The sequence below is a fragment of the Granulicatella sp. HMSC31F03 genome, from assembly GCF_001807725.1.
GTDB lineage: Bacteria > Bacillota > Bacilli > Lactobacillales > Aerococcaceae > Granulicatella > Granulicatella adiacens.
In genome coordinates this window covers 57,672-110,506 of record NZ_KV790851.1, presented here as the reverse complement: position 1 = coordinate 110,506, position 52,835 = coordinate 57,672, and the positions used below count along the sequence as shown (strand labels likewise).

Sequence of the window (52,835 nt, the reverse complement as noted above, 5' to 3'; positions counted from 1 at the left end):
CCAAATATGGTAATTACCATATTTGGTAATGGCGGGGTGAAAAGGGGTTTAAACACGAATTTAATAGAGCGTATATAAAATTTTGTTTGGATTTTTTGAAAATCGTGTTGAAAATTCTTAAAATTAGCCGTATAATATAAGTCTAAAAACGAACAAGGAGATGTGTTATGAAAAAGAACGTTCGATATACGTTGCTCTTTCCTGGGATTGTTCTATTATGCTTTTTCTTAGTCCTTCCGTTACTAAGTAGTTTGATTCCTACAGTTTTCCCAGAAAGTAGTTTTTTTTTGCAACTGTATATTGATTTTTTCAAAGATTCCTATTTTATGGCGGTGTTAGGACGTACGCTTAGTATTTCCTTGATCGTTACTATTTTTTGTGCTGTTTTGGGCTTGCCGGCAGCATACGTCATTTCTGGAGTATCGAAGAAATGGAGAGGGATTTTAATTGCATTAACGCTATTCCCACTATTAACAAACTCTGTTATTCGAAGCTTTGCATGGATTACGATTCTTGGTAAAAACGGAGTTATTAATAATCTACTTATGATGTTTGGAGTGATTAACGAGCCATTGTCACTCTTATATACAGACTTCTCGATTATTATCGGTTCGGTTTATTTATTCTTACCGACGATGATTATGACACTGGTGGGAGTTCTAGAAAATATTGATGATGACCTATTAGAAGCGGCGGCAACGCTTGGGTTAAGTCCTTTAAAAGGATTCTTCAAGATTATTTTGCCATTGTCGCTACCAGGGATGATTGTCGGAAGTATTCTCGTGTTTACAGGGACACTTACCGCATATACAACTCCACAATTATTAGGTGGAAATAAAAAGATGATGTTAGCGACATTACTTTACCAACGCGCGACAACGCTTGGTGATTGGACAAGTGCGAGTGTGATTGCACTTGTGATGATTGTGATTACATTTGCCGTGATGAAGGCATTGAATCTCTTAGCGAAATCGATGGATAAGCGAGGTGGAGACATTGCGTAAAAATAAATTACTCACAATGATTGCGACTATTGTCTTCTTATTCCTATTCTTACCACTCGTGATTATCGTGATTACTTCATTTGGGACAGAAGCGATTATTACCTTCCCGATTAAAGGATTTACCATCGACTGGTATATTATGGCGCTCACTTCAAAAGCTTTCATGTCGAGCTTACAACTCAGCTTACTAGTGGGCGTTGTAGCCACACTCCTTGCATTAGTGATTGGTGTGCCTGCAGCGTACGTATTATCCAGAGACCACTTTAAAGGGAAGAAATTAATGAAGGATTTCTTCTTATCGCCAACAATGATTCCAGGGATTGTCGTAGGGTATTCCCTCTATCAAATGATTGTTTTGAGTTTTAAATTCCCAATTCTACCGGGATTACTGATTGGGCACTTCCTCATTAGTATCCCATATGTGATTCGTGTCGTTGGCTCTAGTATGGAACAAGTTGATGTGTCGATGGAAGAGGCCGCTTGGACGCTTGGTTGTACGAAGAAGAGAGCTTTTGCAACGGTGCTCTTACCAAATATCACTTCAGGAATTTTCGCGGCGTTCATGCTTTCGTTCGTGAACTCATTTAACAACGTTCCAGTATCGATGTTCTTATCTGGTCCAGGAGTGACCATGCTTCCAACGACTTTATTAAGTTATATGGAATTTAACTACGATCCATCTGTTTCAGCATTATCGGTGATTTTAATGTTTGTAACGATGGGGATTATGATTGCGATTGAAAAAACGTTGGGCTTAGCTTCCATTTCATAAGGAGAAAGATATGTCATTTGTAAAATTAACAGATGTAAATATGATTTACGATAATAAACATCATATTTTAAAAGATTTGAATTTATCGATTGAAAAGGGGGAATTGGTTTCCTTACTCGGTCCGAGTGGTTGTGGGAAAACGACGACGCTTCGTATTGTAGCGGGACTCCTTAGTCAAAATAGCGGAACCTTTGAATTAGAGGGTGAGGATATGACAAAAGTGCCTGTCCACCATCGACAATTCGGGATGGTATTCCAAAGCTACGCATTATTCCCCCATTTAACAGTGGCTGAAAATGTTGCGTTCGGATTGAAAGTGAGAAAAGAAAGTAAAGCAGTGATTGATGAGAAAGTCGCTAAAATGCTTGAAGTGTGCGGCTTGGCTGAACTTGGAAATCGCTATCCAAAACAACTGTCAGGGGGACAAAGACAACGTGTGGCACTAGCCAGAGCACTGGTCATTGAACCAAAACTCTTATTACTAGACGAACCGTTAAGTAACTTGGATGCAAAACTTAGACTTCAAATACGTCTAGAAATCAAACGCATCCAGCAACAATTCAAGATTACGACTTTATTCGTAACGCACGACCAAGAGGAATGTTTCTCAATCTCGGATAAGGTAGCGGTCATGAATAATGGGATTATCGAACAATACGGTACACCTGAAGAAATCTATCAACATCCAACGACGGAGTTCGTCGCTCGTTTTATTGGATTTGAAAACTTCATCAAAGGAATAGTTCAAGAAAATCACACCGTTCAATTATCGAATGGACTCGTTCTAGAAACGAGGGAACATACCAAGGAAGGAGATGTGAAGATAACGATTCGCCCAGACCATATCGAAGTCTTAAACGAGGGCGATGGAGTTCTTCCAGGTGAAATTTTAGTAAGAACCTTCATCGGAAAAGCGTATCAGTATGAAGTGAAAACAGAAGTGGGAGTTCTTCTTGTGAACAATCCATCCGTTTTAGAAGTCGGAACGAAAGTCTCTCTGGCGTTCCCTAAAGATCATGTTATTGTGTTATAAAATAAAAATTTAAGGAGTGTACACACATGAAAAAATCAATTGCAGGACTTGCGGTAGCATCGTTATTAGTATTAGCAGGGTGTGGAAATAGCCAAGCAAATTTACCAAAGAATGAGGCAACAACAACAGGAGGAGAGGCTTCAAAAGGAGCTTCTACAGAATTAGTTGTTTCAACATTTGGATTAAGCCAAGATATTGTAGAGCGTGACATTATCAAACCTTTTGAAGAAGCGAATGGTGTTAAAGTGACTTTAGAAGTCGGTAATGCTTCCGAACGTTTAACAAAAGTTCAAAGTGGTGGAAGTAACATTGACGTTATCGAGTTATCTCAATCAGGTTCTACAAAAGGAACAACAGAAGGATTATTTGAAACGGTGACTGAAAAAGAAATTCCAAATCTTGCTTTATTAACAGATGGGGCTAAAGAAGTGTTCCAAAACGGTGGAGGAATTCCGTTCTCTATTAACAGTATTGCAATTGTTTACGATAAAGAAAAACTTGGTCGTGAAATTAAAGATTGGAGCGACTTATGGTCAGAAGATTTGAAAGGCAAAGTGGCAATCCCTGATATTACAACAACCGGAGGCCCATTATTCTTATCTGTTGCGGCCGATAAAGGCGGAAAAGCCCTTAAAGATGATAAAGGGGAAGCTGCTTTCAAAGCACTTGAAGAATTGAAACCAAATATTGTTAAAACATATTCTAAATCCAGTGACTTAGCAAATATGTTCCAAGCAGGGGAAGTAACAGTTGCAGTTGTTGTAGACTTTGCCATTCCTACTGTGAAAAAAGCAAACTCGAATGTTGTATCTGTCGTTCCTGAATCTGGAACGTATGCAAACTACAATACAGTGAATATCGTAAAAAATGCGAAAAACAAAGAAAATGCGTATAAATATGTAAATTTCCGTATTAGCACTGAAAACCAAACAGTGAAAGCTAAATCATTGAGTGAAGCTCCTGTTAATAAAGATGTAAAATTAGCAGATAACGAAGTAAAAACAATGACTTATGGTGACGTTGCAAAACGTGCGAAAACAGTTGATTTCAAACTTGTAAATGAAAACCTTAAAGCTTGGATTGACCAATGGAATAAAATCCTAAACCAATAGAATATTGAATTTTATTTAAGGACATATCAGAAACGAAATAGATGAAGCCGCTAGACGAATGTTAGACTAGTGGCTTTCTTCTACATCCTAGTTTTGATTGTTCTTATAATGGGATTCAATTAGAATAAAGAAGACAGGAAAGGGAGTGGCAGTTTTGAGAATCGGTTATAAAAACGCATGGATTTTAACGATGGATGATGCCTTTACAGAATATCGAAGTGGGTACTTAGTGATGGAGGGGCACTTAATTGTTGAAGTAGGTGCGATGGATCAATTTGAGGAGAAGAAGGCAGATGATTGGATAGATGCACAGGGTGGAATCCTGCTTCCGGGGTTCGTGAATGCTCATACACATTGCGGGATGATTCCGTTTCGTTCATTAGGAGACGATTGCCCAGACCGCCTCAGACGCTTCCTATTTCCATTAGAGCAAGAAGTGGTTGACGAACCGTTAATTGCAAAAAGCACGGCCTATGCGATTGCGGAGATGCAGCTAGCAGGCGTAACTGCGATGTGTGATATGTATTATTTTGAAGATGCAGTTGCCAAAGTTGCCAAAGACATGAAGATGCGTTCTCTCGTAGGTGAAACGATTATCAATATGAAGACGCCCGATAGCAGGAATACTGATGATGCCCTAGCGTATACTCAAGCATTTGTTGACAAGTGGAAAGGGGACGAACTCGTTCAGCCATTAATTGCCCCCCATGCTCCGAATACAAATACCGAAGAAGTGATGAGAGCGATTCTCGAGTTTGCCAAAGAAAACCAAGTTCCTATTACGCTTCATGTCTCTGAGATGACGTACGAGATGGATTATTTCCGTAAAACTTATAGCCAAACACCAATTGAATTTTTAGAGTCGCTTGGATTTTTCGAAGTGCCGGTTATCTTAGCTCATGGAATTCTGATGACGGAATCAGATGTCGAAATTCTGGCGAACTATCCAACCGTCAGCGTCGTTCATTGCATCGGCGCCAATACGAAGTCTGCAAAAGGAGTCGCACCAATTCGCAGTTTACTAGACCATGGAGTGACGGTTGGACTAGGAACGGACGGCCCAAGTAGCGGTAATACGCTGGATTTATTCACTCAAATGCGAATGGTAGCTAATTTCCATAAAACGCATCTGAAGGATCGTAGCGCGTTCCCTGCAAAAGAAATCGTGGCTTTGGCGACAAGAGGTGGGGCAAAAGCTCTAGGACTCGATGAGGAAGTGGGCACGCTTGAAGCAGGCAAAAAAGCAGATGTGGTGCTTGTTGAAACGTCCTCAGTGAATATGTTTCCTGTGTATGATGCGTATGCAGCCTTGGTGTATTCTGCCAATGCATCCAATGTCCAAGATGTTTGGATAGACGGAAAAAGAGTCGTTTATAACAAGAAGCTAGTGAACGTAAGTCTAGAAGCACTTAAAAGAGAGTTGAGGGTGGAAATGGCAACGTTTGAAGAGCGTGCTGTCGAACTATCGAACCAATTATCATTCAAATAAAGTAAGTATGAAGAATATCTATCTTATGTATAAAAACAAGGATTACCTTGGTTTCTATAATAACAACAATAGCGAGTGTAATCGATGCGAATTAGCTGGAGTTAGGAATTTATTCCATACTCCTGCTTTGAGGCTCGATAGGATTGAGACCTTGGCCCAATCCGATACAGCTATTGTCGTTATTATGAAGATAACCAAAGGTAATCTAAGTTTTTATTGTACTACATAAAATAATCTTCGTACTTTTTTATTGTGATAGTTTATAAAGAGCTAATACTGCTTCTACGTTCGCTGAGAAGGAAGGGAAGAGGATGACATTACCAAATAGGGTGATTTTGTATCATTTTTGATACGTATCATAAATGATACAAAAGAAGATGTAACAAAAATGTGACGTCACATTTTTGTTACATCGTAAATTTTAGACAAGAACACAGCACCAAGGACATTCAAGGAATGTCTTTGGTGCTGTGTTTATTGGGTTGAGGTTATTTTTTTACATATCCATTTTTTTCTAATTTTTTAACAGCTTCACTATAATATAGTGGATCATTTTTTGGTGGATATTTCTTTGGATTACGTTTGTTTAGTTCTACAAAGTCCATTGTATTATAGTCAAACGTGTTTTTACGGGTATATACCCCGTCCTTAAATTCAAGCGTTCCTTCGATTCCCTTAACACCTTTTGTTTCGTCAAAAGCTTTTTGGATGGTTACTTTAAATTGTTCTGGATCTTGACCCATTTCTTTTGGATTATAAACATAAGTACCTTCTTGTTTATAAACAACGTCATCTTTGTAGTAGTACTTCAATGTAACAGTAACACCAGGCTCTTTGTATTCGTAAGTTGCTTCGCCTGTTTGATTGCTTTTAGCAGATTGAGTGGTCGTCGCTTTTGTAGTTGCAGCTTGAGTAGTAGGTGCTTGTGTAGTTGCTTGAGCAACGGTTGTTTGGGCTGAAGTTTCATCAACTTTCTTTTCTCCACTTTGACATGCTGCAAGAGCAACAGCAGTCGATAACAATGCAATAACTTTATAAGTCTTTTTCATGATTTTCTCCTTAAACATCGATTTTATTATTTTTGTTGGAAACCAGCTTCTAAAAGCACTTTTTTCATGGTTTCGAAGCTCGTAGAATATTCATTCAGTTTAAATTTAGGATCAATTTCTTTTAGTTTAGTAACATCAATTTTTGTATAATCCATATCAAAAGATTGAATTAGTTTTTCACCTTCACTTTCAAGCGAAACGATGAATCCTTCTATGTTTTTGAATTGTTCCTTCGCAATTTTATAAGTTGCTTCAACCGTTTCTTTTTGTGCCTTAGCAATGATTTCTTTTGTTTCCTCTGTTATGCCAGGTAATGATGTAAAGTCAAAGATATTCTTAGAAATCTGTCTAGTCACTTGATCGCCTTTATGATAAATGATCATAGTTGTAATGCTTCCTGGAAGAGAGATTTCGAATACAGCTTGTTCTTCCTTGGCGTTGGGATTGTCTGTTTGTGCAACGGTTGTTGGCGCGGTAGTCGTAGGAGAAGCCGTTGTTGTCTGCGTCGTTGTTTGCGCGACAGTGGTTTGAGCTTGCGTCGTTTGGACTACCGTTGTGGGATCCTTTTCTTCGGAATCTTTATTTTGTCCACAAGCAACCAGAAAGAAACCACATGTGGCAAGAAGAGCCAATTGTTTGGTACGTGTATTCATATTAATTTCCTTTCAAAACGATTCCTTCGAGGATCAAGTAAGACTATTGAACTTCTTTGAATCCTTCTTTAACTAGGAAGTTTTTAGTAACTTCATAGCTTACTGTATTATCATCTTTTGGTTTAAAGCTTGGAACGAGTTCTTTTAATTTAGCAAAGTCTGTTTTTGAATAGTCGACTGTAAAGTTTTGAATGACTTTACCATCTTTGACTTCAACTGATGAAGAGATTCCTTCTACGCCTTTATAAGCTGCAAAAGCTGTCTCGAGTTGTGTTTTGATTTGTTCTTCAGTAGCTTTAGTTTCCATTTCTTTTACGTTGTAAACATTCTCAGTCGTTTGTTTTACAAGAACGTCACCTTTAGAGTACATGATTACACGAGAAGTTACGCCCTTATCAGACTGTTCTAACACTGTTTTCTTTTCACCTTCAGTTGCTGCAGTAGTTGTAGCTACCGTAGTTGTTGTTGGAGCGGTTGTTGTAGCAGTAGTAGTTGTTTCTTTTGTGGTAGATGATGTAGTAGTGGTTGTACTATTATCTTTTTGACCACAACCAGCTAATACTAAACCTGTAGTAAATAAAATGGCTAATACTTTCGTTTTTTTGTTCATGATCTTTTCCTCACTTTTCTTGTTTTAATTATAGGAAAACCGGACGAAGAGTATATTCTTCCCCCGGTTTTATGAATATCCTTTTATTTCTTTTCTTTGTATCCAGCTTGTAATAAAGATTCTTTAGAAGCTTTAAAGCTGATTTTATCGCCGTCTCCAGCGAATTCTTGAGGGAATGCTTTTCTTAACTCAGAAACTTTAGCTTTAGTGTAATCCACTGTTAAAGTTTGAATAAGAGTACCATCTTTAGATTCAATACTAGCAGTAACGCCATCAACAGCTGTATATTTATTATTTACTCCTTCGATTTGTTTTTTAGCGTCTTCTTCAGTTACGCCTAATTTCTTTAAATCATAAGTATTTGTAGCAGTTTGTTTTGTTACTAAATCGTTATTATAGTAATAAGTTAAAACTGAAGTTACTCCGTTTTGATTTAATTCAAATGAAGATGATTCTTCTTTACCGCATCCTAGTAATACGAATAGTGCTGCGAAAAACACAGCGATTAATTTCAAGGTTTTTTTCATGAAATTCATCCTTTCAATTTGTAATATACTTGTATTATAAAACTAAAGATTCTATTATGCAAGAAATTTTGTAAAATTCTTGGGATTATCTAAAGAGAAGCATGTTCATTAGTTAGATTTTATAGGGATATGCTATACTTAATCTATCGTGAAATGGAGGAAAGAAAATGAATCAAACAATCGATTTCTTAAAAGAATTAGTAGCCATTCCATCTCCAACAGGGTACACAAAAGATGTTCAAGATTATTTAATTGAAGTGTTAACGGATATGGGATACCAACCAAAACGTACAGCGAAAGGGCTTGTCATTGTAACTGTAGAAGGAGCAAACGATAAAGAGCAGCGCGCAATTACGGCTCATATCGATACGCTTGGAGCGATTGTAAGAGCAGTGAAACCAGACGGACGTTTGAAGTTGGATCGTATTGGTGGTTTTGCTTGGAATATGATTGAAGGAGAAAATTGTACCGTTCATATTGCCTCAAACGGAAATACGGTTTCAGGAACGATTTTATTGCATCAAACGAGTGTTCATGTATATAAAGAAGCCGGAACGGTCGAACGGAGTCAAGATAATATGGAAGTTCGATTAGATGAGAAAGTCACTAATGAAAAAGAGACGCGAGCTTTAGGAATCGAAGTGGGAGATTTTGTTTCTTTTGATCCACGATTTGTTGTCACACCAACCGGATTTGTTAAAAGTCGATTCTTAGATGATAAGGTTAGTGCAGCAATTTTACTTACCTTATTGAAGAAATATAAAAAAGAGGGAATTACCTTACCGGTAACGACTCACTTTATGTTTAGCTGTATTGAAGAAACGGGGACTGGAGCTAACAGTAGTATTCCTTCTGAAGTGGTTGAGTTTCTTGCAGTGGATATGGGAGCGATGGGGGACGACCAACAAACCGATGAATATACGGTTTCGATTTGTGTCAAAGATGGGTCTGGACCTTATAACTATGATTTCCGTCAACAGTTAGTCAGTCTTTGCAAGGAACAAGAGATTCCGTTTAAACTAGATATTTATCCTTATTATGGAAGTGATGCTTCTGCAGCGATGCGAGCTGGGGCAGAAGTAAAACATGCACTGCTAGGAGCAGGAATTGAATCGAGTCACTCTTATGAAAGAACGCATATCGATTCTATTGAAGCCACAGAGTCCTTAGTGGATGCTTACTTATTAAGTGATTTAATCGAAGAATAACCGTAACCCTTCCCATAGATTTGTGGGAAGGTTTTTTTGCTTAAAAATTTGGAATATCTTTATTGACAGCACTCCCCCTCAAATAGTATACTCTAAAACGTAAAACTTACGATTTAAGAAAGTGGGAGATGAATGAATAAAAAAGAGAAGGTATTTCTAGGTGGAGCAGTTGCCTTAGGGCTTGTCTTCGCTTCAGGAATGATTTTAGCCAATCAACAAAGTCAAGTGAATCAAGTAGCAGAAAGTACGGTTGAACAAACGACGATTTCTCCTGAGCAGATGGCGAAGTATGAACAAGCTGCAAAGGAAATTAAAGAGAATAAACCTAAAACAATTGTGGGAGAAGTTTTTGAAAATGGGTATCTAAAGAAACATGGAGACCATTACCATTTTGTGTTTGGGACTCCACCTTCTGATGCGATTTATGAGCAAAAGAAACAAATTAGCCAAAACAACCATTCAGATGATGATTATGTCTTTAATCCAAAAGATATTGTGAGTGAAAATGAATTAGGGTTTGTGGTGAGACACGGTGATCACTATCACTTTATTTATCGTTCACAACTGGCAAATGCTCAAACCGTTACTAGAGAAGATGAAACGGGGAAAAAGAGGACTTGTAAATTACTCCGAATTCCTCATGGGGATCATTTCCATGATGTACTAGACTGTGGGGATGGAAGTACCAATTATACTTTTGACGATGAACCTACGTCTCATCGTGGAGGAGGAACGAGTGGGACAGTTGCTGCTGCCTCTACTCCTTCAAGACAACATCAAAATAGTACGGCTACAACACCTACCGTTCAAACGTCTACAACAGATATGACGACACCAGGAGATAAAGAATTAACTTTGCAATCTCCTGAAATTCAAAAATATTTGGATTATATTACGTATGCATATGGTGTAGAAAGAGATAGTATCAAATTCGAATCAGTTACCAATGATCAAGGTGAATATATTGGAAAAGTATTTGCCTTTCAAAATATGGAGCAAGGGCAAGATAAAAATCATATCCATCCTTGGGTCATTCCATTGAAACGATTTGAAGTACCAAATTCTGATCCATCGATCCCTGCTGAAGTGAGACTTTCACAGGAAATTGATTTGATTGCAAGACGTATGGGGATTTCTCGTACAGCGATCCGCATTGTCAATGGACGTTTTGATATTCCACACGGTGACCATAGTCATTCAATGAATATCGTGAATAAAGATGGGATTGAAGCTTACGAAAAAAATAAATTGCCTGGAATCGTTCCACCATTTGTGGCAGGGGATTTAAATGAAGAAGAAGTGTTTCAAAAAATTGACGAGGTGAAAACTCGCACCCAAGAGAAATACAAAGATGATCCAGTTGCTTTAAATCGAATTTTAGTGGCTTTAAGTGAATATAAAGAGCAAGTGCAACAAAAAGGGAATTCAACGGAAGGCTTTGTTAAAGGACTAGAAAACTTTGAAAAGAAAGTCGTGAATAAAGAACAAGATGTTGAAAATTCGGTAACACCGCAAGAGCAAAAGATGAATGCAACTCATGAAGAAACAATTCGTAAGATTAGTGAGTTATCATTGAAAGACTACGGAGTTACTGCGGATGAGCTAAGAGATTTAGCTACAAAAGCAAGAGAAAGTGGAAAAGAAGCGCAAGTGAATGCAATTGCTTCATTAATTCAAGCATTACGGGATGCTAACGATCGCATTAGTATTGAAGGGATGCGCTATTTATACTTCCTTACACAACACGTACTAGACCAAGAATTACCATCTGCTTTAAGAGAAGAAGTGGCTAGCCTCATCAAACGATATATGGGATCTCGCTTGAACTTTGGAACGACAGCCGTTGAAGCGCTCATTATTGAATCTTATCGTACTAAATTAGCGATTAAAGAAGCGCACAAGAATTTTAATGGTAAAGTTGAAGGAACAATTGGTAAGAATCTAAAAGAGATTATGACACCGGCTTCTGCTGATGAGTTAAGTATTTTAGAGGAAGCAAAAGACTTCTCTGAAGGCACTTTAGATGAAGCAGATAAAGATAATAGTATTCCAAAGAGCTCTATTTTAGACAAAAAAGTAGAGGAAAAATCTACTGAAGCTACAACAGTGTCATCAAGCACTTCAGAGACAACATCTACTTCTACGCAGGAGAGTACCGAGGAAAAGAGCACTAGTGCTTCTGAAACACAAGCTACAACCTCTCAAGAAGTTACAACAGAAGCTCCTAGTGAGACGACGAGTGAACCAACGCAAAAATAGTGGGAAAAGAATAAGGAAATTGGGAATCAATCTCTTAATTTAAAAGGAAGAAAATATGAATGAAAAGCATGTCAAATGGTCTATTTTGGAACGTTGACATGCTTTCCTTTTAGTCAAAAAAAGAAATTATGTTATACTAATACAGCATTCTATACGAAGGAGGGGTTTAAATGAGCGTAATGCACTTTGGAGATAATACTTGGATTAACATCAATTCAGATTTGATTAGTGAATACTCATCCATTTATGATACGTATGAAATTGATGATGAAATGATTGAATATGCACTGGATAAAAATGAGCGAGCACATATGGAATACAACCGTCGAACGAAAACGCTGGTTGTTATTTATAATGTATTAAACTTGTCTAAAGAAGAGAACCACTATGAAACGATTCCGTTAACATTCATTGTTCGTCAAAATCAAATTGTTACGATTTCAAATAGTCAAAATGAATACATTATCGATGCGATTGTAGAAGAGTTGGAAGAGAATCTTCATTGGAATGTGTTTAATCTTTTACTGCATAGCCTTTTTGTCATTTCGGAGCATTACTTCCCAGTAATTGAAAAATTAAATAAAGAACAGCAAAATATTAGCAAACTCCTTCGAAAGAAAACGACTAAGAATAATTTATTTGCACTTTCTGATTTGGAAATTGGTGGAATGTATTTAGTATCTGCCACTAAGCAAAATGCTGTTGTATTAGAGCAATTGAAAACGCAACAAGCCTTTAAAGAATTCGATGATTTTGAAAGAGAGCAATTGGAAGACAATATTATCGAGGCAAAACAATTAGTTGAGATGACAGATTTACATCTTCAAATTTTAAGACAAATTTCCGGAACGTATAATAATGTTTTGAATAATAATTTGAATGATACGATGAAATTTTTAACAGTTATTTCTATATTGATGACGATTCCAGATATTGTCACGGGATTTTTTGGAATGAACGTTCAAATTCCTTTGACGGAACTACGATATGGATGGGCCATTATTCTCTTCATCATTGCACTCGGTTGGATGGGCGCACTTAAAGTGATTCAAAAACTATTGAAAGATTAAAAAAGAGCAACTTCCCTGGTTTGAGGAAGTTGCTCTTTCATTATTTCATTCGTTTTGCTTTTTCGGTATTGGCGAAGTGGAGTTTTGCGACTTTACGTAAAGTATCCATTCCGTTGTGCTTTAGAATTTTTGCAGCAATTTGGTCCACATTGCTTCCAGCACCACTTGGTAGTTTATACCCGAATTCTGTACTTAATGAGTCTAAACCATCCAGGAAAGCGCATCTAGCAATCATTGACGCCGCCGCTACAGCGATATGATGGCTTTCGCCTTTTGTAATAAAGTACGTTTTATTTTTATCGACTAAAGGCTGTCCTTTTAAATAACGATAATATAATTCTGGTTTACAAAATTGATCAATTAAATACCCTTCAGGTGATTCTGGCATTATTTTTTCACTTAAGAGACGTAAGGCTTGGTTATGAAGAAGAGTCTTCATTTCATTTAAGTTTTTGACTTGTTGAACCTCATTGTATTTTTCAGGCCAAAGCGTCAATAATTTATACGGAATGACTTCTTTAATTTTAGGAACGAGAGCTCGGATTTGTTCATCCGTTAAATCTTTAGAGTCTTTCACTCCCATTTTTTTAAGAAGAGGGATATTTTCTTTTGAAACGTAAGCACTAGCAACCGTTAAAGGACCAAAGTAAGCTCCGTTTCCAACTTCATCGCTTCCCATTACGCTCCAAGAAGAAAAATCCTTTGGAAGAGAAGGCGTGTCTTTTGATTTCTCTTTAGATGTCTTTATTGACGATTCTAGCTGATTCTTTTGAATAAACGTTTCAATGCCTTTCCCTTGGAATAGCACTTTACCAGATTGATAGGCAGTAATCGTTAACCCGTCAATCTTCAACCTTAAAACGGCGTGTGGAGGAGGGGACTCTACATATGAAGGATATTTTGCTTCTAATGCGGAAACCTGTTCGGGTGATAGTGTTAATGTTAATGAATTCATAGTAATCCTCCTTGTTCTTTTTAAGAATACCATGAGAACATTTATTCGTCTACTCCTTCAAAAAGAGGATTATTCGTGTTTTTTTGCTCAGAAAATGGTAAAATAAGGTGATATTATGAGGAATGGAGATGATCTATTGTGAAACAACCGAAATCAAGAGTTAAAGCAGTCATTGCCGGCAAATCCTATACGATTATTGGGAAAAAGTCTCAACAAGAAATGCAAAGTATTGTGAGAGTCTTACAAGAGCAATTAGATCAAATCACCCGAGTATCAGACAAATTATCGAATGAAGAAGTAGCACTCCTTGCAGCGATTAACGCTATTTCAAATCAATTCGAAAAACAAGAAGAAGTCGTCGCATTGAAGAAGCGAGTAGAGCAGTTAGAAAAAGAAGTGCAAAATGCGCATCATAAGCGACCTTCCATTGACTCAAAAAGAAAACAAGAATTAGAAAAACAATTTGAATTACAACAAGATTTGTTGAGAAGGTAGGGTTTATGATTACATTAATCATTTTATTTTATTTAATCGTTGGAATCTATACGGGTGCCCGTAGAGGATTAACATTACAATTAGTTTATATTGCGGGTTACTTTATTACCTTTTTAGTGGCATTATTTACGCATGAAAAACTAGCTAAATTTTTATCGGTATTTATTCCGTATCCGTCCTATGTTCCCGGAAATCAATTAGCGATTTTCTCTGAAGAACAAGCAATGAATTTAGACCACTCATTTTATAGATTGATTTCATTTTTAGTGATTATGATTTTAGGTTGGTTAGTGGTTCGTTTCTTAGGATATATTGCGAGTGAATTAACATTTTTACCATTATTAAAACAATTTAATACAATCAGTGGTGCTGCATTAGGATTCCTTATGAACTATCTATTTATTTATTTTGTTCTTTACGCGATTGCGATGATCCCACTGGCTCCAGCACAAAAAATGATTGAAGGCGGACTGCCAAACTTTATTATTACCAAAACTCCAATTGTGACACAAATTGTTTCAAGTTGGTTATTACCTAAATAAAAACGAGAGCGTGGAACAGATTTGTTCCACGTTTTTTAAGAAAGAAGGACTGTTATGAATTCGAAAATCGAAAAGGTTTTAGAATTTGATAAAATTAGAGCCCAATTAGCTGAATATGCAACCTCTGAAAAAGGAAAACAAATGATTAAAGAACTTCCAATAGAGGTGGAAGAAAAGGCGATTCAACATAAAATTGAAGAAACAGCAGATGGAGTTGAGCTTCTTCGCTTAAAACAAGGGATTCCGATTCCACGGTTGAAAGATATTAGTTTCGCCTTGAAACGATTGGAATTAGAAGCGGGATTAAATGGGCGCGAATTAAGTGATATTTTACGTGTGTTAACGACAACGCATGAAGTAGAACGTTTCTTTGAAAAAGTTGAAGAAGAAGAGATTGCATTAAAACGTATCCCCCGACTAGTTGAAAAATTAGAAAGTATTCCTGATGTGACTAAGGAGCTAGAAGCATCGATTCGAGAAGATGGATATGTATTAGATAGTGCGTCTCCTACTTTGCATGGAATTCGAGTAGGCATTCAGAAAACGGAACAAGAAATTCGTCGCCAAATGGATCAATACCTTACAGGAAAGAATGCCCAGTATTTAAGTGATACGATTATCACCATTCGTAATGACCGTTATGTACTTCCAGTAAAAGCAGAATATAAATCTGTATTTGGAGGTACTGTACATGACCAAAGTGCAACGGGACAGACTCTGTTTATGGAGCCTCAAGCAGTTGTTAATTTGAATAATAAATTACGAGAATATCAAGTCCAAGAAAAGCGTGAAGTCGAACGCATTTTATGGGAACTTTCTCAAAAACTCATGCCATACACGAATTCATTGCATCAAAATCATTATGTATTAGCACGATTAGACGTAGTGAATGCAAAGGCTCTATATGCTAATGAAATAAAGGCAACAGAACCTATTATTGACCGTCAGAATCATGTGGCACTTTGGAAAGCATGGCACCCATTATTAGACCGTGAGAAGGCTGTCGCAAACGATATTATTCTTGGAGAAGAGTATCAAGCGATTGTCATTACAGGGCCGAATACAGGGGGGAAAACAATCCTCTTGAAGACGGTTGGAGTCATTCAATTAATGGCACAGATGGGACTCTATATTCCTGCGGGTGAAAATAGCCGTGTAGGAATCTTTACCGAGATTTTTGCAGATATCGGGGATGAGCAATCGATTGAACAAAACTTATCAACGTTCTCATCTCATATGTCCAATATTGTTTCTATTTTGAAGCAAATCAATAATAAGAGCTTGCTTTTAATCGACGAAATTGGATCAGGGACAGACCCCCAAGAAGGCTCGTCTCTTGCGATTGCGATTCTTGATTATATTGCAAGTAAGCAAAGTTATGTGATTGCTTCGACTCACTATCCAGAGTTGAAAGCATACGGGTATGACCGCCCTAAAACCATTAATGCGAGTATGGAGTTTGATGGAGATACTCTTCAGCCAACGTACCAACTCCTACTTGGAGTACCAGGGCGTAGTAATGCCTTTGATATTTCAAAACGTCTTGGGTTACCATCTATCATTATCGACCAAGCGCGTGGGCTTCTTTCTGAGGAAGACCAAGACTTGAATGCGATGATTAGTGACCTTGAGCAAAAACGTCGCCGTGCGCAGCGTGATGCCGATAAGATGCGTCATCAATTAGAGTTAAGTACACAGTTATTAGAAGATTTGCAAAAGGAAACTGAACTGTTTAAAGCAAATAAAGCAAGACTTCTGGAAGAAGCTAAAGAGCGTGCAAATTCTTTAATTGAACAAAGTAAGGATGATGCGGATAAAATCTTGTCAGAAATCCGTGAATTACAACTGAGAAGTAAACAAAGTACGGTTAAAGAACATGAAATGATTGAGAAAAAGACAGCTTTAACAGACTTGAAACATGAGCAAGCCTTGAAGAAGAATAAGGTGCTTCGCAAAGAAAAAGCGAAGAAGGCGCTGCAAGTCGGACAAAGTGTCGAAGTTCTTTCATTTGGACAACGCGGAACTCTTGTTGAAAAAGTCAGTGACGAGGAATGGGTTGTTCAAATGGGGATTATCAAGATGAAGATTGCTATAGAAGACTTAGCCCCAATTGCCGAAACGCAAGAAGCTAAACAACAAGTGATTGTGAAAAGTGCTAGAAGTAGTCATGTCTCTTCAGAATTAGACTTACGTGGAAAACGATACGAAGAAGCGATGAAAGATCTTGATTTATATATTGATGCGGCTATTTTAGCTAATTATCCACGTGTAACCATTATTCATGGACGCGGAACAGGCGCGATTCAACAAGGTGTTCATAAAACACTTCGAAGCCACCGCTCTGTTGCTAGTTTTGAATTTGCACCAATGAATACAGGTGGAAATGGGGCAACGATTGTTACTTTCAAATAATCTATGAGCAGAAAAGTTGGTCGAGTGAATCGGGATTGCTATACTGGTCTTATAGAAAAAGGAAAGGATGATTTGAATGGTAAAATCATTAACAGATAAAAACTTTGTAGAAGAAACTAAAGACGGAGTAGTTTTAGTAGACTTTTGGGCTACATGGTGTGGACCATGTCGTATGCAAGGTCCAGTTATTGACCAATTAGACGAGGAAATGGGAGACAAAGTTACATTCACTAAAGTGGATGTGGACGAAAACCCTGAAACCGCTCGTGCTTTTGGAATTATGAGCATCCCAACTTTATTAATCAAAAAAGATGGAGAAGTGGTTAATAAAGTAGTTGGCTACCATGCTAAAGAACAATTAGAAGAATTGTTAGCACAATATTTATAAAATCATATTTTTAATGGAGTGATGAAGCAAGGAGAATCCTTGTTTTATCACTCTTTTTTATTTTCAAAATTTTTTTTAAAAAAGTGTTGACAAAATAGTTTTTTAGTTTTATAGTTAATTACACAAGTAACTAACCAACAAACATAAAACTTAAAGGAGGTGCGTTATGAAATTTGATTTTCAAAGTGATATCCCGTTATTTCAACAAGTAGCCAATCAACTAGAAGAAGAAATCTTCCATGAAATCTACAAAGAAGGAGATCAAGTACCGTCGACAACTGAGATTTCCACAGGGTATCAAATCAATCCAGCAACCGTATTGAAAGGAATGAACTTACTCGTGAGCGAACAAGTATTAGAAAAAAGAAGAGGTCTTGGAACGTTTGTAGCAGAAGGGGCAAGAAAAATTATTGTAAGTAAAAAGCAAAATGAATTTGCGAATCAGATGGTCCCAAATTTTTTAAAAGAAGCGCAAGCACTAGGAATTACAAAAGAAGAATTAGTTAAAATTATCGAAGGAGGGTTCCTAAAATGACAATCCAAGTGAAAGGATTAAGAAAGAAGTATTTCAATAAAGAAGCTGTAAAAGGGGTCGATTTTACGATTGAACCTGAGAGTATTATTGGCCTATTAGGTCGAAATGGAGCTGGAAAGAGTACGGTTTTAAATATGATTGCTCGCCGTATCGAAAAGACAAGCGGAGACATCACTCTTGATGGCGTGGATCTTCATAAAACTCCAAGGGCGATGCATCAAGTGTACTTATCGAGTACAGAAAATTGGTTCCCAAAAGAATATAAATTTAAAGATTTATTATCTATTTATAAAAGAACTTATCCGGAATTCGACAGTGAGTTTGCAGAAGATTTAATTAAAGTCTTTGGAGTCAATGTGAAAGAAAGATTTTCAAAAGCCTCTACTGGATATCAAAGCATTATGAAAATTATCCTAGCGCTTTGTAATCCTAGTGAGTACATCTTTATGGATGAACCAGTACTAGGTTTAGATGCGAATCATCGTCATATTTTTAACAAAAAATTACTGGAAGCTTATGCAAGAAATCCACGGACATTTGTCATTGCAACGCATTTAATCGAAGAAGTTGCTTCAATTCTTGAAAAAGTCATCGTTATTAAAGATGGTGTGGTTACAGAGGAAGTGATGGTGGAAGAGGTCCTTGGAAAAGGATATGTTGTTAGAGGTGCTACAAGCCTAGTTCAAGAATTTGTCGCAGATAAGAATGTACAAGAAACCGAACAAATTGGAAATATCACTCGTGCAGTAGTGATTGGGAAAAAAGGGGAGACTCCTCAAGGATTAGATTTTTCACCATTAACATTGCAAGATTACTTTATTTCAATTACTCGAAAGGAGAATGAATAAGATGGACCGTTTATTATCAGTTGTTAGCATGGGACTAGTGAAAAGATGGAAATCGATTTTAATCTTTTTAGGAATTTGGTGGGTTTTCGCAGGCCTATTCATGAAAATTTTTGCAAATGGAGATTTTACTTCATTTGGAGTTTATTTCCCAATTTATTTTGATAATGAAGTCGGACTCATTATTTTAATCATTGGAATTGCTTATATCATTGAACAATTCCGCCTAGAAAGCCAACTAGGATTAACGAGAAATGAACAAATTCAAAGTCTCTTTATTCAAACAATTGTTGATTCACTCATTTTAACGTTTATCTTTAGCATATTGTTACCATTTAGAGAAGGAATCACGGTATTCAATACGATCAAAATTGAATCAAGGTTAAGCACTTTGTATAATCCTGAAAATCTATTTTTAAGTATTGCAGCTTTTTTTGCACAAGTATTATTGATTCATCTGATTGCAAATGTGATTGGGATTGTCATGAATAAAATGCCATTAAAAACAGGACTATTCGCACTTGGGGGAGTTACTTTATTAATGGGTATTATAATCAGTGGAGTGAGTCATCAAGGGAAGGAATTACCAGATTTTGTTAAATTTATCATTCAACTAGGAAAATCTATCAATGAACACCCTGGCTGGGCCATTTCAATAACTTTCTTAGTAGTGATCGTTCTCTTAATATTAGTGACTAGAAAACATCAAAGTAAAGATCCAAACGTAGCATAAAAAACGAGAACTTCTGCACAGCAGGAGTTCTTTTTGTTTAGTGCGGAGGTTTCTCCCCTTTCTTTTTAGTCACCTGGTCGTATTGCAAAACGTTATGAGCATCATTGTTTGAATGAAAAGGTCGGAGGAGTCAAACGGAGGGCCTATCGGATTCTATAGTGTGAGTAATAGCTCAGTAGGTGAGAGACCACGGCTCGAACCGCTACAGCTATTACAAACACTATGAAGATATCCGATAAAGGCACGCAGTGTAGACCCTTCAAAGCCTTTTCATTCAAACACCGAAGGGTCTTCTCTTTGATTAACTTTTTCATAATACGAACCACTTTTGAATCAGCCAGGTTTGAACTATGGTATACTATAGAAGACAAAAGATAGAGAGGTTGGCAAAATATGAAAAGACCAATTGGATTTATTGATTCAGGAGTGGGAGGCTTAACGGTTCTCAAAGAGGCGTTAAAACAATTACCAAACGAATCAATGATCTTCTTAGGAGATTCCGCTCGTTGCCCATATGGGACAAGACCGAAAGAGGAGATTCGCCAATATACGTTGGAAATAGTGCAATTTTTACTGCAAAAGAATATAAAAATGCTGGTTATTGCCTGTAACACGGCCACAGCAGTCGTTTTAGAGGAATTACAACAAACTTTAGAGATTCCGGTAGTGGGAGTGATTCAACCAGGAAGTTTGGCAGCCATCAAGCAAACATCTAATGACCGAATCGGAGTATTGGGGACGAATGCTACGATTTCAAGTAAAGTGTATCCAAAAACAATGCATGACAAGAATAAGAACATTCAAGTATTTGATATTGCTTGTCCAAACTTTGTTCCCCTTGTCGAAAATAATCAATCGGACACGCCTGAAGCTTGGGAGATTGTAAATGAAACCCTCAAACCATTAGAAGGCACCAATGTAGATACAGTGATTTTGGGTTGTACACATTATCCTCTTTTAAGAAAAACGATTCAAAAAGTCGTAGGAGATCAAGTTTCCTTAATTGATTCAGGTGCAGAAACTGTATCAAGTGTGAGTGCTCTTTTAGATTATTGCAAACTCAGCGAAACTCCTGAAACGAATCCAAATCCTACTTTAGAAATTTATACAACGGGAGATGCAACTCTTTTTGAAGAGATTGCGGAAAATTGGCTCCACAGAAAGGGTTTAGAGGTGAAGACGGTGACTTTAGAGGAAAAATTAACGCCTATCCAACTTGGAAAAGAAATTGTTATTGCAACGAATAATGTTGGAAAAGCAAAAGAATTTGCCAAAATTTTTGAACCAAAAGGCTATAAGGTTAAAACCTTAAAAGATTTCCCAGAATTAGATGAAGTTGAGGAAACTGGAACGACTTTTGAGGAAAATGCGAGACTGAAAGCAGAGACGATTGCGAATGCTTTACAAACAATTGTTTTGGCTGATGATTCAGGACTTTGTGTAGATGCTCTAGAAGGACTTCCTGGAGTTTATTCAGCAAGATTTGCAGGAGAAGAAAAGAATGATGCGGCTAATAATGCCAAACTGTTATCTGAACTAGGTGGGCTTAAAGGAAAGGAAAGGGCAGCTCATTTCACATGTTGTTTAGTTTTAGCGGCGCCGTTTAAAGAATCCCTTGTGGTACAGGCAGAATGTCACGGAGAAATTGCCACATTACCATCAGGAGACAGTGGATTTGGTTATGATCCATTATTTTTAGTGCCAGAGTATCAACAAACATTTGCGGAACTCGGAATGGATATCAAAAATAAAATTAGCCACCGTGCAAAAGCGATTGAATTACTGGTTGAAAAATGGGAACATTGGACAAACTCTTTAGGAGCTGTGGAGGAAACAGAATGAAAATAGTCATTGTCAGTGATAATCATGGTCAAGAGTTGACGCTTCGGAAAATTTTTGATCATTTTTCTGGAGAAAAAGTAACTTTTGTTCATACAGGGGATTCTGAGTTTCCCTATAAGGATGAATTATTATCTCATTGTGTAAGAGTCACAGGGAATTGTGATTATGATATGGAGTATCCTGAGTTTGAGGTTTTTGAAGTAGAAGGGATTACGTTCTTTGTCACTCATGGGCATCATCAATATGTAAATGCTGGGAGAGAGTATTTAGCAAACATGGCTAAAGAAAAAGGAGCTAGTATTGCTTTGTACGGGCACACTCATAAGCTAAATGCAGAGACTGTTGATGGAGTTTTATGTATTAATTCAGGATCGACAAATTTTCCAAGAGGGACTTATTCAGGAACTGCGAGTTATGCTGTATTAGAGATTTTATCAAAAGAACAAATTCGTTTAACGTATTATACGACGAAGCATGAAGTATTAGATGATTTAGTTTTAAACTATACTTGGAGCCCTGAAGGAGGTTATACACTTGATTCATAAGAGAATACAAGAATTATTATTGGAAAATCGAGAGCAGCTCTTTATTGATGCTGAGAATGTAGCGATTCTACAAGAAGACCATACATTAGAGCATGCCATGTTAGTTCTTACGAATGTACGATATTCTTTAATCCCCGTTTTGAATAAAGAAAATCAAATTGTAGGCTTAGTATCTTTAGCGATGATTTTGCAAAAGATTACTGGAGTCGAACAAATTCATATGAATCAACTCAGTAAGTATAAAGTTCGTGATGTCATGAAGACGGAGTTTCCAACGATTTTCGTTGATACAGATATGGAAGATGTATTGAGGGATTTGGTGGATCAAAGTTTTATTTGTATTACGAATGAAAACCAAGAATTTTTAGGGATCGTAACCAGAAAAGAAGTGTTGAAACGCATTAATTTCATGGTTCATGAATTAACTAGAGAATTTGATTTAGTTGAAAAATAAAAAGAGAAGGCGAAAATTTTTCGCCTTCTTTTATTTTGTCAGATAGGGAATCGTTGGAGTCGAAAGGTCGATTCCTTTTTTTAATAATGCTTCTTGATATAAGGTTAAGTATTTTTGATAAGTGGCATGTTGCAATCCATTCTTCGTCATGATAGAAATCGTGAAGACAAATTGTCCAGTTGGTTTGGTTTGAGGGCCCACAATATTTGGTGCAGAAGCTAGAGCCTCATCCGATTTAGCATATCGAGTATTCACGGCTTCAATGGTTTCATAGACCGTTTTTAAATCAACATTACTATTGAGTGGAAGTTCGATTAAAGCTCTCATATTTCCTCGAGATTGGTTGCTAACGACGGTAATGTTGCGATTGGGAATGTAATGCAGGGTTCCATCATATCCTCGAACTTGGGTTGTACGAACGCCAACGCTTGCAATCGTCCCAGAAATAGAATTAATTAAAACCGCATCTCCTACTTCAAATTGACGTTCCATTAAGATAAATAATCCATTGATGACATCTGATAAGAAACCTTGTGCTCCTAGACCTAAAGCAACCCCAGCGATTCCGGCACCTGCTAGTAAACTAGAAATTGGGACTCCGATAATCGAAAGAATCCAATAAATCAAAATGAAATATAAGAAATAATCCAACATATTCTCTAATAATTTAAGAATGGTTTTCTTGCGACTTTCCGATTGAGTAGAGACTCTCATAGAAGAGAGAATGGTTTTCTTAAAGAGAAAATGGGCTAGTTTTTTTCCTAAATAAAATAGTAAAAATAAAATGACTAGTGAGAGTAGTTTAGTAAAAAGATTAGATAAAATAGATTCCCATTCAATCCCATTCCAATAATTGATAAAGAAATTAGAGATGGAATCGAACCATAAAAATACACGCATAATAAGTCTTCCTTTAAATTTGAATACAATTAGTGTAGCATACAAAAAAAACGAATGAAAGAGATTCATTTTACAAAGAATTTGATGGTAATTTTAAAGGGATAGTGTTATGATTGAATCATACTAGAAGATTGGAGGAATGGCTCAATGACAGGTATTGAGATTGCTGCATTAATAGCTGCATGTGCTTTATTAGCCTTAGTAGTTTTTGTGATTGTCAAAGTATCACCGATTTTATCAAAATTAAATAAAACCGTTGAGAACATGAATCATTCATTAGAGATTATTACTAAAGATGTAGACAGCCTCTCAATTGAAGTAGAGGGGTTATTAAATAAAGCCAATGTATTGGTGGACGATATCAATGGCAAATTAAAAGCCACTGATCCATTATTTACTGCAGCTGGAGATTTAGGTGTGACAATTTCAGATGTGAATGCATCTTCACGAAATCTAGCAACAAAAGCAGTAAAACTTTCTAAAACGAGTCGTGTAGCTACGGCAGTTAACTTCGGAAGAGCATTTTTTTCCAAAAAGAAAAAAATATAATTAATGAAATGGAGTGTTGAACATGAGTAAAAAATGCGGATTTTTATTAGGAGCATTAATCGGGGGAACAGCAGCAGCAGTAACTGCATTGCTATTTGCACCAAAATCAGGAAAAGAATTACGTGAAGATTTAGCAAAAGAAGCTGATCGTTATAAAGAACAATTGTCAGAATATGGTGAAATTGCCTTAGCAAAAGGAGCAGAATTCACTGAAGTTGCCAAAGCTTCAACTCAAGATATTCGTATTAACTTACAAGAACAAGCTTCTCATCTAAAAGAACAAGTTTCTAAACATACTGAAAACTTAAAAGACCAATTCAACGAAACAGTTGATAAAGTAAAAGAAAACTTCTCTAAACAAAAAGAAGAGTCAGCTGAAGTGGTTGCTGAATTAGCAGAAGATGTAAAAGAAAAAGCTCAAGATGTGAAAGAAGAAGCTAAAAAAGAAGCATAATAATGCATCCTTAAAAAGGCTGGGAAATTCCCCAGCCTTTTTTGTTTGTCTAAAAATCATATTTTACTTTAGTGAAGAGTTTTGAACCATTTTCGGTAACAGCTAAACAGTCTTCGATACGAACACCGAAGTCACCTGAAATATAAACACCCGGTTCTACAGAGAAACACATACCTTCAACGAGTTCCATATCATTTCCTTCCATGATTGAAGGAAATTCATGTACGCTTTGGCCAATCCCGTGTCCAAGGCGATGGATGAAATATTCACCGTATCCTGCTTCTGTAATAATATCGCGAGCAATTTTATCGATTTGGCTTGCTTTCATCCCTGGTTTTATAGCTGCAATGGCTGTGTCATGCGCTTTTTGTACAATATCATAGATTTCTTGATGACGTGGATCCTTGTCCTGGCTATTTCCAAAGAAGACGGTACGTGTAATGTCACTTGCGTACCCATCTACCATTGTACCAAGGTCAAATAGAACCCATTCATTTTCTTTAAGGGTGCGGTCTCCAGGTTCACCGTGAGGATCTGCCGCGTGATCTCCAAAGAGCACCATGGTATCAAAGCTCATCTGAGAGACGCCGAGTTTTTTCATTTCAAATTCGATGATGGCTACCACTTCACGTTCGCTGATGCCTACCTTTAAGGCGTTCTTCCCGATTTCAATCGCTTTGTCAGCAAAGGTTCCAGAGTAGACCAATTTTTCAACGGCTTCTTGATCTTTTACAAGACGAAGGTGTTGAACGATTGGCGTTAAATCTACAGAAAAATGAACATCCTTAAAATGCTTTTGAACTTGTTCTGCGGCATAAAGAGAGAAGTCCACTTTTTCTACAGCGAAATTTGGCTCTGCAGGGAAGTGTTCTTTAATCGCATCTGATAGGAGCTTCCATCCATCTTCATGATCGTGATAGCTTTTCACGATAAAATCTGGTTCCGCTTTTTGAGCCACTTGATGCTCCAATGCGGGGACAAATAATAGTGGGGTAGCGCTTGGTGAGTATACAAGAGCCACAATCCGCTCATGAGGATCTGTTGAAAAATTCGTTAAAAGACGAATGGTTTCAGGATTTTGGATTAGAGCAATCGGATTGTTTTGTTTTGATAATTCAGTTTCTAGTTGTTTGAAAGTAGGGTTTAAATTCATATAAATCATCTCCTTAAAACTATTGTAGCATACTTATTATATCAAGAATGTAAATAGTTTCAAAAAGTTTTTGAAAATTTTCGTTAAACGCTTGCATTAATTTTATGAAAGTGCTACCCTAATGATAGATGAAAAGATGCACAAAGGAGATTTGTAGATGGAAAAGCAAACAATTACGATTTATGATGTTGCGCGTGAAGCGAACGTATCCATGGCTACAGTATCGCGTGTTGTTAATGGAAATCCAAACGTTAAACCAGCAACTCGTAAGAGAGTTTTAGATGTAATTGACGAATTGGATTATCGTCCAAATGCCGTTGCGCGTGGGTTAGCGAGTAAAAAAACAACGACTGTGGGAGTTATTATTCCTGATGTTACAAACCTTTATTTTGCTAGTTTAGCTCGTGGGATTGATGACATTGCTACAATGTATAAATATAACATCATTTTAGCAAACTCAGACCAAAATAATCATAAAGAAATTCAAGTGTTAAATACTTTGTTCTCTAAACAAGTAGATGGAATTTTATACATGGGAAACCATCTAACACCTGAATTACGTGCTGAAATTGTTCGTTCAAAAACACCGATTGTGTTAGCGGGAACAATGGATGCAGAACATGAAATTGCTTCAGTAAATATCGATTTCAATGAAGCGACAAGAGAAGTAGTGGAAACTTTAATTGAAAATGGACATAAGAAAATTGCTTTTGTCACTGCTGCAATGAAAAATGTAGCTTCAGTTGATTTCCGTTTAGAAGGATATAAAGCTGCTTTAGAAAAAGCAGGACTTAAATTTGACGAAAAATTAGTTTACGAAGTTCCTCTAACCTATCATGCAGGGGAGTCTGTAGCTGAACGCATCCACAAAGCAGGTGCGACTGCTGCGGTGGTAACTGATGATGAAACTTCAGTAGGATTATTAAACGGATTAATCGATTTAGGCGTTAAAGTTCCTGAAAAATTTGAATTGGTTTCAAGCAACAATTCTAAATTAACGAAAATGACTCGTCCAATTCTTTCAACGATTGCACCTCCTTTATATGATATTGGTGCCGTTGCAATGCGTCTTTTAACAAAGATTATGAATAAAGAAGAAATCGTAGAGTCTGAAATCACTTTACCATACAAGATTGAATGGAGAAATACTACTAAATAAGTAGTCTAAATTTAAAAATTCCACAATAAAAAGGCTGGACATTGTCCAGCCTTTTTTATTAGTTTGATCGAGTCGTTTGACTTTGAGTAGAAGGAGATTGAGTAGTTTCCTCTTTCTTTTCATTCTTCTTCTCATCTTTTTTCTCGTCTTTTTTCTCGTTTTTCTTTTCGTCCTTCTTGGTATCTTTCTTCTCCTCTTTTTTAGGAGTGGCTTTATTCCAGAAGTTATTCATTTCTTCAGGAGTAGCTCCAATAGCGAAGTTGTAGAAAGGATTCATCGGTGGGAAATCTTTCTTGAACCAGTCGGTCGTCATTCCACCACTGATCGAGTAGGTTCCGCCGTTTTCAGCTTTGAATGTTCCGGCTTTCGTACCTGTTGTGGATACAACAGAATCACGATAAACAGAATCTGGTTGTTTAAAGGTTGTTTCTTTACCGATTAATTCAGGATTTGCTTCATAAGCGGCCTTCATTAAGTAAGTCCATTGACGTTGACTTCTAGTAGTTGGTTCTCCGTATCCATCACCAGCAGTAATAGCATAACGGGCATTATAGAAGTTATCGTATCCAATCCAAGAACCTAACGTTACGGTTGGGGTATATGCGACAAACCAGTTATCAATTTCATTTTCAGAAGTACCAGTCTTACCAGCCAAGTCTGAACTGAAGCCCATATTTCCCTTCATATTGTAGAATTGAGTCGAATTTGCGATGTCTTGAAGCATATTCGTTGTTAAATAAGCCGTTGCGTCAGAGAAAACACGTTCTTTTTTGTCTTCATGTTGGTAGACAACATTTCCTCTGGAATCTTCAATTTTCTCGATTAAGTATGCATCGTGGTGTTCACCACCATTTGCTAAAGTAGAGAAGGCACTTGTTTGTTCTAAAACAGTCGGACCAGTTCTGGTTCCCCCAATGGAGAGGGCGATATTTTGATACTCATCTTCAGTAATCCCTTTGATGCCCATCTTCTTCAAGTATTCACCTGCGTTAATGCCTTTTTGAAGCATTGTTTGGTAAATCTTAATAACAGGATTGTTAAACGAACGGAATAGTGCATAACGGACCGTTAAGAATTGGTTCGTTATTGTGTTTCCGTAGTTTGTCGGTTGCCAGTAAGTTCCGTTTCCTTGAGGAATACTTACTTTAGTATCTGGAACAATACTTGCTGGATAAATCAGATTATTTTCAATAGCAGGAGCATAAACCAAGATTGGTTTAATAGTTGAACCTGGTGAACGGTGCGTAGTAAACGCGTGGTCTACTTGGTTTGATTCGAAATCTCGACCAGCAACAAATCCAAGAATACGACCTGTTTTATTTTCAATCATAACCGCTCCATTTTGAGCAGGTTCTGTTTGTGTTTTGGTTTCTCCAGTATTTTGATCAACATATTGTGTATTATACGTTGGTCCAATTTGGTTTCCATAACTTGCAATCGCTTTTTGCATTGCATCATACACTTTTTGATCGATTGTTGATGTAATCTTATATCCTGAAGAACTTAGCTCACGACTAGCTTCATCGTAATATTTGCTGTAAAGCTCTGAGTCATTACGAACTTCATCATAAGTTAATTTATTCTTTTGAGCTGCTTTAGTGATTAAGACTTTAATCGCTTCACGGTTAACAGCTTGGTAAAGATAAGATTGTCTATCTGAAGAAATTTCTTTTGGCGGAAGGAAGTCTTTTGTAATATCATACGCTAGAGCTTCTTCGTATTGTTCTTTAGTAATTTTGTTTTCACGATACATACTAAAGAGAACAAATTTCATCCGTTCAATACCCGCAGAAGTATCTTCCTTTAAGGTAGCTTGGTTTGTGTAAGGAGTATACACAATCGGATTTTGTGGCATCCCAACAAGATAAGCAGCTTGTGGTAAGGTTAAATCTTTTGCAGCCACACCGAAAACACCTTGAGCGGCTTCTTCGATTCCGGCGATATTTAATCCATTATGATTTCGACCAAATGAAGATACGTTTAAGTAGGCTTCTAAAATTTGATCTTTCGTAAAGTGTTTTTCAAGACGTAATGCGTATAAAATCTCGTTGGCTTTTCGTTTGAAAGTTACTTCACTCGTCAAAATTTGTTGCTTAATTAATTGTTGCGTAAGAGTGGAACCACCCGCCGCGCCTGATCCAGAAGAAACAGCTTCTTGGAGAATAGCACGAAGTAAAGCTTTTGGTACAATCCCATTATGTTCGTAGAATGAACTATCTTCGGTTGAGATAATTCCATCAATTACATATTGAGAAATTTCTGATAGAGGTTTTACAATTCGTAGTTCATCAGAATTCACATCTGAAATTTTTGTACCGTCACTATAATGGAAACTAGAGATTAAATTAAGATTTCCAATTGCGTCACTCATTTGTTCTTGGGTAAGGGGCTCTTCATTGGAAGTTAAACTTGCAAAATATCCTAATCCAATTCCACCACCAAATATTCCTAATAGCATTAAGAATAAAATCGCAATTACAAAAATATTTTTTAGAACTGAATAAGCGATGTTAAAAATAAATCGAATATTTTTCAATATAGGTTTATTCCAAAAAGTTAGTAGAGCCTCGCGCCAATCTGGAGTTTGGTTCTGAACTGACATAATTTCAACTCTTTTCGTTTATACATATTTTTATCCAGTATATCAAAAATATGCATAAAATTCTATTTATTACTTGTTTTAATAGGGTTTAGAGCATTTTTAGAACAATTTTTCTATGGTGTAAAGATAAAATACTTTACAACCATTCTTCTTTCTGCTACACTATGTAACTGTGAGATTAATACATGGAGGTGTAAATAATGGCAGTTAAAATTCGTTTAAAACGTATGGGTTCTAAGAAAAATCCTTTCTACCGTGTAGTTGTAGCTGATTCACGTTCACCACGTGATGGTCGTTTCATCGAAACAGTTGGAACATACAACCCAGTAGCAAACCCAGCAGAAGTTTCAATCAATGAAGAATTAGCATTAAAATGGTTAGCTAATGGTGCGCAACCTTCTGATACAGTTCGTAACTTGTTATCACAACAAGGTATCATGAAGAAATTCCACGAATCAAAGTTTTCTAAGTAATTTCCATAAAGTCGACAATTCGATGGAGAGGTGAAAAGAATGCCTGATATTAGTGAATTAGTATTATCAATGGTTAAACCATTAGTAGAATTCCCTGAAGATGTTCGTATTGACATCTCTGAATCAGATGAATTCATGGAATATACTTTACACGTAAATCCTGAAGATATCGGTCGCGTGATCGGTAAACAAGGACGAGTGGCTCGTGCGATTCGTACGATTACATATAGTGTTCGTACTCGTGGACCAAAACGTGTTCGTTTAAGTATTGAAGCCTAAATAAAACGATGAAGCCTTGGAGAAATCCAGGGCTTTTTTGTGCTATAAGTGAATAAGAATGGTGATGACGGAGAATGCTTACGGATTTCTTTATACTAGCTGTACTGGGGCACCGGCTTGAGCCTGTAGTCTCAAGCACTTTCAAGATTCAAATGGACTCTAAAAAATGAATTTTTAAGAGTCCATAATTCACTTTGAATGCTATCCCCCAGTACTGCTAGTATAAAATCCGTAGCATTCTCCGTCATCGTTTAGTAATTATAAAAAAGTATGGATTTCTGCAAAACTTCAACGAGAGGGAGAAACGGAAACAACAAGTGATACATTATAAGGTATCACTCATTATAATGTATACATTATAATGAGTGTTCTTTTGTTGTTGTTGGCACTTGGTTTTTTGATTGTTTTCCGTGAGTTTGTTATGATAAATAAGTAATATTATAGTTGAAGGGAAGACCGTATGAAGAAAAAGCCGATATTAAAAAAACAGATGAATCGACAATATTATTATTTATTCGGCCTGTCCGTAATGCTAATGATACTAGCATTTGTCATCGAATCACCACAGTCGTTAGTGAGTGGGATGATGACGATATTAGTATCGCCAAGTCAGTTGTTTACCGATTATATGGAAATTGCGTCTGTTGGAAGTACCTTGTTAAATGTCGCGATTATGCTCGGTATCAGTATTTATAGTTATAAAAAACTGGAAATTCCTCTAAACGGAACAGTGATTGGAAGTTTGGGCATGCTTGCTGGATTCTCATTTTTCGGGAAGAATCTCTTCAATAGTATCCCATTTATGATAGGGGTATGGATTTATACGAAGGTAACGAAGCAAAATTATCGAAATTATGTCATTGTTGGATTGTTTGGATCTGCTTTGGGCCCATTGATCTCTTTCTTAGCATTTAGCGGAGTTCTACCACAAGGATGGAGCGTTCTAATCGCCTATGCTTTAGGAATATTTATTGGCTTCATCTTACCTCAACTATCAACACAGTTTCTAGGGTTCCATCAAGGGTTCAGCTTGTATAATGTCGGGTTTACAGCTGGAATTATTGGAATGGTTGTTCTAGGATTTATGAATGCATTTGGAATTGAAGTAGAGACTAGAACACTAACAAGTACACAAAGTCCATTGATTTTGTATCAACTGCTCATCGGATTTTGTGTGATTTTGATAGTGCCAAGTTTCTATTTACATTTCAAAAAGAAAGAAAAATATCATTTTAAGTTACTCTTAAAGCTTTCAGGACGTTTGCCAAGTGATTTTGTTGAAATGACGAATCTGGCAACAGTGACACTGAACATGAGTATTATAGGATTTATATTATTAGGATATGTCCTTATGAATGGTGGCCAATTAAATGGTCCGATTGTCGGAAGTATAATTGGTGTAATGAGCTTTGGAGCTTTTGGGAACCAAGTGAAAAATACGGTTCCAGTATTAGTGGGGATTATGATTGGTTCTTACTTGACGGGAGTAGAACCTACAAGTACGAGCGCACTTATTGCAGCGATTTTTGGAACGACACTTGCTCCGGTTAGTGGTTATTATGGGCCGCTTGCGGGGATGATAGCAGGATTTGTTCATATTACACTAGTAAGCCATGTGGTTGTAATGCATGGTGGGCTAAATCTGTATAATAATGGGTTTGCAGGAGGATTCGTCGCAGCGGTTCTCGTACCAATTTTTGAAATTTTTGAAGGCATTCGTCAAGAGATGAAAGAAAGAAAGGCAGAGGGATAATGGCAACAGAAAAGGATTTTGTAAAACGTATCGTAAAGGAAATGGTGGATTATTTCCTGTATCATGAATTGTATGATGTGACTGCACATGTATCTTATGTGCCGCATGAGAAAGCAACGATTACGTGTACTGCTCCGTATACAAAATTACCTAAAGATTTAGATTTATTAGAAGCAGGGCTGTCAGTAGAAAAGCACTTAGAATTAGATTCGATGTATAGTTCATTGATGGGAACGCATAATCGTGATAAAAATTATTGCATGCTTGGACAATGTATTGACGATTATGATGTGGAAGTCTCAGATACCACATTAAAAATAATTGTTGAGCGACTCTTTTAAGGAGGAAATAGAATGACAACTTTTTATAAAGTAGGGAAAATTGTAAATACTCAAGGTCTTCGCGGAGAAGTACGAGTGATTTCGACGACCGATTTTGCTGAAGAACGTTATAAAAAAGGAACAGAATTAGCGATTTTTAAAGATGGGGAATTTCTTACATTTGTGACAGTGGCTAGTCATCGTCGTCATAAAAACTTTGATTTATTAACATTCGAAGGAATGAACCGTATCGAAGATGTTGAAAAATACAAAGAATGTCTCCTTAAGGTAGCCCAGGAGCAATTAACGGAGCTGGAAGAGGACGAGTTTTATTATCATGAAATTATCGGACTCGAAATCGTAACGGATGAAGGGGAAGTGCTTGGAAAAGTGACTGAAATTCTTTCTCCAGGGTCAAATGATGTCTGGGTTGTAAAACAAAAAGGAAAGAAAGAACTCTTAATTCCATTTATTGAACCAGTCGTTTATAAAGTTGATAAAGAAGAAAAGAAAGCTTATATCCATTTATTGGAAGGGTTGATCGATTAAGATGAAGATTGATGTATTAACATTATTCCCTGAAATGGTACAAGGACCGATGACGCAATCGATTATCGGGAAGGCCATTGAAGCCGGGAAAATCGAGTTTGAAACAACGAATTTCCGTCAGTTTTCAAATAATAAACATAATCATGTCGATGATTATCCATTCGGTGGAGGAGCTGGGATGCTTCTGAAAGTGGAGCCGATTGATTTAGCGCTCGCTTCCATTCGTGAGCGTTCTCCTGAGACGACTCCACGTGTGATTTTAATGGATCCATCTGGAAAGACATTTACGCAAAAGGATGCCGAAGAGTTGTCGAAGGAAGAGCATTTGGTATTTATTTGTGGCCACTATGAAGGATATGATGAACGGATTCGTACGCTAGTGACGGATGAATATTCAATAGGAGACTTCGTGTTAACAGGTGGGGAATTAGCCGCAACCGTGATGATTGATGCAACGGTGCGACTTTTGCCAGATGTATTAGGAAATGATGCTTCCGCAGTAGGAGATTCTCATTCCACAGGATTGTTGGAACATCCGCAATATACGCGCCCAAGAGTTTATAAAGAGATGGAAGTTCCTGAAGTATTGTTTAGTGGGAATCATGCAAAAATTGCGGAGTGGCAAATGAAAGAATCCCTTCGTAAAACTTATTTAAGAAGACCGGATTTACTGGAAAAATATGAACTTTCAAAAGAAGAAGAAAAGTTACTGGAGCAAATTAAGGAAGAAGAGGGATGTTAAATGAGAGAACATTTAAGTCCAGAAGAAATAAAAGTTTTTCAAAAGGTGATCGAAAACGATTCGGGTAGAGCAGAAATGGTGCAACTCTTTAAACTTCTAGGAGATAATACTCGGTTGAATATCATTACGCTTTTAACTCGAAAAGAACCTTTATGTGTGGAAGACTTGATGAAATGTACGGGGATGGAGCAATCTGCCATTTCTCATCAGTTAAAAAAACTAAGAGCCCACCATATCGTGAAGGCAGAAAAAGTTGGAAAACATGTTTGGTACTCCTTAGAAGATCATCATGTATTACAACTTTATAATTTAGCGGATGAACACTGCTGCGAAGAGCATTCGTAAGTCTTATTTTTACTAAGAAATTCTCTGTAATTTGCTTGCAATTGAAATGCAAGTATGCTAATATATTTCGAGTGAGTGAGACTTCACTCAGAGATAACGATATTCCGCTGATTGGACAAGCGGCCAAGTCATGAATGTTTGTTGGAAGGAGAAAAAAACATGAGCAAATTAATCGAAGAATTAACTCAAGAACAATTACGTTCTGATATTCCTGCATTCCGCCCTGGTGACACTGTACGTGTTCACGCTAAGGTTGTTGAAGGAACTCGCGAACGTATCCAAATCTTCGAAGGCGTTGTTATCAAACGTCGTGGTGCTGGCATCAGCGAAACTTACACAGTCCGTAAAGTTTCTAACGGTGTTGGTGTGGAACGTACATTCCCATTACACACTCCACGTGTAGCACAAATCGAAGTAGTTCGTTACGGTAAAGTTCGTCGTGCTAAATTATACTACCTACGTAACCTACGTGGTAAAGCAGCACGTATCCAAGAACGTCGTCGTTAATAGAAACACCAAAAGAGATTGGCTTCGGCCAGTCTCTTTTTTTATCTAAAAATAATTTAGAATAATTTCAAGATATCTCTTGACACATGAATGTTCATTCATGTATTATGTGATTAACAAGAAATAGTAAGGAGAGATATCATGGATTTCAAAGAGCTAACACATAACCTAAAACATAAATTTGAACACCTTTTGAATAAAGAAGAAACTCATGAAGGAGAAACATGCCAAGATCATTACTTGCATCATGAAGATCACGACCACGATCACGAGCATGAGCACCATCATGAACATGGACATCGTCAAGGTCACAACCACGATGATAGTAAAGCAGTTATCTTTTATATTGCAGGACTAGTCCTTTACATTATCGGGATGGTTCTTAAATATATGGGGAACGGGATTGCGAATATTCTATTCATTCTAACTGTCATCCTTTCAGGTTACCATGTAACGATGGAAGGTGTTGAAGATACTATTGAAAAAACCAAAAAGAAAGGAAAATTCCAACCGAATGTGCATATTTTAATGACACTTGCGGCAGTTGGCGCAGTGTTAATTGGAAATGCGGAAGAAGGAGCTCTACTGATTTTAATTTTTGCGGGAGCACACTTCCTTGAAGAATATGTTGAAGAGAAAAGCCGTAAGTCGCTAACAGCGTTATTACAAATGAATCCAACGCAAGCACGTCTCATCCAAGAAAATGGAGAAGTGGTTGTCGTTGACGTGGCTAGCTTAAAAGTTGGGGATACATTAGAAGTATTGCATGGCGATCAAGTGCCAATCGATGGAGTCATCACAAAAGGATTAACATCGATTGACGAAGCGACCATTACAGGTGAAAGCATGCCTCGTTCAAAAGGCGAGGGAGATGAAGTGTTCGCGAGTACAGTGAACTTATCAAGCCGTATCGAAATGCGAGTAACTGCAGAAAGTACGGATACGGTCTTTGCGAAAATTATGAAGGTTGTGGAAAATGCTCAAGGTTCAATGAACAAGCAAGCGACCTTTATTCAAAAAATCGAACCAATTTATGTAAATGCCGTTTTAATCCTTTGGCCAATCTTCCTATTATTTGGATATTTCTTAATGGGATGGGATTTAAATACAACACTTTACCGTGGAATGGTTTACCTTATCGGGGTATCTCCATGTGCCTTAGCAGCAAGTGCCGTTCCAGCAACTTTAGCAGCGATGTCTCGTTTATCTAAAATGGGAATTTTAGCAAAAGGTGGAGCAGCCATCTCTCAATTACAAGACCTACGCGTGATTTCATTTGATAAAACAGGTACTTTGACAAAAGGAACTCCAGAGTTGACAGATTACTGGTTTGAAGATGAAACAATGATTCCAGCAGTGGTTGCGATGGAAAAACAATCGACGCATCCACTGGCGCAAGCAGTCGTTCAAAAATTCAGCGACTGGACAGTGCTTGAAGAAGAAATTGAAGTGGAAGTACTTGTCGGACAAGGTGTTCGAAGTGTCGTTCGAAACGAAGAAATTCATATTATTAAATCGATGGATACAGTTGACCGCTCTAATGAAGTTGCGTCTCGTATGAAAGAATGGGCAAGCGAAGGCAAGACAGTTGTAACGGTTGTAAAAAACAATAGAATTGTTGGTTTGATGGCGTTCATGGACCTTCCAAACGAAGCGTCAAAAGCGGTGCTCGATTACTTCAAGAGTCAACAGGTGCATACAACAATGATCACAGGGGATTCAAGAGAAACGGCTGAAATGATTGGGATGAAGCTTGGAGTACAAGAAGTTGTTGCCAATGTATTGCCTGAAGAAAAATTAGAAAAGATTCAGTCTCAAAAAGAACGCTATGGATTAACAGCGATGGTGGGGGATGGCGTGAATGATGCGCCAGCTCTTGCGACAGCAGACGTCGGTATTGCGATGGGAAATGGGACAGATATTGCGATTGAAACAAGTGATATCGTGATTATGCGAAACGACTTACAAAAGCTCGTTTCCGCTCATAAGATTAGTAAGAAATTACACCGTGTCATTTTAGAAAATATGATTTTTGCGATGTCAGTCGTTGTGATGCTCTTAGTCCTTAACTTTTTTGGATTAACGAACATCGGTTGGGGAGTTGTCTTACATGAAGGAAGTACGATTTTAGTACTCTTAAATGGATTACGATTGCTTGCACCAATAGAAGAATAAATGAAAAAGCAGAACAAGGACGCAGAGAAATAAGATTGTCCGAGTTCTGCTTTTTTGCACTTTGAATCACGCTTGTTCAAAACAAACGCGGTAAGTGTCACTTTCAGGAATGAGTTCTAATGGGAAATTCGTTCTATAAATACTATAATCAGGGAATTGCTCTAAAAACATGACGAAGTTATTTGGATAAATACTCAACATCTTTGTAAAGACATTATCTTGATCTATAATCACAGTTTTTATTTCACTGATATCTTTTACCCATGGGGTTTCTACATGGAAATAACTCCCAGGAGCAATATGATATTCATACTTTAAAATAGTTATCGCTTGTTCTAACATAAAATCCCTCCATTCATTACACTTTAAGTATAGTGTAAATGTATACGTTTTACAAATAGATGTTCATTTTTGAGCAAAATATCCCAAAAATTTCTACATAATAACCATTTTTCATTTCGGATTCATTAATAAAAAAGAGTAGAAAGAATGATAATTCAGAAATTAAGCCGTTTTTACATACAAAGGGGATACTTTGTGATACAATGGATAAAGAAGGTGTTGGAAATTGGCGAGACATGGAAAGAGGCGGGAGCAATGGTAAAACGTGTCACGAAAGAAATCAAGAGTACAGTAGAAACCGAACTCAGAAAAGGAACAAGCAAATCAAGAATTGCCCATTTGTTAGGTGTTCCGTATGAAGAAGGAGTTCAGATTATTACACAAATCAAGGAATCGATAAGACCAGAAGTTGGCAATCGGATTCGATTTACTTTTAGAGAGCAAGAGATGATTGGGATTATTTGGAAACTACTAGCCAATAGTGCTGTTGTTGTCATCGATTGGAATTCCTCTAACCAATGCATGAAGGATATTTGTGAAGCTAGAACGGTTGTTAATTTTAAGGATATTGTGGAATTTTTACCGATTGAAAAATAGAGGAAGGTCCAAGGTAGGATGAGCTACCTTAGGGCCTTTTTATTTTGATGAACTTTCTAATTTGGGTCCTTTAAAGTATAATATAAATGAAATGACTGTGGAGGAAATCGATGACTGAAAAATATACAATCACAAATGATCTTCAATCCGATGATTTTGAAGAGAAGTTAGAATGTGCAATCGAAGAATTTGAACATAAGATTAGCACAAAAGACTATCAAGCCGACTTAGTCCCTTTTTTACAATTGCTAGAAAAAGGGAAACGGTGGGACGATTTAACTTACTATGTAGAAGAAGCAGCACTTGAGTTTGACACCAAAGCGAATCAGTGGGAGTGGAAGATAAAAGTTGCGATTCATAACCATCAATTCCATCAAGTGGAAGAGTGGATGCAAAAAGAAGAACTGATATCGGTTTTAGGAATGGAACGTATTTTAGAATTAACGTTGTTATGTGAAAAAGAAAAAAGTGAATTTACCCAAAGTGAAGTAGTAAAACTGCAACAGTTAAGTGAGAAGCTTAAGAAGGATGAGGTTTTATCCGAGGAACAGAATTCCTATATTGTAAGAACGTTAACCCAGATGCAGACTCCTTTAAAATGGTCTGTAGTGGAGTCTTTTCTTTCAAGTGCCAACACACAATTATTTTGGAAAGGATTTTTAGTGGAATATTGGTTAAAAGAAGGTCCTTCTAAAAGAATAAATTTTTATGATGCTTTTTCTAATAATAGAGTGGAAATTTCTAAGGAGAATACTACATCGGTTTATGAAAATCGCATATTCATTGAAATTGAGTCTCTAATTTCTAAACAAGCCCAGTTAAGCGAAGATATGAAGGAATTGTTACTTCAAAAACTTCATTCGGATTTTTTACGTGTAGCTCCTTTTGCTGAAGAACATTTTAAAGATGCTGGGGAATGGGTAGAGACACAATTACAAAGGGATGATTTACTATTAAGCTTGTATGAAGGAGATAAGATTTTTATAAAAGCTCACCAAACACTTCATAACTGTTAAAAATTATCGTATCCAGTATAATAGAGATATATCATTAAAGGAGGAATCCATATGGAAGTCGGAATTGTAAAATGGTTCAATAACGAAAAAGGATATGGTTTTATTCGCAATACAAAGACGGATGAAGATATCTTTGTTCATTTCACAGGAATTGTGGCAGAAGGTTTCAAATCGTTAAAAGAAGGCCAAAAAGTGACTTTTGAAATTTCAAAAGGAACACATGGAGTTCAAGCGACCCATGTGGAGACACTTGTAAATCATGATTAAAGTATATACGGATGCAGCCGTCAATGGAAATCCCGGTGAAGTGGGGTTAGGAATTCTACTGGTAAAAGATGGGGAGCAATTTCCTTTTAAATTTCCTATCGAAAAGAAAATGGATAATCACCTTGCCGAGTTTACTGCGATTTCTAAAGCATTGGAATTATTAGATGCCCAGCAGCACCAAGAAGAGTTAATTTTTATACATACGGATTCTAAAGTAGCTGCAGACGCAATTTTAAAAAATTATACTAAAAGAGAGGATAATAGAATTGTCCTTCAGGAAATACAACGTCAGTTAAAACAGTTTCTTCAAGTATTTATTAAATGGATACCAGAAAGTGATAATCGTGGCGCAGATCAATTAGCGCGCCAAGCCTTACAGCAACGATTAACACATCAATAAAGGAGAGATTTCATGAACGAAAAAACTTTATATTATAGTAGCTTATGCCCAGATACAGCTCCCTTCAAAGAAGCGATGGCAAAACTTGGAATTTCTGCTAGAGAAGTGGATATCACCTCTAGTATGAAAAACTTAAAAGAATTTCTCAGATTACGAGACCTTGAAGAAGTGTTTATCCCAAGGAAAGAGCAAGGGATGGTGGGGATTCCTTGTTTGATTACTGAGGAAGGTGCGTTCATTTTTGAAGTGAGCACCTTAGAAGAAAGGTATCTCTAATCAGTGGAGTTTCCTAAAGAATCATTGCAGACAGTCCTTTTTATTTATTTTGTTGGAATCAATAGTTTATTATTCATTTTGATGGGAATTGATAAATGTTGTGCAATTTTAAAAAAATGGAGAATTCCAGAGAGAACTTTATTGTTGCTTGGAATTTTCGGTGGAGGTTTTGGGGGCCTACTTGGGTTATTCATTTTTAATCATAAAAAGAGGAAAAACTATTTTTTAATTACTTTTCTAGTGAATATTGTTTTCTGGTTAGTGATTGGGGTAGTTTGGATGTATAGAAAGTAGGATACATGGATAAACAAGAGAGATTTTATTTTGATATTTGGATTGCTTTATTAAGTATGTTATCGGGAATGGTTAATGTATTGACCTTGTTACTGTTTTTAATACCAGCTACCCATTTTACCGGGAATATTACGCAATTTGTTTTAGCGTTAAATGAGGGGGGAATGGAGCGTGGTAATCCGCCTTCTAGGAATGATACTTTGCTTTGGCGGAGGCGGTGTACTGTCGGGGGTTTTATTTTCTAAGAAAAAATTTGAACCTACAAAAAGATACGGCCTTTTACTGTTAACATTCGGCATCATTATGTTAGGATTATTTTTGATAGGGCTTAGAGATGAACGCTGGCTCTATTATTTCTCATTTGTCGTGGGAACACAAAATGGAATGTTTATTTATTATCATGGAATGATTGTGCGAACCTCACATTTCACTGGATATTTAACGGATATCGGGGTTGTGATAGGTCGTTTAATTCGTGGTCAGAAGAAGGAACGTTGGAAGGTACTTTTCTATTTTACAAGTATGCTGTTTTTTGGAATTGGTGGGACTATTTCTTTCCAATTTTTCAAACTCTATTCGGATGCGACGATTATACTGATTAGTGTGGGATATATGATTCTTGGTTTTTATTATTTCTCATTCCGAAAACTATTTTTTCATTAGGAGGAAAATGTATGAAAGTTTTAATTGTTGTAGATATGCAAAATGATTTTGTAGATGGAGTATTGGGTTCAAAAGAAGCCGTTTCGATGATTGATACCGCGGTTGAAACCATTAACTCATTTGATGGGAAAGTATTTTATACTCAGGATACTCATGGAGAAGACTATCTAGATACTGAGGAAGGCCGTCATTTACCGGTCGTTCACTGTATTAAAGGAAGCGAAGGATGGAAAATTCATCCAAAAATTGAAAAAGCATTATTATTAAAAGGCGCAACAGGAATTGAAAAATCTACATTTGGTTCTGAAAAATTAATGGGAATCATTGAAAAGGAAGTTCCTGAGGTAGAAAGCATCACACTTATTGGGATTTGTACAGATATTTGTGTAATTAGTAATGCAATGCTTGCTAAAGCGCATTTTCAAAATACACCTGTTAACGTTATTTCTAGCGCTTGTGCTGGAGTTACACCAGAAAGTCATGAGAATGCTTTAGCAGCAATGAAGATGTGTCATATTGAAATTCAATAATGGAGGAAGCGTATGAAAGAGCAAGATCCAAAAGATAGAATTAGAGAAATGTCCGTGTTGAATCTCATCATGTTGATTGGGATTGCTATCGGATTTGGCATTGGAATTCTAATCGATAATATGATTGGTGGGATTGCCATCGGGATGTTAGGGGCGTTTATTTGTCGTCTATTATACATTCGTAAAAAATATAAAGAAATCAATCCAAAAGATAAGAAAGAGTAGGCACATTTGTTGCACTACTCTTTTTTCATTGTCATAATGGAGAAAAATGAATGGAGGGATTTTTAATGGAACAATTTGCAAAAGATGTAAGCCAATTTGTGGAAACAACTGCTGAGAAAGTAGAAGCGTTAATCGGTGAAGGAAAGGAAGTCGTTCTTTTTGTAGGACGCCCAACTTGCCCATATTGCCGTCGTTTTGCTCCAAAGATGAACGAAGCGCGTGAAGCTTTAGGAAAAGAAATGTACTTTATTAACTCAGAAGACAGAACAAATGAAGCTTTAGCAGCATTCCGTTCTAAATACAATATGCCAACAGTACCTGGTTTATTAGTCGCTCGTAATTGCGAAGTGCGTGTAGTTTGTGATTCATCACAAAGTGTGGAACAAATTAAAGCATTTATTGGATAATAAATGTAAAGTGAGACTCTCCGTGAAAGTGATTCGCGGAGAGTTTTTGCATGCAAAAAATAGTTTATTACCATATATGGTAATGAACTATTTTGGGTCTGTGCTCAAATTCGATATTGTGATAGAATGAAATAGAAATAAAAAGGAGGGGTTCGATGAACGAAATTAAATGTCCACATTGCCAAACGGTATTTACGATTGATGAGAATTCGTATGCAGATATTGTGAGCCAAGTGCGCAATAAGGAATTTGCAGAAGATGTTCATAAGCAGTTGGAATTTGCGAAGAAACAATTTGAGACGGAAAAGGCACTCGCAAAAGAGCAAGAAAAGCGTCTTTATGATGAGGAACGTGCCAACTTTGAACAGAAGATTCTTTCACTCGAATTAGCATTGAAAAATGCAGACGTTAAAGAAGAAAAGAATGTGCAAGAAGCACTCCATCAAAAAGAGAAAGAATTCAATGCACTTCAAGCAGAATTGGACCAATTAAAGCAACAACTCCAATTTAAAGAAGTAGAATTGTCTCAAAAATTCCAAGAAGATTTACACGCAAAAGAACGTACGATTCTTGAATTGAAACAAGAAAAAGAGTTGCAACAAAAAGAACAAGAAGTGCAACAAACGGCCTTAAAAGAAAAATACGAATTGGAATTACGTTCGAAGAAAGACCAATTCGAATTAGAGTTGAAGGCAAAAGACGAAGCCATTGCGTTCTATAAAGATTTTAAGGCCAAACAATCAACAAAGATGGTGGGAGAGAGCCTCGAACAACATTGCGAAATAGAGTTTAATCGTCTTCGTATGACGGCGTTCCCGCGCGCGGAATTTGGCAAGGACAACGATGCCAAAACGGGAAGTAAGGGGGATTACATCTACCGCGAATATGATGAAAATGGAATTGAAATTTTATCGATCATGTTTGAAATGAAGAACGAAAATGACGAGACAGCAACGAAGAAGAAAAACGAACACTTCTTTAAAGAGTTGGATAAGGACCGTCATGAAAAGCAATGTGAATATGCGATTTTGGTGAGTCTTCTTGAAGCGGATAATGAACTCTATAACACGGGTATTGTAGATGTATCCTATCAATATCCGAAAATGTATGTGGTGCGTCCGCAGTTCTTTATTCCAATTATCACCTTGCTTCGTAATGCGGCGCTAAATTCATTGCAATATAAACAAGAATTAGCTTTGATGCGTGACCAACATATTGATATTACCCATTTTGAAGAAGACCTAGAGACGTTTAAAAAAGGGTTTGCGCGTAATTATGAACTCGCAAGTAAGAAATTCCAAACGGCCATTGATGAAATCGACAAGACGATTAAGAGTCTAGAAAAAACAAAAGCCGCCTTGCTTTCTTCTGAAAATAATTTGCGTTTAGCCAATAATAAAGCGGAAGACCTAACCGTGAAGAAGCTCGTGAAGAACAATCCGACGATGAAACAACGCTTTGAAGAGCTAAATTCGGACGAATAATAAATACAAAGCTCTATTCCGTAGTAATGCGGAGTAGAGTTTTTTATGATGAAATATCGATAACTGTTCTCATTTAGAATTAAAATTAAGAAAAATGACCATCTTCTATGAACACTTAAAAAATATTGAAAAATAAAGAAAAATTACTGTTTAAAGCGAATGATATCGTTTGCTTTTTATGTACCGAATGTGTAGGATATAAGAGTATAGATAATAATTATTCTTATCTAGAACAATAATAAACAAAAGTGTTTATAGGAGGAAATTTGATGAAAGTTGTAGTAGTTGGATGTACTCACGCGGGTACTGCTGCAGTCAAAACAATTTTAAATGACAATCCAGAAACAGAAGTCGTTGTATACGAAAGAAATGATAATGTTTCATTCTTATCTTGTGGGATTGCTTTATACGTAGGAGGAGTTGTTAAGGACCCTCAAGGACTATTCTATTCTAGTCCAGAAGAATTAGCTTCATTAGGAGCTACAGTTCGTATGGAACACGATGTAACAAGCATCGACACTGTTGGTAAAACATTAACAGTAAAAGACTTAAAAACAGGCGAAGAAAAGACTGATTCATTTGATAAATTAGTACTTACAACTGGATCATGGCCAATTCTTCCTCCAATTCCAGGACGTGAATTAGAAAACGTTCAATTATGTAAAAACTACAACCAAGCAAAAGAAATCTTTGCTAAGAAAACTGACAAGAAGAAAGTTGTTGTTGTCGGTGGTGGATACATCGGTATCGAATTAGTAGAAGCATTTGCTTTAGAAGGTAAAGAAGTAACATTAGTAGACGGGTTAGACCGTATCTTAAACAAATACTTAGACCCAGAATTCACGGATATCTTAGAAGAAGACTTACGCGAACGCGGTGTTAACGTTCGCTTAAACGAAATGGTTAAATCATTCGAAGGCGAAAACGGCGTTGTTAACAAAGTTGTCACTTCAGGTGGCGAATACGAAGCTGACATGGTTATCTTATGTGTTGGTTTCCGTCCAAACAACGACTTAGTAAAAGACCAATTAGAAACTATGCCTAACGGTGCTATCATCGTTAACGACTACATGGAAACATCTGTTAAAGATGTATATGCTGCAGGAGATAGCTGTGCTGTTAACTACAATCCAAACGGTGGACATGCTTACATTCCATTAGCAACTAACGCTGTACGTATGGGTTCATTAGTAGGTAAAAACATCAACGGTCACAAAGTGAAATACCGTGGAACTCAATCAACATCTGGATTACACTTATTCGGATGGAACATTGGTTCAACTGGGGTTAACGTAGGTAGCGCACCTCACTTTGGATTAGATGTACGTTCTGTATACGTGGTAGATAACCACCGTCCAGAATTCATGCCAACATACGAAAAAATCTACATGAAATTAGTTTACGAAGTAGGTACAAACCGTATCGTAGGTGGACAAGTAATGTCTAAATACGACTGTACAGCTTCTGCAAACACATTGTCATTAGCAATCCAAAACAAAATGACAATCGAAGACTTAGCTTACGTAGACTTCTTCTTCCAACCAGTATTCGACCGTCCATGGAACTACTTAAATATCTTAGGACAAGCTGCTGTTGAACAAGAACGCGTATTAGCGGAAGGTAAATAATACACTTTAGAAAGAGGATGCTTGCATCCTCTTTTTTGATACACTTTTCCTCGATGCTCAAAATTCACTTATAAGTGAATTTTGGGCATTTTCACTTTAAAAAAGATTTTTTTAAAAAGTGATAGAAGAACTCCACATGGAACCTTTTCAAAGCTGGTTAGACCGTTTCTTCCTAGAAGAAAAAAAGCTGTATTTATGATACAATAATTGAGATACAATAAAAGAAGTGTGGAATTCACTACAAGAAAAGGGGAGGACGGTTGTGCAGAGATTGAAAAAGTTTGGAAACAGGCTTTGGAGTATTATTCAAGAGAATTTAATGCACGTGAATATTGGTGTAGAATCTGCAGCATTAACATATTATATTTTGCTATCCATTATTCCGATTATTATGTTGATTGCCAATATCATCCCACTTTTACCAATCCCTGTTGATGTTATTTTTAAAACGATGAGAACTATTTTTCCTGCGGATATTAATGAAGTGTTGATTCCGATTTTAAGGAATTACCTTGGCAATTTTAATGGAGGAGCCCTTTCAGTGGGTCTTTTAATTTTATTTTGGCCAGCTTCTCAAATGTTTAGTAGTTTGCAAAGAGCATTGAATGTTTTATATGGTGCTCCTGTTCGAAGGAATTTTATTTTTGAAAGATTTTTTGCGATTGTAATTGCGATGGCTGCAATTTTAATGATTTTTGCAGTTTCTGTATTGTTTATCTTTGGAGAGCAATTTTTACGTCTTATAGGAGAGTTTTTCTCGTTAAATTTATCAACCATTATTTTAGATTTTTCATTTATTAAATGGGGAATGCTTTTCATAACGGTATTTTTATTACTGAGCTTTATGTATTTTGCAATTCCAAATGTGAAATGGTCGTTCCTTTATGCTTTACCTGGAGGATTCTTTGCAACCATTGGATTTGTATTAATTTCGCAACTATTTTCGATCTATATCCACTACGCCGGGCGCAATTTAACAGCGAATGGTGCATTTGGGACATTGATTGTATTTATGATTTGGCTGTATTTTATAGCTAATGTAATGATTTTAGGCGGAGTTCTGAATGTCATTATTTATCGATTTAGACACCCTAAAAAAGAAACTGAAGGAGTAACTGATGAAAAAAAAGAACTTAATGTACAATGATAAAGATTCACGAATCGATTATGGTGTCATTCTTCCAGTATTGTTATTGGCGTTTATTAGTATTGCTACACTATTTTCTACGACATATTTAATTAGTGGAAATGGTTCGTTAAGAATGGTACTTATGCAGGTTGTGTGGTATGTAGTTGGAGTCATTGCAATTATTGTCATTATGCAATTTGATTCGGAGCAACTATGGAAACTGACCACTTGGGGTTATATTTTAGGCTTACTCATGCTATTAGCCGTTCTCTTCCTTTATGATAGAGCCACATTTGCAGATACGGGGGCGAAGAGTTGGTTCAGATTCGGTACTTTCTCATTCCAGCCTTCAGAGGTCGTGAAGATTTTTTATATTTTAATCTTAGCAAAAGTTGCCACTTCTCATAATATGAAGACAAAATATAAAACGAGAAGAACCGACTGGCAATTATTCGTTAAATTAGTGTTATGGGCAGCTCCAGCATTGATCCTAGTCATCTTGCAAAATGACTTAGGAACAACCTTAGTTTTCTTAATGATTTTGGGTGGAGTTATGATTATGTCAGGGATTAGTTGGAAGATTCTCCTTCCAATTATCATTACAGTGATTTTAATTGGAGCCCTTTTAATCTATTTAGTTGTTTATAACCGTCAACTACTATTAAATATCGGATTTAAAAATTATCAATTTGCTCGTATCGATTCGTGGTTGGATCCATATCGTGATCAAGGTGGAAATGGTTTTCAATTGTTCCAAAGTTTGAAAGCAATTGGTTCTGGTCGAATGTTTGGTAAAGGATTTGGAGTCTCTGATGTTTATGTTCCCGTTCGAGAATCTGACCTGATTTTTGCGACAATCGGAGAGAACTTCGGATTCTTAGGAGGAACATTCTTAATCGCGATTTACTTTATTTTGATTTATCAAATGATTCGCGTTTGTTTTGATACGAAAAATGAATTTTATACTTATATCGCAACAGGCGTTATTATGATGATTCTATTCCACGTTGTTGAAAATATTGGAATGACGATTGGGCTATTACCACTTACAGGGATTCCATTACCATTTATTTCTCAAGGGGGTTCAAGCTTGCTTGGAAATATGATGGGGATAGGGCTTATTATGTCGATGCGTTACCACTTCAAGAGCACCATATTTGATGATGAAGAAGATGCATTCGGAGCAAAACACCAAGATGCGACCATGTTACGTTTACGTCAGGAGGATGGAAAATGATTGTTTATGTTCACCCAACATGTACAACTTGTAAGAAAGCTTTAAAATGGTTTGAATTAAATGGAGTAAAGTTCGAGCAAAAGGATATTCGTGAGAACCCGCCAACTGCCAAAGAACTTTTGAAAATTAAAGAAACTCAGAACTTAGAGTGGAAGAAAATGGCGAATACGAGTGGAGAACTTTACCGCTCTCTTGGCTTAAAAGATAAATTACCTTCGATGAGTGATGAAGAAGCAGCAAGTCTCCTTTCAAGTAATGGGATGTTAATTAAACGTCCGCTTGTATTGGATAATGGCGAAGCAACATTTGGATTTAAAGAAGAAGTGTATGAAGAGAAATGGAAGAGATAAGATGAAAAAGTATAGTGAAAATGGACTTTGGATTAAAAAAGAAGGAGAAGAATATATAATCGGTCTTTCTCCTAAAGGGCAAGATGATCTTGGCGATGTGAGCTTTGTTGAATTGCTTAAAAATAAAGAAGTAACGACAGAAGATTCCATTATTAGCGTAGAAGCGGCTAAAGCAGTGACTGAACTGTTATCGCCACTTAGCGGAACAGTCGTTGTTTTCCATGACGATTTAGAAGAAAATCCAGAATTCTTAAATGAATTAGCAGAAGATAAAAACTGGATTCTACGCCTAACTGGAGTAGACGAAGCAGCATTCAATGCTTTATTATATGAAGACCTTCCATGTGAACAATGTGAAGTGAAATAAAGATAAAAAAAGAAAACTACGAGTTCTCAACGAGTGAGAATTCGTAGTTTTTTATTTTGTATTTTGCTTTGAGCGATTAACGCGTTCCACAAAGTTATCAAATAACCCTTGCATCACATTACTATCTTCAATTAATAGTTCAGGATGCCATTGAACGGCAACCACGCTTTGGTCCTCCGATTTAGATTCAAAGGCTTCAATAAGCCCATCCGTACTCCAAGCAACAGGGACAAAATCCGAGGCTAATTGTTTAACCGCTTGGTGATGATAAGAGTTCACAGGAGTGGATGTTCCAAGTACGCGAGAAAGTTCGCTACCACTTGCGATTTGAATCGTATGTGTTGGTTGGCTCGGCATTGTTTTTTGTGTATGTTTCACAGAAATATTTTCATATTGTGATTCGATATCTTGGTAGAGTGTTCCGCCAAGAGCGACGTTAAGAATTTGTAAGCCACGACACACTGCAAAAATTGGTTTGTGTTGTCTATAAGCTTCTTTAATGAGCTCAATTTCAAACGCATCACGAGCAGGATAAGTACGTGCCAAGTTAAGATGTGGTTCTTCACCATATAGAAGTGGCGAAACGTCCTGTCCACCTGCTAATAGGAGTCCATCAACCCTAGAGATAAATTCTTTTGCAAATTCTGGGGTACTGATGGGAATGATGACAGGAATCGCTTTTGCTTTTTCAAGACCACGGACAAAACCGTTTGGTGCATACGATAAAATGTAGCGATCTTCTTCCGTATTGTCTTGGCGATGATTTCCTGCAATACCAATAAGTGGATAAGTTTGCATATGCATCAGCCTTTCTTTCAAAAATTAGTACCATCATAACTCATTTTCATTGAATTGAAAAGTATTTGTATCATTTTCAAAGAGAGCGTCTATTTGCGAATCGTTCTCAATTAGGATAAAATAAGACAGAATAGAATGATTATAAAGGAGAATGAATCGTGGCAACTTTAGAGATTAAAAATCTACATGTATCGATTGAAGACAAAGAAATTTTAAAGGGCGTTAATTTAACGATTAACACTGGAGAAATTCATGCGGTGATGGGTCCGAATGGAACTGGGAAATCAACACTTTCTGCAGCTATTATGGGTCATCCAAGTTATGAGGTAACGCAAGGGGAAATCCTATTAGACGGTGAAAACGTCTTAGAAATGGAAGTAGACGAACGCGCTCGTGCTGGTCTATTCTTAGCGATGCAATATCCAAGTGAAATCGTTGGGGTGACAAATGCAGAATTCATGCGTTCAGCAATCAACGCACGTCGTGAGGAAGGCGACAAAATGGGAGTTCGTGAATTCATCAAGAAACTTGATGAAAAAATGGCCCTATTAGATATGCCAGAGGAAATGGCAGAACGTTACTTAAATGAGGGGTTCTCAGGCGGTGAGAAAAAACGTAATGAAATTCTTCAATTATTAATGATTGAACCAACTTTTGCGATTTTAGATGAAATCGACTCAGGCTTAGATATTGATGCCCTAAAAGTTGTGTCACGTGGAGTGAATGCGATGCGTGGAGACCACTTTGGATCATTAATTATTACGCACTACCAACGTCTTTTAAATTACATTGAACCTGATGTAGTACATATTATGATGGATGGCCGTGTTGTGATGACAGGAGATGCGTCTCTTGCTCGTCGCCTAGAAGCTGAAGGATACAAAGGAATCAGTGAAGAATTAGGAATCAAGATTGAACATCAAGAGTAGGAGTGAGATTGTGGCAGAGACAAAATTAACCATAACACCAGAAGAAATCACCGCATTCTCTCTTACAAAGAATGAACCAGAGTGGTTTCTACAAACACGTTTAAAAGGGTTAGAACTTGCTAAAACGCTAGACTTACCATTTATTGAACGTGTGAAATTCCACCGTTGGAACTTATTTCAGTCTTCAATTGGAGAAGGCACTTCAATGATTGAGGAGCTCCCAAAAGTGATTCCAACAGCATCTGGAAGTGCCAAAATTGTACAATTAGGTGCGGTAAGTTACTGGGAAGAAATGAATGCTGAAACAGCCATGAATGATGTTCTGGTGATGGATTTATTTGACGCTTTGGAACAATATCCAGAGCTTGTAAAACCGTACTATATGACAAAAGCTGTACCAGTCGATGAAGATAGCTTAACGGCTTATCACGCTGCGATGGTCAACTCAGGAGTATTTATTTATATTCCTAAAAATGTAGTTGTAGAAGATATTATTGAATCTCATTTCGTTCAAAATAACTTAGTAGACGAAGCATTCGTGAAACACGTTTTAATCGTGGCGGACGAAAACAGCTCTGTCTCTTATGTAGAACGTTTTGAAAGTGTCGGTGACAAAAAGAATACAGCAAACATTGTTGTAGAAGTAATCGCGAAACAAGGAGCGAAAGTTCAGTTTGCGGCTGTGGATACTTTAGGTCAATCAACAGATGCATATGTGAACCGTCGTGGTTATCTTGAAAAAGATGCAACGATTAACTGGGCACTTGGCATTATGAATGATGGAAATGTGATTGCAGACTTCGACTCTGAATTACGTGGAGATGGTTCTCATTCACAAGTGAACGTTATCGGTATTTCTACAGGACGCCAAGTACAAGGAATCGATACACGTGTGACAAACTATGCGCCACATTCAGTAGGACATATCCTGCAACATGGTGTTATTTTAGATAAATCAACCTTAACCTTTAACGGAATTGGACATATTATTAAAGGAGCGAAATTCGCAGATGCCCAACAAGAAAGCCGTGTACTCATGCTTTCAGAAGGCGGACGTGGAGATGCGAACCCAATTCTATTAATTGATGAAAATGAAGTAACGGCTGGACACGCAGCAAGTGTAGGACAAGTGGATGATGAACAATTATTCTACTTAACAAGCCGAGGAATCTCAGAAGCTGAAGCAAAACGCCTCGTGATTCGTGGCTTCTTAGGAGCCGTGATTCGTTCAATTCCTTCAAGTACTCTTCAAAAAGAACTTGTAGATATGATTGAACAAAAGTTGGTTGCTAGCTATGATTAGTAAAACGATTCGAGAAGACTTTCCGATTTTAAAGCGTGAAGTCAACGATGAAGTGCTTGTCTATTTAGACAATGCAGCCACCACACAAAAGCCACGCCAAGTCGTAGAAGCCGTGGAGAAATTCTATGCTACTCATAATGCGAATATTCATCGTGGGGTGCATACATTAGCACAGGAAGCGACCGATTTGTATGAAGCAGCTAGAGCTAAAGTAGCGATATTTATCCATGCAGCCAGTACAAAAGAAGTGCTCTTTACACGTGGAACGACAACCAGCTTAAACTGGGTGGCACAAGGATTCGCACAAGGACGCTTGCAAAAAGGGGACGAAATTTGGATTAGCCCAGCTGAACATCATTCGAATGTGGTGCCTTGGCAACAAGTGGCCAAACAAACAGGAGCTGTCTTACGTTATTTTTCATTAACTAAAGAGGGCGAATTAAACCTCGAAGCAGCAGAACAAGACTTAACCGAGAAAGCGAAAATTGTATCGATTAACCATGCCTCAAACGTTCTTGGAACGGTAACGGATGTGAAACGTGTGGCTGAAATGGTTCACGCAGTAGGAGGCATCCTTGTTGTAGATGGTGCTCAAGCAGCGCCACATCAAAAGGTGGATGTCCAAGCGTTAGACTGTGACTTCTATGCCTTTAGCGGTCATAAAATGCTGGCTCCTACAGGGATTGGTATCTTATATGGAAAAGAAGCACTTCTTCAAGAGATGAATCCTGTAGAATTCGGCGGAGAAATGATTGATTTCGTGTATGACCAGGAGAGTACATGGAATGAATTGCCATGGAAATTCGAAGCGGGTACTCCAAATATTGCAGGAGCGATTGGATTGTCCGCTGCTATTGATTATTTAGAAGAAATCGGCATGGACAATATCCATCAGCATGAACAAGAAATTGTCGCATTTCTCTTACCAAAGATGCAAGAGATGGAAGGTGTGACAGTCTACGGGCCAAGTGACCCAGCACAACATTCTGGAGTCATTAGCTTTACGATTGATGGCCTCCATCCACACGACATCGCAACGGCGCTTGATATGGAAGGTTTTGCGGTTCGTGCAGGACATCATTGCGCGCAACCTTTAATGAGATGGCTCGATGTACCGGCAACATGCCGTGCAAGTTTTTATATTTATAACACGCTTCAAGAAGCTGAGAAGTTTTTAGAAGCATTAGAAAAAGTAAAGGAGTTTTTCCAATATGGCTTTATCTAAATTAGATCAGCTTTATCGTCAGGTGATTTTGGATCATTCGTCTCATCCTCACCATAAAGGATTGGTGGATGATGCGAGCATTCCAACGATTGAATTTAATAATCCGACGTGTGGAGATGTGTTGCAGTTACAGATGATTGTAAATGACAACGGCGTGATTGAGGATGTTCACTTTGACGGACACGGCTGTACGATTAGTATGGCGAGTGCCAGCATGATGAGTGATGCGATTATTGGAAAGACAGTTGACGAAGCGGTCTCATTAGCCGAAGACTTCTCTAGTCTGGTTCAAGGAGAAACCGTAGATGAAGAACCTTTAGGGGATGCAGCACTATTAGCCGGTGTTCAAAAATTCCCAGCGCGTATCAAATGTGCCACTCTTGCGTGGAAAGCATTAGAACGTGCAGTAGAAAACGAGAAAGCATAAGAAAGTGGTGACAAAATGAGTGGAGTTCCTGAATTAGCCGATTACAAATATGGCTTTCATGAGGATGTAACACCTGTTTATGAAACAGGAATGGGATTAAGTGAAGAAGTCGTTCGTACGATTTCAAAGGTGAAGAACGAACCACAATGGATGCTTGATTTCCGACTAAAATCATTAAAGACGTTCCAAAACATGCCAATGCAAACTTGGGGAGCGGACCTTTCAGATATCGATTTTGATGCAATTACTTATTTTAAACGTGCTAGCGATAAGCCAGCGCGTTCATGGGATGATGTTCCTGAAAAAATTAAAGACACCTTCGAGAAAATCGGGATTCCTGAAGCAGAACGTGCTTATTTAGCAGGAGCTTCAGCACAATTCGAGTCTGAAGTGGTTTACCATAATATGAAAGAAGAATTCGATAAACTTGGAATTATTTTTACAGATAC

The 52,835-nt window shown here is 37.2% G+C and carries 61 protein-coding genes (1 of these 61 only partly in view); 51 read left to right on the top strand and 10 right to left on the bottom strand.

The genetic code is table 11. The features are described 5' to 3' along the window. Positions 1–167 precede the first annotated feature (167 nt). The 5 genes from HMPREF3106_RS04410 (at position 168) to HMPREF3106_RS04390 (ending at position 5,410) form a co-directional block, all read left to right on the top strand. Positions 168–1,004 (top strand): ABC transporter permease, encoded by an 837-nt coding sequence (locus tag HMPREF3106_RS04410; protein WP_070444634.1) that lies wholly within the window; start codon positions 168–170, stop codon positions 1,002–1,004. Continuing rightward, complete coding sequence (locus HMPREF3106_RS04405; protein ID WP_049555265.1) at positions 997–1,776, top strand: ABC transporter permease; 780 nt, start codon at positions 997–999, stop codon at positions 1,774–1,776. Before HMPREF3106_RS04410 ends, HMPREF3106_RS04405 begins: the two co-directional genes overlap by 8 nt. 10 nt (positions 1,777–1,786) lie before the next feature. Next, positions 1,787–2,809 (top strand): ABC transporter ATP-binding protein, encoded by a 1,023-nt coding sequence (locus HMPREF3106_RS04400; RefSeq protein ID WP_049555264.1) that lies wholly within the window; start codon positions 1,787–1,789, stop codon positions 2,807–2,809. Positions 2,810–2,835: 26 nt separating this feature from the next. Next, positions 2,836–3,921 carry an ABC transporter substrate-binding protein gene (locus tag HMPREF3106_RS04395; protein WP_049555263.1) on the top strand — a complete coding sequence of 362 codons (1,086 nt, stop codon included), beginning with the start codon at positions 2,836–2,838 and terminating at the stop codon, positions 3,919–3,921. Positions 3,922–4,075: 154 nt separating this feature from the next. Then, positions 4,076–5,410, top strand: a complete 1,335-nt coding sequence (locus HMPREF3106_RS04390; RefSeq protein ID WP_148129410.1) for an amidohydrolase — start codon at positions 4,076–4,078, stop codon at positions 5,408–5,410. 488 nt (positions 5,411–5,898) lie between these two features. Here the strand turns inward: HMPREF3106_RS04390 and HMPREF3106_RS04385 are convergent, their stop codons facing one another. The 4 genes from HMPREF3106_RS04385 to HMPREF3106_RS04370 all read right to left on the bottom strand — a co-directional run bounded on the left by HMPREF3106_RS04385 (position 5,899) and on the right by HMPREF3106_RS04370 (position 8,249). After that, positions 5,899–6,459 carry a DUF1307 domain-containing protein gene (locus HMPREF3106_RS04385; RefSeq protein ID WP_049555262.1) on the bottom strand — a complete coding sequence of 187 codons (561 nt, stop codon included), beginning with the start codon at positions 6,457–6,459 and terminating at the stop codon, positions 5,899–5,901. A gap of 26 nt (positions 6,460–6,485) precedes the next feature. After that, positions 6,486–7,112, bottom strand: coding sequence for a DUF1307 domain-containing protein (locus tag HMPREF3106_RS04380; RefSeq protein WP_070444632.1), 627 nt, complete (start codon positions 7,110–7,112; stop codon positions 6,486–6,488). Positions 7,113–7,155: 43 nt separating this feature from the next. Further along, positions 7,156–7,722 carry a DUF1307 domain-containing protein gene (locus HMPREF3106_RS04375; RefSeq protein WP_049555260.1) on the bottom strand — a complete coding sequence of 189 codons (567 nt, stop codon included), beginning with the start codon at positions 7,720–7,722 and terminating at the stop codon, positions 7,156–7,158. 83 nt (positions 7,723–7,805) lie between these two features. Further along, entirely contained in the window at positions 7,806–8,249 is a 444-nt protein-coding gene (locus HMPREF3106_RS04370; protein ID WP_049555259.1) for a DUF1307 domain-containing protein, read from the bottom strand. 167 nt (positions 8,250–8,416) lie between these two features. On the opposite strand from HMPREF3106_RS04370, the gene HMPREF3106_RS04365 reads away from it, so the two are divergent. From HMPREF3106_RS04365 to HMPREF3106_RS04355, 3 genes are all read left to right on the top strand, one after another. Next, positions 8,417–9,457, top strand: a complete 1,041-nt coding sequence (locus HMPREF3106_RS04365; protein WP_049555258.1) for a M42 family metallopeptidase — start codon at positions 8,417–8,419, stop codon at positions 9,455–9,457. A 132-nt stretch (positions 9,458–9,589) separates the two neighbouring features. Beyond that, complete coding sequence (locus HMPREF3106_RS04360) at positions 9,590–11,716, top strand: pneumococcal-type histidine triad protein (protein WP_070444630.1); 2,127 nt, start codon at positions 9,590–9,592, stop codon at positions 11,714–11,716. A 170-nt stretch (positions 11,717–11,886) separates the two neighbouring features. Next, positions 11,887–12,786 (top strand): magnesium transporter CorA family protein, encoded by a 900-nt coding sequence (locus HMPREF3106_RS04355; protein ID WP_049555256.1) that lies wholly within the window; start codon positions 11,887–11,889, stop codon positions 12,784–12,786. 40 nt (positions 12,787–12,826) lie between these two features. Here the strand turns inward: HMPREF3106_RS04355 and rnhC are convergent, their stop codons facing one another. Next, positions 12,827–13,741 carry a ribonuclease HIII gene (rnhC, locus tag HMPREF3106_RS04350; RefSeq protein WP_070438148.1) on the bottom strand — a complete coding sequence of 305 codons (915 nt, stop codon included), beginning with the start codon at positions 13,739–13,741 and terminating at the stop codon, positions 12,827–12,829. 138 nt (positions 13,742–13,879) lie between these two features. Here rnhC and HMPREF3106_RS04345 point away from each other — a divergent pair, with 138 nt between their 5' ends. The 10 genes from HMPREF3106_RS04345 (at position 13,880) to cbpB (ending at position 22,532) form a co-directional block, all read left to right on the top strand. Next, positions 13,880–14,236 (top strand): cell division protein ZapA, encoded by a 357-nt coding sequence (locus HMPREF3106_RS04345; protein WP_049555254.1) that lies wholly within the window; start codon positions 13,880–13,882, stop codon positions 14,234–14,236. 5 nt (positions 14,237–14,241) lie between these two features. Continuing rightward, the gene (locus HMPREF3106_RS04340; RefSeq protein WP_070438151.1) at positions 14,242–14,778 is read left to right on the top strand and encodes a CvpA family protein; all 537 of its coding nucleotides are present in this window, start codon (positions 14,242–14,244) and stop codon (positions 14,776–14,778) included. A 54-nt stretch (positions 14,779–14,832) separates the two neighbouring features. Further along, the gene (locus tag HMPREF3106_RS04335) at positions 14,833–17,190 is read left to right on the top strand and encodes an endonuclease MutS2 (protein WP_049555252.1); all 2,358 of its coding nucleotides are present in this window, start codon (positions 14,833–14,835) and stop codon (positions 17,188–17,190) included. 76 nt (positions 17,191–17,266) lie between these two features. Beyond that, entirely contained in the window at positions 17,267–17,578 is a 312-nt protein-coding gene (trxA, locus tag HMPREF3106_RS04330; protein WP_039849092.1) for a thioredoxin, read from the top strand. Between the two features lie 166 nt (positions 17,579–17,744). Beyond that, on the top strand, positions 17,745–18,113 hold the full coding sequence (locus HMPREF3106_RS04325) for a GntR family transcriptional regulator (protein ID WP_049555251.1): 369 nt from the start codon (positions 17,745–17,747) through the stop codon (positions 18,111–18,113). Then, positions 18,110–18,961 (top strand): ATP-binding cassette domain-containing protein, encoded by an 852-nt coding sequence (locus HMPREF3106_RS04320; protein ID WP_070444627.1) that lies wholly within the window; start codon positions 18,110–18,112, stop codon positions 18,959–18,961. The genes HMPREF3106_RS04325 and HMPREF3106_RS04320 overlap by 4 nt, the downstream gene beginning before the upstream one ends. Position 18,962: 1 nt before the next feature. Next, positions 18,963–19,691, top strand: coding sequence for a hypothetical protein (locus tag HMPREF3106_RS04315; RefSeq protein WP_049555249.1), 729 nt, complete (start codon positions 18,963–18,965; stop codon positions 19,689–19,691). Positions 19,692–20,084: 393 nt separating this feature from the next. After that, complete coding sequence (gene racE, locus HMPREF3106_RS04310; RefSeq protein ID WP_070444625.1) at positions 20,085–21,533, top strand: glutamate racemase; 1,449 nt, start codon at positions 20,085–20,087, stop codon at positions 21,531–21,533. Beyond that, positions 21,530–22,078 (top strand): metallophosphoesterase, encoded by a 549-nt coding sequence (locus tag HMPREF3106_RS04305; RefSeq protein ID WP_049555247.1) that lies wholly within the window; start codon positions 21,530–21,532, stop codon positions 22,076–22,078. Before racE ends, HMPREF3106_RS04305 begins: the two co-directional genes overlap by 4 nt. Further along, positions 22,068–22,532 (top strand): cyclic-di-AMP-binding protein CbpB, encoded by a 465-nt coding sequence (cbpB, locus tag HMPREF3106_RS04300; RefSeq protein WP_049555246.1) that lies wholly within the window; start codon positions 22,068–22,070, stop codon positions 22,530–22,532. Before HMPREF3106_RS04305 ends, cbpB begins: the two co-directional genes overlap by 11 nt. Positions 22,533–22,562: 30 nt before the next feature. On the opposite strand, the gene HMPREF3106_RS04295 is transcribed toward cbpB, so the two are convergent. Continuing rightward, entirely contained in the window at positions 22,563–23,432 is an 870-nt protein-coding gene (locus HMPREF3106_RS04295) for a mechanosensitive ion channel family protein (protein ID WP_239652367.1), read from the bottom strand. Between the two features lie 147 nt (positions 23,433–23,579). Between HMPREF3106_RS04295 and HMPREF3106_RS04290 the strand changes: the two genes are divergently transcribed. Beyond that, positions 23,580–23,981, top strand: a complete 402-nt coding sequence (locus HMPREF3106_RS04290) for a DUF948 domain-containing protein (protein ID WP_049555245.1) — start codon at positions 23,580–23,582, stop codon at positions 23,979–23,981. 22 nt (positions 23,982–24,003) lie between these two features. After that, complete coding sequence (locus tag HMPREF3106_RS04285; RefSeq protein WP_049555244.1) at positions 24,004–24,435, top strand: YtxH domain-containing protein; 432 nt, start codon at positions 24,004–24,006, stop codon at positions 24,433–24,435. Between the two features lie 49 nt (positions 24,436–24,484). Here the strand turns inward: HMPREF3106_RS04285 and HMPREF3106_RS04280 are convergent, their stop codons facing one another. Then, positions 24,485–25,588: an aminopeptidase P family protein gene (locus HMPREF3106_RS04280; protein ID WP_049555243.1), complete on the bottom strand. Its 1,104-nt coding sequence runs from the start codon at positions 25,586–25,588 to the stop codon at positions 24,485–24,487. Positions 25,589–25,745: 157 nt separating this feature from the next. Between HMPREF3106_RS04280 and ccpA the strand changes: the two genes are divergently transcribed. Further along, positions 25,746–26,747 carry a catabolite control protein A gene (gene ccpA / locus HMPREF3106_RS04275; protein WP_049555242.1) on the top strand — a complete coding sequence of 334 codons (1,002 nt, stop codon included), beginning with the start codon at positions 25,746–25,748 and terminating at the stop codon, positions 26,745–26,747. Positions 26,748–26,805: 58 nt separating this feature from the next. On the opposite strand, the gene HMPREF3106_RS04270 is transcribed toward ccpA, so the two are convergent. After that, positions 26,806–29,349 (bottom strand): transglycosylase domain-containing protein, encoded by a 2,544-nt coding sequence (locus HMPREF3106_RS04270; protein WP_070444623.1) that lies wholly within the window; start codon positions 29,347–29,349, stop codon positions 26,806–26,808. A 200-nt stretch (positions 29,350–29,549) separates the two neighbouring features. On the opposite strand from HMPREF3106_RS04270, the gene rpsP reads away from it, so the two are divergent. From rpsP to HMPREF3106_RS04225, 9 genes are all read left to right on the top strand, one after another. After that, positions 29,550–29,822, top strand: a complete 273-nt coding sequence (gene rpsP, locus HMPREF3106_RS04265) for a 30S ribosomal protein S16 (RefSeq protein ID WP_005606737.1) — start codon at positions 29,550–29,552, stop codon at positions 29,820–29,822. Between the two features lie 39 nt (positions 29,823–29,861). Next, a complete protein-coding gene (locus HMPREF3106_RS04260) occupies positions 29,862–30,101 on the top strand; it encodes a KH domain-containing protein (protein WP_005606736.1) in 240 nt (79 codons plus the stop codon). A 460-nt stretch (positions 30,102–30,561) separates the two neighbouring features. Continuing rightward, on the top strand, positions 30,562–31,854 hold the full coding sequence (locus tag HMPREF3106_RS04255) for a DUF1576 domain-containing protein (protein ID WP_049555240.1): 1,293 nt from the start codon (positions 30,562–30,564) through the stop codon (positions 31,852–31,854). Next, positions 31,854–32,195 (top strand): hypothetical protein, encoded by a 342-nt coding sequence (locus HMPREF3106_RS04250; RefSeq protein ID WP_005606734.1) that lies wholly within the window; start codon positions 31,854–31,856, stop codon positions 32,193–32,195. The genes HMPREF3106_RS04255 and HMPREF3106_RS04250 overlap by 1 nt, the downstream gene beginning before the upstream one ends. Before the next feature lie 12 nt (positions 32,196–32,207). Beyond that, the gene (gene rimM, locus HMPREF3106_RS04245) at positions 32,208–32,723 is read left to right on the top strand and encodes a ribosome maturation factor RimM (RefSeq protein ID WP_049555239.1); all 516 of its coding nucleotides are present in this window, start codon (positions 32,208–32,210) and stop codon (positions 32,721–32,723) included. A 1-nt stretch (position 32,724) separates the two neighbouring features. Beyond that, positions 32,725–33,465: a tRNA (guanosine(37)-N1)-methyltransferase TrmD gene (trmD, locus tag HMPREF3106_RS04240; RefSeq protein WP_049555238.1), complete on the top strand. Its 741-nt coding sequence runs from the start codon at positions 32,725–32,727 to the stop codon at positions 33,463–33,465. After that, a complete protein-coding gene (locus HMPREF3106_RS04235) occupies positions 33,466–33,810 on the top strand; it encodes an ArsR/SmtB family transcription factor (RefSeq protein ID WP_053091358.1) in 345 nt (114 codons plus the stop codon). Positions 33,811–33,969: 159 nt separating this feature from the next. Next, the gene (gene rplS / locus HMPREF3106_RS04230; protein WP_005606730.1) at positions 33,970–34,317 is read left to right on the top strand and encodes a 50S ribosomal protein L19; all 348 of its coding nucleotides are present in this window, start codon (positions 33,970–33,972) and stop codon (positions 34,315–34,317) included. Positions 34,318–34,458: 141 nt separating this feature from the next. Continuing rightward, positions 34,459–36,492: a heavy metal translocating P-type ATPase gene (locus HMPREF3106_RS04225; protein WP_082160265.1), complete on the top strand. Its 2,034-nt coding sequence runs from the start codon at positions 34,459–34,461 to the stop codon at positions 36,490–36,492. A 66-nt stretch (positions 36,493–36,558) separates the two neighbouring features. On the opposite strand, the gene HMPREF3106_RS04220 is transcribed toward HMPREF3106_RS04225, so the two are convergent. Continuing rightward, positions 36,559–36,834: a hypothetical protein gene (locus HMPREF3106_RS04220; protein WP_005606727.1), complete on the bottom strand. Its 276-nt coding sequence runs from the start codon at positions 36,832–36,834 to the stop codon at positions 36,559–36,561. A 195-nt stretch (positions 36,835–37,029) separates the two neighbouring features. Between HMPREF3106_RS04220 and HMPREF3106_RS04215 the strand changes: the two genes are divergently transcribed. From HMPREF3106_RS04215 to HMPREF3106_RS04140, 16 genes are all read left to right on the top strand, one after another. Then, positions 37,030–37,431 (top strand): DUF2187 domain-containing protein, encoded by a 402-nt coding sequence (locus HMPREF3106_RS04215; protein WP_308609700.1) that lies wholly within the window; start codon positions 37,030–37,032, stop codon positions 37,429–37,431. A 110-nt stretch (positions 37,432–37,541) separates the two neighbouring features. Then, a complete protein-coding gene (locus HMPREF3106_RS04210) occupies positions 37,542–38,447 on the top strand; it encodes a hypothetical protein (RefSeq protein WP_005606723.1) in 906 nt (301 codons plus the stop codon). Positions 38,448–38,498: 51 nt separating this feature from the next. Continuing rightward, entirely contained in the window at positions 38,499–38,714 is a 216-nt protein-coding gene (locus tag HMPREF3106_RS04205) for a cold-shock protein (protein ID WP_005606721.1), read from the top strand. Continuing rightward, positions 38,707–39,114 (top strand): ribonuclease HI family protein, encoded by a 408-nt coding sequence (locus HMPREF3106_RS04200; RefSeq protein WP_005606720.1) that lies wholly within the window; start codon positions 38,707–38,709, stop codon positions 39,112–39,114. The genes HMPREF3106_RS04205 and HMPREF3106_RS04200 overlap by 8 nt, the downstream gene beginning before the upstream one ends. 12 nt (positions 39,115–39,126) lie before the next feature. Then, on the top strand, positions 39,127–39,390 hold the full coding sequence (locus HMPREF3106_RS04195; protein ID WP_005606719.1) for a hypothetical protein: 264 nt from the start codon (positions 39,127–39,129) through the stop codon (positions 39,388–39,390). Positions 39,391–39,393: 3 nt separating this feature from the next. Further along, positions 39,394–39,684 (top strand): DUF1294 domain-containing protein, encoded by a 291-nt coding sequence (locus tag HMPREF3106_RS04190; RefSeq protein WP_049555192.1) that lies wholly within the window; start codon positions 39,394–39,396, stop codon positions 39,682–39,684. A gap of 153 nt (positions 39,685–39,837) precedes the next feature. Beyond that, the gene (locus HMPREF3106_RS04185) at positions 39,838–40,347 is read left to right on the top strand and encodes a DUF1275 family protein (RefSeq protein WP_083281596.1); all 510 of its coding nucleotides are present in this window, start codon (positions 39,838–39,840) and stop codon (positions 40,345–40,347) included. 11 nt (positions 40,348–40,358) lie between these two features. After that, positions 40,359–40,877, top strand: a complete 519-nt coding sequence (locus HMPREF3106_RS04180) for a cysteine hydrolase family protein (RefSeq protein WP_049555190.1) — start codon at positions 40,359–40,361, stop codon at positions 40,875–40,877. A gap of 12 nt (positions 40,878–40,889) precedes the next feature. Then, positions 40,890–41,102, top strand: coding sequence for a hypothetical protein (locus tag HMPREF3106_RS04175; RefSeq protein ID WP_005606713.1), 213 nt, complete (start codon positions 40,890–40,892; stop codon positions 41,100–41,102). A 65-nt stretch (positions 41,103–41,167) separates the two neighbouring features. After that, positions 41,168–41,509, top strand: a complete 342-nt coding sequence (locus HMPREF3106_RS04170) for a DUF6568 family protein (protein ID WP_065427315.1) — start codon at positions 41,168–41,170, stop codon at positions 41,507–41,509. Between the two features lie 155 nt (positions 41,510–41,664). Continuing rightward, positions 41,665–42,993 (top strand): DUF2130 domain-containing protein, encoded by a 1,329-nt coding sequence (locus tag HMPREF3106_RS04165; protein ID WP_070444619.1) that lies wholly within the window; start codon positions 41,665–41,667, stop codon positions 42,991–42,993. Positions 42,994–43,262: 269 nt separating this feature from the next. Then, a complete protein-coding gene (locus tag HMPREF3106_RS04160) occupies positions 43,263–44,621 on the top strand; it encodes an FAD-dependent oxidoreductase (RefSeq protein WP_070444617.1) in 1,359 nt (452 codons plus the stop codon). Between the two features lie 262 nt (positions 44,622–44,883). Further along, positions 44,884–45,768, top strand: coding sequence for a YihY/virulence factor BrkB family protein (locus HMPREF3106_RS04155; RefSeq protein WP_049555187.1), 885 nt, complete (start codon positions 44,884–44,886; stop codon positions 45,766–45,768). Then, positions 45,740–46,987, top strand: a complete 1,248-nt coding sequence (locus HMPREF3106_RS04150; RefSeq protein ID WP_005606705.1) for an FtsW/RodA/SpoVE family cell cycle protein — start codon at positions 45,740–45,742, stop codon at positions 46,985–46,987. Before HMPREF3106_RS04155 ends, HMPREF3106_RS04150 begins: the two co-directional genes overlap by 29 nt. Further along, complete coding sequence (locus HMPREF3106_RS04145) at positions 46,984–47,337, top strand: arsenate reductase family protein (RefSeq protein ID WP_005606703.1); 354 nt, start codon at positions 46,984–46,986, stop codon at positions 47,335–47,337. The genes HMPREF3106_RS04150 and HMPREF3106_RS04145 overlap by 4 nt, the downstream gene beginning before the upstream one ends. A 1-nt stretch (position 47,338) precedes the next feature. Then, positions 47,339–47,704 carry a glycine cleavage system protein H gene (locus HMPREF3106_RS04140; RefSeq protein ID WP_070444616.1) on the top strand — a complete coding sequence of 122 codons (366 nt, stop codon included), beginning with the start codon at positions 47,339–47,341 and terminating at the stop codon, positions 47,702–47,704. 51 nt (positions 47,705–47,755) lie between these two features. On the opposite strand, the gene HMPREF3106_RS04135 is transcribed toward HMPREF3106_RS04140, so the two are convergent. Next, entirely contained in the window at positions 47,756–48,502 is a 747-nt protein-coding gene (locus HMPREF3106_RS04135) for a gamma-glutamyl-gamma-aminobutyrate hydrolase family protein (RefSeq protein ID WP_070444689.1), read from the bottom strand. 158 nt (positions 48,503–48,660) lie between these two features. Between HMPREF3106_RS04135 and sufC the strand changes: the two genes are divergently transcribed. The 5 genes in view from sufC to sufB are tightly spaced (at most 15 nt apart) and all read left to right on the top strand, a layout consistent with a single transcriptional unit that may run on beyond the window. Further along, positions 48,661–49,431 (top strand): Fe-S cluster assembly ATPase SufC, encoded by a 771-nt coding sequence (gene sufC, locus HMPREF3106_RS04130; RefSeq protein WP_070444614.1) that lies wholly within the window; start codon positions 48,661–48,663, stop codon positions 49,429–49,431. A gap of 10 nt (positions 49,432–49,441) precedes the next feature. Then, positions 49,442–50,734 (top strand): Fe-S cluster assembly protein SufD, encoded by a 1,293-nt coding sequence (sufD, locus tag HMPREF3106_RS04125; protein WP_070444612.1) that lies wholly within the window; start codon positions 49,442–49,444, stop codon positions 50,732–50,734. Continuing rightward, positions 50,727–51,959, top strand: coding sequence for a cysteine desulfurase (locus HMPREF3106_RS04120; RefSeq protein ID WP_070444610.1), 1,233 nt, complete (start codon positions 50,727–50,729; stop codon positions 51,957–51,959). The genes sufD and HMPREF3106_RS04120 overlap by 8 nt, the downstream gene beginning before the upstream one ends. Then, positions 51,946–52,386: a Fe-S cluster assembly sulfur transfer protein SufU gene (gene sufU, locus HMPREF3106_RS04115; RefSeq protein WP_070444608.1), complete on the top strand. Its 441-nt coding sequence runs from the start codon at positions 51,946–51,948 to the stop codon at positions 52,384–52,386. Before HMPREF3106_RS04120 ends, sufU begins: the two co-directional genes overlap by 14 nt. Positions 52,387–52,401: 15 nt before the next feature. Further along, positions 52,402–52,835 carry the beginning of a Fe-S cluster assembly protein SufB gene (gene sufB / locus HMPREF3106_RS04110; protein ID WP_049555183.1) on the top strand. The gene runs 961 nt beyond the window's last position, so 434 of the gene's 1,395 nt are visible here — the first part of the coding sequence; its start codon is at positions 52,402–52,404; its stop codon lies beyond the right edge, outside the window.

Excerpts from the sequence above, each read along its gene's own strand:
- HMPREF3106_RS04395 (WP_049555263.1), top strand. The coding sequence starts at position 2,836 with ATGAAAAAATCAATTGCAGGACTTGCGGTAGCATCGTTATTAGTATTA.
- HMPREF3106_RS04340 (WP_070438151.1), top strand. The coding sequence starts at position 14,242 with ATGATTACATTAATCATTTTATTTTATTTAATCGTTGGAATCTATACG.
- trxA (WP_039849092.1), top strand. The coding sequence starts at position 17,267 with ATGGTAAAATCATTAACAGATAAAAACTTTGTAGAAGAAACTAAAGAC.
- HMPREF3106_RS04170 (WP_065427315.1), top strand. The coding sequence starts at position 41,168 with ATGGAACAATTTGCAAAAGATGTAAGCCAATTTGTGGAAACAACTGCT.
- rimM (WP_049555239.1), top strand. The coding sequence starts at position 32,208 with ATGACAACTTTTTATAAAGTAGGGAAAATTGTAAATACTCAAGGTCTT.
- HMPREF3106_RS04370 (WP_049555259.1), bottom strand. The coding sequence starts at position 8,249 with ATGAAAAAAACCTTGAAATTAATCGCTGTGTTTTTCGCAGCACTATTC.
- HMPREF3106_RS04400 (WP_049555264.1), top strand. The coding sequence starts at position 1,787 with ATGTCATTTGTAAAATTAACAGATGTAAATATGATTTACGATAATAAA.
- HMPREF3106_RS04360 (WP_070444630.1), top strand. The coding sequence starts at position 9,590 with ATGAATAAAAAAGAGAAGGTATTTCTAGGTGGAGCAGTTGCCTTAGGG.
- HMPREF3106_RS04210 (WP_005606723.1), top strand. The coding sequence starts at position 37,542 with ATGACTGAAAAATATACAATCACAAATGATCTTCAATCCGATGATTTT.
- HMPREF3106_RS04410 (WP_070444634.1), top strand. The coding sequence starts at position 168 with ATGAAAAAGAACGTTCGATATACGTTGCTCTTTCCTGGGATTGTTCTA.
- rpsP (WP_005606737.1), top strand. The coding sequence starts at position 29,550 with ATGGCAGTTAAAATTCGTTTAAAACGTATGGGTTCTAAGAAAAATCCT.
- HMPREF3106_RS04355 (WP_049555256.1), top strand. The coding sequence starts at position 11,887 with ATGAGCGTAATGCACTTTGGAGATAATACTTGGATTAACATCAATTCA.
- racE (WP_070444625.1), top strand. The coding sequence starts at position 20,085 with ATGAAAAGACCAATTGGATTTATTGATTCAGGAGTGGGAGGCTTAACG.
- HMPREF3106_RS04335 (WP_049555252.1), top strand. The coding sequence starts at position 14,833 with ATGAATTCGAAAATCGAAAAGGTTTTAGAATTTGATAAAATTAGAGCC.
- HMPREF3106_RS04305 (WP_049555247.1), top strand. The coding sequence starts at position 21,530 with ATGAAAATAGTCATTGTCAGTGATAATCATGGTCAAGAGTTGACGCTT.
- HMPREF3106_RS04270 (WP_070444623.1), bottom strand. The coding sequence starts at position 29,349 with ATGTCAGTTCAGAACCAAACTCCAGATTGGCGCGAGGCTCTACTAACT.
- HMPREF3106_RS04145 (WP_005606703.1), top strand. The coding sequence starts at position 46,984 with ATGATTGTTTATGTTCACCCAACATGTACAACTTGTAAGAAAGCTTTA.
- HMPREF3106_RS04160 (WP_070444617.1), top strand. The coding sequence starts at position 43,263 with ATGAAAGTTGTAGTAGTTGGATGTACTCACGCGGGTACTGCTGCAGTC.
- HMPREF3106_RS04385 (WP_049555262.1), bottom strand. The coding sequence starts at position 6,459 with ATGAAAAAGACTTATAAAGTTATTGCATTGTTATCGACTGCTGTTGCT.
- HMPREF3106_RS04280 (WP_049555243.1), bottom strand. The coding sequence starts at position 25,588 with ATGAATTTAAACCCTACTTTCAAACAACTAGAAACTGAATTATCAAAA.
- trmD (WP_049555238.1), top strand. The coding sequence starts at position 32,725 with ATGAAGATTGATGTATTAACATTATTCCCTGAAATGGTACAAGGACCG.
- rplS (WP_005606730.1), top strand. The coding sequence starts at position 33,970 with ATGAGCAAATTAATCGAAGAATTAACTCAAGAACAATTACGTTCTGAT.
- HMPREF3106_RS04290 (WP_049555245.1), top strand. The coding sequence starts at position 23,580 with ATGACAGGTATTGAGATTGCTGCATTAATAGCTGCATGTGCTTTATTA.
- HMPREF3106_RS04205 (WP_005606721.1), top strand. The coding sequence starts at position 38,499 with ATGGAAGTCGGAATTGTAAAATGGTTCAATAACGAAAAAGGATATGGT.
- HMPREF3106_RS04260 (WP_005606736.1), top strand. The coding sequence starts at position 29,862 with ATGCCTGATATTAGTGAATTAGTATTATCAATGGTTAAACCATTAGTA.
- HMPREF3106_RS04315 (WP_049555249.1), top strand. The coding sequence starts at position 18,963 with ATGGACCGTTTATTATCAGTTGTTAGCATGGGACTAGTGAAAAGATGG.
- HMPREF3106_RS04235 (WP_053091358.1), top strand. The coding sequence starts at position 33,466 with ATGAGAGAACATTTAAGTCCAGAAGAAATAAAAGTTTTTCAAAAGGTG.
- HMPREF3106_RS04365 (WP_049555258.1), top strand. The coding sequence starts at position 8,417 with ATGAATCAAACAATCGATTTCTTAAAAGAATTAGTAGCCATTCCATCT.
- rnhC (WP_070438148.1), bottom strand. The coding sequence starts at position 13,741 with ATGAATTCATTAACATTAACACTATCACCCGAACAGGTTTCCGCATTA.
- HMPREF3106_RS04320 (WP_070444627.1), top strand. The coding sequence starts at position 18,110 with ATGACAATCCAAGTGAAAGGATTAAGAAAGAAGTATTTCAATAAAGAA.
- HMPREF3106_RS04220 (WP_005606727.1), bottom strand. The coding sequence starts at position 36,834 with ATGTTAGAACAAGCGATAACTATTTTAAAGTATGAATATCATATTGCT.
- HMPREF3106_RS04375 (WP_049555260.1), bottom strand. The coding sequence starts at position 7,722 with ATGAACAAAAAAACGAAAGTATTAGCCATTTTATTTACTACAGGTTTA.
- HMPREF3106_RS04120 (WP_070444610.1), top strand. The coding sequence starts at position 50,727 with ATGATTAGTAAAACGATTCGAGAAGACTTTCCGATTTTAAAGCGTGAA.
- ccpA (WP_049555242.1), top strand. The coding sequence starts at position 25,746 with ATGGAAAAGCAAACAATTACGATTTATGATGTTGCGCGTGAAGCGAAC.
- HMPREF3106_RS04180 (WP_049555190.1), top strand. The coding sequence starts at position 40,359 with ATGAAAGTTTTAATTGTTGTAGATATGCAAAATGATTTTGTAGATGGA.
- HMPREF3106_RS04255 (WP_049555240.1), top strand. The coding sequence starts at position 30,562 with ATGAAGAAAAAGCCGATATTAAAAAAACAGATGAATCGACAATATTAT.
- HMPREF3106_RS04185 (WP_083281596.1), top strand. The coding sequence starts at position 39,838 with ATGAGGGGGGAATGGAGCGTGGTAATCCGCCTTCTAGGAATGATACTT.
- HMPREF3106_RS04295 (WP_239652367.1), bottom strand. The coding sequence starts at position 23,432 with ATGCGTGTATTTTTATGGTTCGATTCCATCTCTAATTTCTTTATCAAT.
- HMPREF3106_RS04250 (WP_005606734.1), top strand. The coding sequence starts at position 31,854 with ATGGCAACAGAAAAGGATTTTGTAAAACGTATCGTAAAGGAAATGGTG.
- HMPREF3106_RS04140 (WP_070444616.1), top strand. The coding sequence starts at position 47,339 with ATGAAAAAGTATAGTGAAAATGGACTTTGGATTAAAAAAGAAGGAGAA.
- HMPREF3106_RS04165 (WP_070444619.1), top strand. The coding sequence starts at position 41,665 with ATGAACGAAATTAAATGTCCACATTGCCAAACGGTATTTACGATTGAT.
- HMPREF3106_RS04285 (WP_049555244.1), top strand. The coding sequence starts at position 24,004 with ATGAGTAAAAAATGCGGATTTTTATTAGGAGCATTAATCGGGGGAACA.
- HMPREF3106_RS04135 (WP_070444689.1), bottom strand. The coding sequence starts at position 48,502 with ATGCAAACTTATCCACTTATTGGTATTGCAGGAAATCATCGCCAAGAC.
- HMPREF3106_RS04380 (WP_070444632.1), bottom strand. The coding sequence starts at position 7,112 with ATGAATACACGTACCAAACAATTGGCTCTTCTTGCCACATGTGGTTTC.
- HMPREF3106_RS04200 (WP_005606720.1), top strand. The coding sequence starts at position 38,707 with ATGATTAAAGTATATACGGATGCAGCCGTCAATGGAAATCCCGGTGAA.
- HMPREF3106_RS04150 (WP_005606705.1), top strand. The coding sequence starts at position 45,740 with ATGAAAAAAAAGAACTTAATGTACAATGATAAAGATTCACGAATCGAT.
- sufU (WP_070444608.1), top strand. The coding sequence starts at position 51,946 with ATGGCTTTATCTAAATTAGATCAGCTTTATCGTCAGGTGATTTTGGAT.
- HMPREF3106_RS04195 (WP_005606719.1), top strand. The coding sequence starts at position 39,127 with ATGAACGAAAAAACTTTATATTATAGTAGCTTATGCCCAGATACAGCT.
- HMPREF3106_RS04175 (WP_005606713.1), top strand. The coding sequence starts at position 40,890 with ATGAAAGAGCAAGATCCAAAAGATAGAATTAGAGAAATGTCCGTGTTG.
- HMPREF3106_RS04325 (WP_049555251.1), top strand. The coding sequence starts at position 17,745 with ATGAAATTTGATTTTCAAAGTGATATCCCGTTATTTCAACAAGTAGCC.
- HMPREF3106_RS04225 (WP_082160265.1), top strand. The coding sequence starts at position 34,459 with ATGGATTTCAAAGAGCTAACACATAACCTAAAACATAAATTTGAACAC.